37 protein-coding genes, 3 tRNA genes and 2 riboswitches (1 of these 42 cut by a window edge) are annotated in these 42,092 nt (G+C 38.0%); of the genes, 3 read left to right on the plus strand and 37 right to left on the minus strand.

Annotation, left to right across the window (positions count from 1 at the left end):
- The 3 genes from BQ7352_RS01360 to BQ7352_RS01370 form a co-directional block, all read right to left on the minus strand.
- Positions 1 to 213 carry the start of a Na+/H+ antiporter family protein gene (locus BQ7352_RS01360; RefSeq protein WP_072446315.1) on the minus strand. The gene continues 1,107 nt to the left of window position 1, outside the view, so the window shows 213 of its 1,320 coding nt (coding positions 1-213); its start codon is at positions 211 to 213; the stop codon falls past the left edge of the window.
- A 97-nt stretch (positions 214 to 310) separates the two neighbouring features.
- A complete protein-coding gene (hutH, locus tag BQ7352_RS01365) occupies positions 311 to 1,846 on the minus strand; it encodes a histidine ammonia-lyase (protein ID WP_072446317.1) in 1,536 nt (511 codons plus the stop codon).
- 124 nt (positions 1,847 to 1,970) lie between these two features.
- Complete coding sequence (locus tag BQ7352_RS01370) at positions 1,971 to 4,835, minus strand: BTAD domain-containing putative transcriptional regulator (protein WP_072446319.1); 2,865 nt, start codon at positions 4,833 to 4,835, stop codon at positions 1,971 to 1,973.
- A gap of 152 nt (positions 4,836 to 4,987) precedes the next feature.
- Here BQ7352_RS01370 and BQ7352_RS01375 point away from each other — a divergent pair, with 152 nt between their 5' ends.
- Positions 4,988 to 5,782, plus strand: coding sequence for a polysaccharide deacetylase family protein (locus tag BQ7352_RS01375; protein ID WP_072446321.1), 795 nt, complete (start codon positions 4,988 to 4,990; stop codon positions 5,780 to 5,782).
- 57 nt (positions 5,783 to 5,839) lie between these two features.
- Here BQ7352_RS01375 and BQ7352_RS01380 read toward each other — a convergent pair whose 3' ends face one another.
- The 20 genes from BQ7352_RS01380 to BQ7352_RS01480 form a co-directional block, all read right to left on the minus strand.
- Complete coding sequence (locus BQ7352_RS01380; protein ID WP_072446324.1) at positions 5,840 to 7,588, minus strand: S8 family peptidase; 1,749 nt, start codon at positions 7,586 to 7,588, stop codon at positions 5,840 to 5,842.
- Positions 7,589 to 7,810: 222 nt separating this feature from the next.
- Positions 7,811 to 8,575 carry a formate/nitrite transporter family protein gene (locus BQ7352_RS01385; protein ID WP_072446326.1) on the minus strand — a complete coding sequence of 255 codons (765 nt, stop codon included), beginning with the start codon at positions 8,573 to 8,575 and terminating at the stop codon, positions 7,811 to 7,813.
- A gap of 89 nt (positions 8,576 to 8,664) precedes the next feature.
- Positions 8,665 to 10,350, minus strand: a complete 1,686-nt coding sequence (locus tag BQ7352_RS01390) for a formate--tetrahydrofolate ligase (RefSeq protein ID WP_072446328.1) — start codon at positions 10,348 to 10,350, stop codon at positions 8,665 to 8,667.
- 87 nt (positions 10,351 to 10,437) lie between these two features.
- Positions 10,438 to 10,522, minus strand: a riboswitch (ZMP/ZTP riboswitch).
- 154 nt (positions 10,523 to 10,676) lie between these two features.
- Positions 10,677 to 11,648 (minus strand): carbohydrate kinase family protein, encoded by a 972-nt coding sequence (locus tag BQ7352_RS01400; RefSeq protein ID WP_072446333.1) that lies wholly within the window; start codon positions 11,646 to 11,648, stop codon positions 10,677 to 10,679.
- Positions 11,649 to 11,670: 22 nt separating this feature from the next.
- Complete coding sequence (locus tag BQ7352_RS01405) at positions 11,671 to 12,321, minus strand: potassium channel family protein (RefSeq protein ID WP_072446335.1); 651 nt, start codon at positions 12,319 to 12,321, stop codon at positions 11,671 to 11,673.
- A gap of 20 nt (positions 12,322 to 12,341) precedes the next feature.
- Positions 12,342 to 13,679 (minus strand): TrkH family potassium uptake protein, encoded by a 1,338-nt coding sequence (locus BQ7352_RS01410; RefSeq protein ID WP_330390330.1) that lies wholly within the window; start codon positions 13,677 to 13,679, stop codon positions 12,342 to 12,344.
- 21 nt (positions 13,680 to 13,700) lie between these two features.
- Entirely contained in the window at positions 13,701 to 14,834 is a 1,134-nt protein-coding gene (gene ytvI / locus BQ7352_RS01415) for a sporulation integral membrane protein YtvI (RefSeq protein WP_072446338.1), read from the minus strand.
- Between the two features lie 152 nt (positions 14,835 to 14,986).
- Complete coding sequence (locus BQ7352_RS01420; protein WP_072446340.1) at positions 14,987 to 15,598, minus strand: NUDIX hydrolase; 612 nt, start codon at positions 15,596 to 15,598, stop codon at positions 14,987 to 14,989.
- 1 nt (position 15,599) lies between these two features.
- Positions 15,600 to 16,238 (minus strand): ECF transporter S component, encoded by a 639-nt coding sequence (locus BQ7352_RS01425; protein WP_072446342.1) that lies wholly within the window; start codon positions 16,236 to 16,238, stop codon positions 15,600 to 15,602.
- Between the two features lie 167 nt (positions 16,239 to 16,405).
- A riboswitch (FMN riboswitch) is annotated at positions 16,406 to 16,525 on the minus strand.
- 65 nt (positions 16,526 to 16,590) lie between these two features.
- Positions 16,591 to 17,349: an amino acid ABC transporter ATP-binding protein gene (locus BQ7352_RS01430; RefSeq protein ID WP_072446344.1), complete on the minus strand. Its 759-nt coding sequence runs from the start codon at positions 17,347 to 17,349 to the stop codon at positions 16,591 to 16,593.
- 12 nt (positions 17,350 to 17,361) lie between these two features.
- Entirely contained in the window at positions 17,362 to 18,009 is a 648-nt protein-coding gene (locus tag BQ7352_RS01435; RefSeq protein ID WP_072446346.1) for an amino acid ABC transporter permease, read from the minus strand.
- Positions 18,006 to 18,824: an amino acid ABC transporter substrate-binding protein gene (locus BQ7352_RS01440; RefSeq protein ID WP_072446348.1), complete on the minus strand. Its 819-nt coding sequence runs from the start codon at positions 18,822 to 18,824 to the stop codon at positions 18,006 to 18,008. The genes BQ7352_RS01435 and BQ7352_RS01440 overlap by 4 nt, the downstream gene beginning before the upstream one ends.
- A 266-nt stretch (positions 18,825 to 19,090) precedes the next feature.
- Complete coding sequence (locus BQ7352_RS01445; protein ID WP_072446349.1) at positions 19,091 to 19,873, minus strand: DUF7402 domain-containing protein; 783 nt, start codon at positions 19,871 to 19,873, stop codon at positions 19,091 to 19,093.
- Positions 19,874 to 19,885: 12 nt separating this feature from the next.
- The gene (locus tag BQ7352_RS01450) at positions 19,886 to 20,527 is read right to left on the minus strand and encodes an RpiB/LacA/LacB family sugar-phosphate isomerase (protein ID WP_072446351.1); all 642 of its coding nucleotides are present in this window, start codon (positions 20,525 to 20,527) and stop codon (positions 19,886 to 19,888) included.
- A gap of 19 nt (positions 20,528 to 20,546) precedes the next feature.
- Positions 20,547 to 21,350, minus strand: a complete 804-nt coding sequence (locus BQ7352_RS01455; protein ID WP_072446353.1) for a gluconate 5-dehydrogenase — start codon at positions 21,348 to 21,350, stop codon at positions 20,547 to 20,549.
- 13 nt (positions 21,351 to 21,363) lie between these two features.
- Positions 21,364 to 22,227, minus strand: coding sequence for a 5-dehydro-4-deoxy-D-glucuronate isomerase (kduI, locus tag BQ7352_RS01460; protein WP_072446355.1), 864 nt, complete (start codon positions 22,225 to 22,227; stop codon positions 21,364 to 21,366).
- Positions 22,228 to 22,334: 107 nt separating this feature from the next.
- Complete coding sequence (locus BQ7352_RS01465) at positions 22,335 to 23,480, minus strand: glycoside hydrolase family 88 protein (protein ID WP_072446357.1); 1,146 nt, start codon at positions 23,478 to 23,480, stop codon at positions 22,335 to 22,337.
- Positions 23,481 to 23,549: 69 nt separating this feature from the next.
- The gene (locus tag BQ7352_RS01470) at positions 23,550 to 25,106 is read right to left on the minus strand and encodes an extracellular solute-binding protein (RefSeq protein ID WP_072446359.1); all 1,557 of its coding nucleotides are present in this window, start codon (positions 25,104 to 25,106) and stop codon (positions 23,550 to 23,552) included.
- A 25-nt stretch (positions 25,107 to 25,131) separates the two neighbouring features.
- Entirely contained in the window at positions 25,132 to 26,031 is a 900-nt protein-coding gene (locus BQ7352_RS01475; RefSeq protein ID WP_072446362.1) for a carbohydrate ABC transporter permease, read from the minus strand.
- 11 nt (positions 26,032 to 26,042) lie between these two features.
- Entirely contained in the window at positions 26,043 to 26,957 is a 915-nt protein-coding gene (locus BQ7352_RS01480; protein ID WP_072446365.1) for an ABC transporter permease, read from the minus strand.
- Between the two features lie 285 nt (positions 26,958 to 27,242).
- Here BQ7352_RS01480 and BQ7352_RS01485 point away from each other — a divergent pair, with 285 nt between their 5' ends.
- Together BQ7352_RS01485 and BQ7352_RS01490 are read left to right on the plus strand one after the other, a co-directional pair.
- Positions 27,243 to 29,501, plus strand: a complete 2,259-nt coding sequence (locus tag BQ7352_RS01485) for a helix-turn-helix transcriptional regulator (protein WP_072446367.1) — start codon at positions 27,243 to 27,245, stop codon at positions 29,499 to 29,501.
- 4 nt (positions 29,502 to 29,505) lie between these two features.
- Positions 29,506 to 30,363 carry an AraC family transcriptional regulator gene (locus BQ7352_RS01490; protein WP_072446369.1) on the plus strand — a complete coding sequence of 286 codons (858 nt, stop codon included), beginning with the start codon at positions 29,506 to 29,508 and terminating at the stop codon, positions 30,361 to 30,363.
- Between the two features lie 77 nt (positions 30,364 to 30,440).
- Here BQ7352_RS01490 and BQ7352_RS01495 read toward each other — a convergent pair whose 3' ends face one another.
- The 14 genes from BQ7352_RS01495 to BQ7352_RS01560 all read right to left on the minus strand — a co-directional run bounded on the left by BQ7352_RS01495 (position 30,441) and on the right by BQ7352_RS01560 (position 41,949).
- Positions 30,441 to 31,265 (minus strand): purine-nucleoside phosphorylase, encoded by an 825-nt coding sequence (locus BQ7352_RS01495; protein ID WP_072446371.1) that lies wholly within the window; start codon positions 31,263 to 31,265, stop codon positions 30,441 to 30,443.
- Positions 31,266 to 31,281: 16 nt separating this feature from the next.
- Complete coding sequence (locus BQ7352_RS01500) at positions 31,282 to 32,010, minus strand: Crp/Fnr family transcriptional regulator (protein ID WP_072446373.1); 729 nt, start codon at positions 32,008 to 32,010, stop codon at positions 31,282 to 31,284.
- A gap of 1 nt (position 32,011) precedes the next feature.
- Entirely contained in the window at positions 32,012 to 32,989 is a 978-nt protein-coding gene (gene add / locus BQ7352_RS01505; RefSeq protein ID WP_072446375.1) for an adenosine deaminase, read from the minus strand.
- A gap of 95 nt (positions 32,990 to 33,084) precedes the next feature.
- Positions 33,085 to 34,197, minus strand: a complete 1,113-nt coding sequence (locus tag BQ7352_RS01510; protein WP_072446377.1) for a BMP family lipoprotein — start codon at positions 34,195 to 34,197, stop codon at positions 33,085 to 33,087.
- A gap of 18 nt (positions 34,198 to 34,215) precedes the next feature.
- Positions 34,216 to 34,881 carry a deoxyribose-phosphate aldolase gene (gene deoC, locus BQ7352_RS01515; protein WP_072446379.1) on the minus strand — a complete coding sequence of 222 codons (666 nt, stop codon included), beginning with the start codon at positions 34,879 to 34,881 and terminating at the stop codon, positions 34,216 to 34,218.
- A gap of 16 nt (positions 34,882 to 34,897) precedes the next feature.
- Positions 34,898 to 36,220 (minus strand): pyrimidine-nucleoside phosphorylase, encoded by a 1,323-nt coding sequence (locus BQ7352_RS01520; protein WP_072446381.1) that lies wholly within the window; start codon positions 36,218 to 36,220, stop codon positions 34,898 to 34,900.
- 14 nt (positions 36,221 to 36,234) lie between these two features.
- A complete protein-coding gene (locus BQ7352_RS01525; protein ID WP_072446383.1) occupies positions 36,235 to 37,188 on the minus strand; it encodes an ABC transporter permease in 954 nt (317 codons plus the stop codon).
- A 4-nt stretch (positions 37,189 to 37,192) separates the two neighbouring features.
- Positions 37,193 to 38,320 (minus strand): ABC transporter permease, encoded by a 1,128-nt coding sequence (locus tag BQ7352_RS01530; protein ID WP_072446385.1) that lies wholly within the window; start codon positions 38,318 to 38,320, stop codon positions 37,193 to 37,195.
- A complete protein-coding gene (locus BQ7352_RS01535) occupies positions 38,310 to 39,842 on the minus strand; it encodes an ABC transporter ATP-binding protein (protein WP_072446387.1) in 1,533 nt (510 codons plus the stop codon). Before BQ7352_RS01535 ends, BQ7352_RS01530 begins: the two co-directional genes overlap by 11 nt.
- 20 nt (positions 39,843 to 39,862) lie before the next feature.
- Positions 39,863 to 40,276 (minus strand): cytidine deaminase, encoded by a 414-nt coding sequence (cdd, locus tag BQ7352_RS01540; RefSeq protein WP_072446389.1) that lies wholly within the window; start codon positions 40,274 to 40,276, stop codon positions 39,863 to 39,865.
- Between the two features lie 13 nt (positions 40,277 to 40,289).
- Entirely contained in the window at positions 40,290 to 41,462 is a 1,173-nt protein-coding gene (locus BQ7352_RS01545; RefSeq protein WP_072446391.1) for a phosphopentomutase, read from the minus strand.
- A gap of 211 nt (positions 41,463 to 41,673) precedes the next feature.
- A tRNA-Asn gene (locus tag BQ7352_RS01550) sits at positions 41,674 to 41,746 on the minus strand.
- A 10-nt stretch (positions 41,747 to 41,756) separates the two neighbouring features.
- Positions 41,757 to 41,827, minus strand: a tRNA-Cys gene (locus tag BQ7352_RS01555).
- A 50-nt stretch (positions 41,828 to 41,877) separates the two neighbouring features.
- Positions 41,878 to 41,949 (minus strand) — tRNA-Glu (locus BQ7352_RS01560).
- Between the last annotated feature and the right edge of the window lie 143 nt (positions 41,950 to 42,092).

Raw genomic sequence — 42,092 nt, forward strand, 5'->3', positions numbered from 1 at the left:
TAATGTTCCTAACAGAATGTAAGCAAGAGCTGTTTCACCGTTTCCGCCAAGACCGGCAAGTAAGGAGTCCTTAATAGCTCCAATACCCATACCGCCAACAAGACCTGCTACAAACAATGATACCAGCATGGATAAAAGTACGTTAATTTTCAGTAAGCAGAGTACACATAAAAGTACAACCGCGATTACTACAGGATTAAGCAAATTTTCCATAAAATAAACCTCCCTCTTTTTTTTGATAGTTACGGCTGGCAAAGGGGTCCCTCTCCAAACACAGCCGTAACGCACCCTCTTTAAATTTTATATTAGATTATCTTGTTTCGATTGCTGTGCCAATCGCTTCTTCTACTGCTTTGATTAAAGAACCATTTTCAATGATTTCTTCACAGTAGTTGATATCTCCGTACAATTCACGGTCATCGTCTAAAGTAGCAACCTGTTTACGAACTAAGTCATAAGCAGCCTGTGTACCTTTACCAAGACCTTTATTGCCTCTCATATCAATACCCTGACATGCAACCATCAATTCCATTGCAAGAACACGTCTTACGTTCTTAGCAATCTCTCCAGCTTTTCTAGCTGCAATTGTACCCATAGATACATGGTCTTCCTGACCTGCTGATGAAGGAATACTGTCAACTGAAGCAGGATGTGCCAATACTTTGTTTTCAGATACTAATGCTGCTGCTGAATACTGTACGATCATAAATCCTGAGCAAACACCGCCATGTGGTGTTAAGAATGCAGGTAAATCGCTGTATGCCGGATTTACCAGACGTTCAATACGTCTTTCAGAAACGTTTGCCAGTTCAGCTACGCCGATACCAAGGAAGTCAAAGCTAAGAGCCATTGGCTGACCGTGGAAGTTACCGCCTGAAATACCTGCACGGTCTTCCTTGAAGATAATCGGGTTATCTGTAACAGAATTGATTTCAATATTAACTTTATCTAATACGTAGTTAATTGCATCTTTACTTGCGCCGTGAATTTGAGGTGAACATCTTAAGGAATAAGCATCCTGTACACGGATTTCACCCTGACGTGTAGTATTTTTACTTCCTTCTAACAGTTTTAACAGGTTTCTGGCTGTTGCTAACTGTCCGGAATGTGGACGTACATCATGTACTCTGTGGTCTAATGCATCTACAACACCATTCTGTGCTTCAAAGCAGAGAGCATCAGCAATATCAGCTACTTTCAATAAGTTCAATGCATCATATAATGCAAGAGAACCTGCTGATGTCATAGCCTGTGTACCATTGTTTAATGCAAGACCTTCTTTTGCAGATAATTCAATAGTAGGAATACCTGCACGTTTCATAGCTTCTGCACCTGGAAGGAGTTCACCTTCATAATAAGCCATACCAAGACCTAACATAGGCAGAACCATGTGAGATAATGGAGCAAGGTCACCGGAAGCTCCCAGAGAACCTTTTTCAGGAATAAATGCTGTAACACCTTTGTTCAGCATATCCACCATTGTCTGTACTGTTTCTAATCTGATACCGGAAAATCCTTTTACAAGGTTATTAATTCTCAGAAGCATAATTCCTCTTGCAATGTCTTCTGAGAAAGGATTTCCTGCACCTACTGCATGAGTGATAATCAGATTTTTCTGAAGTGCTTTACACTGATCCTGAGAAATCACCACGTCACTGAATTTACCAAATCCAGTAGTAATTCCGTATACAACCTTTTCTTCCGCAACTAAGTCATCTACTACTTTTCTGGATTCGATGATGTTCTGCTTTGCTTCTTCTGCAAGTTCAATTTTTGCATGTCCTCTACAGATTGCAGCAATTTGTTCCAGTGTTAAGTCTTTACCAGTAATTATAATATTACTCATATCGCACCCTCTTTTCATCTTTATATTATATGTGAAATTATACATTATAGGTGTCAAAAAAGCGTCAATAAATGTCATTTTGCATAATCTCTTTTTAGACGATTTCCAAACCTGTTGTATTTATCTACATATCCTCTTCAAATTTCCGAAGTAATTCCATTGTTGTAGGGTTTTTTATTTTTTCAGATACCTGCTTGCTCTCCTTATAATAAGCTTCCGCTTCATCCTGACAGTTCTGCCGTTTTAAAAGCATTGCCATATAAATCTGAGCCCTTTCAAGTCCCCAGTAATATCCATGACGTTTCAGACAGGAAATTGCCTTTTCCAGATATTGCCGCGCTTCTTTATCTCTGTTCTGAAGGTATAAAAGCTGTCCCATCCCAGAATAAAACTGACCTAGTCCGTTTGTCACAACCTTTCCTTTTCCCATTTCAATTGCCCGTTCATAATATACGGCAGCTTTTTCCAAATCTCCCTGACAACGGCTTAAGTCTCCCAAATACCCCTGACAGGCAGCTATGCTCATATTAAAATGTTCTTTTCCTTTCCCACATTCCCGAAAGATTTTCATGGCTTCGATTAAGGTTTTTTCTGCTTTTATGTATTCGCCTTTATGGAGGAAGTAACATCCCAGCAGACGCATAAAGACACCACGCTCTTCTGTGACTTTTTCTTCCTTCTGAATATAACGAAGACCTTTTTGAACATACTCTTCCACTTCCACAAAATCTTCTACCTGAATACCATAGAAAATCATTTGTTTAAAATTATTAAGGAGCATCTTTTTTTCATCCAGCTCTTCCGCCAGCTGCATACTTTCCATAACGCACTGAATACCTGTATCGTATTCTCCCATGGCAATATTATAGCGCCCCTTCACATAATACATTTCCATCTTCATTTCCTGTGCCTGATGAGAGTTGTCCTCCAGACGAATAACCTCTTCTGCCAAAGCCAGCATTTCTTCAGCACCCTTCGTTACGCCATATTCGTCATCGCCATATTCCATCTCCCAATGAAGCACAGGAAAGTTTTCATTAATAATCGTATAGTATTCTTTCAGATATTTTATCTTATATTCATATGTCTTCACCTGATTATGGCATCTCTCATAGTGGTGAATGATCATTGGAAGACAGGCAAAATTTCTTTTTACTTCTGCCTGATTTTCATAATACTGGGCAAGCATCTGGTGATACATTCTCCTTTTCCCTACACTCTGATGCTCGTATAAATATTCACGGAATATTCTATGTACAAATTTATAATAAATATTCCATCCAACTAAAATTTCTTTAATTAAGCGGCGTTCCTGAAGCTTTTCTAAAATGCGAATAAGCGTCAGTCGATCCAGCTCCGGAAGAAGGAATTCCAGTTCTTCTATACTTATCTTCTCCGGAAACAGTGACATGCAGTACAGCACTTCCGTTTCTCTGTCAGGTAAGCCGGCAAGCCTTGCTTTTATAAGGTTTGTTGTCTTCGGGGACATCTCCAGAGTATATCCCTTTTCCTTAATTAAATTCATCAGCTCCATCAGGAAAAAGGCATTTCCATCTGTCATCTGATAAATGCTTTCTTTTTTCTTAAGTTCCTGATCAAGCTGAGGTAAATGACGATGAAGAAGTTCGTTGGTTTCCTCTCTGGTAAAGGAATGCAGATTAATTACCTGAAGGCAGTCATTTTTTACCAGTTTTTCCAAAGCTTCCATAATCTCTGTATCATTATCCTGATTAAAAGTACACATAAGTAATATCTTATCTGTACCTATAGTAAGCAGAATACGATTTAAAAGTTGAAAACTCATTTTATCCAGCCACTGAATGTCGTCAAAAAACAATACCACTTTATGATTTTCTGCAATTCTGCGGAACATTTCCAAAACAGACTGCTCTAAAATCTGATAAGTCAGTCTACCCATTTTGCCCTCACCTTCTGTGAGAACGCCTTTCAAAATCCGCTTTATCTGGCCTTTTTCGTCTTCAACAATTTCTTTTTCCAGAATTCCGTTTTCCATGCACTGCTCAATTTCCCAGAAAATATCATTCCATGGTCGAAGGAAAAAATCAGCCTCATCCCGATAGCAGGCAGCATTTAGTGGTATCATTTGATAGCCTCTCACCATCTGTCTTGCCTTATCTAAAAGAGCTGACTTACCTACACCTTCTTCTCCACTAATAGCAACACATTGAGGATGTCCCCATCTTCCCGCTCCTACAATACACTCACTAATACGATAAATTTCTTCTGTTCTTCCCATAAAAGGCAGGTTCCAGTTCCCATTGTCAGCAGCTACATTTCCCTTTACATTAAAAATCCTGTGAAACAGCTCTGTAATCTCACCGGAAGGCTCTACCCCCAACTCTTCATCCAAAACCTTTTCCAAATCATAATATAACTTAATTGCCATATTATAATTTCCACTGGAAGCGTAGATTTCCATAATTTCCTGATATAATTTTTCATTATAAGAGTCGTGTTTCAAAAGAATATTGCTGTATTTTTGTATCTGGGCCATATCCTTTACAGCATTGGCATCATGAAGACGTTTTCTGGCACACTTTAAAAAGGACTGGTCATATTGGTCCTGCATGGACTCTATCCACTCCTCAAATTCATAACTGTTCTTAATATGAAAGTGTGACAAAAAGCCTTCTGCTTCATACTCTAAAATATTCTCTTCTGTGATAAAATCCCAGTCAATTTCCGGCATACATTCCGGGTTTAAGGAAATGCTGGTATGTCCTGCTGTAACCAGAATTTCTTTTCCCAATAATTTCTTTATCTGATAAACTGCTTCTCGCAGATTTTTTCGTCCCACATTTTCATTATCCGCACCCCAGAGAACATAAATAATTTCTTCCCTTGTTGCGTTCTTTTTCACACATAAATAATAGAAAAAGCCTTCTGCCTTTTTGTATGGAAAATTTATTCTTTCTCCATCTACTTCTACATACGGTCTTCCTAAAAGATGCACATTAATTTTGCTCAAATTCTATCCCTCACATTCTATATTTCTTAAGTATACTAAGGTCTTTCCTTAATGTCAACTAAGTGGCACAGTTCCCAGTGTTTCTCTCTTTTGGTTCTTTTTGCATTTCTTTTTAATACAATAGAAATAAACAGATTTTAAGGAGTTCCAGATTGTTTAAACGCTTTTTTAATACTCTGCTTTTGTTGGCATTTGCCGGACTTCTGGTTTTTTCTGCCACCTCCATACTCCCTGACATTATTTCCGTAAGTAACACGGTAGGAGGCAAGGAGCTGCCTATCTATTGTGTAGAAACAGAAAAGCCGCAAATCTCCATCAGTTTTGATGCTGCCTGGGGAAATGAAGACACCCAAACTATTCTGGATATTCTCGCAAGTCACGATGTAAAAGCAACTTTTTTTATGACTGGTGGATGGGTAGAAAGTTACCCCGAAGATGTGAAAAAAATTTACGAAGCAGGCCACGATTTAGGCAATCACAGTGAAAATCACAAGCACATGACTCAGCTAAGCGATGAAGAAAAGACAAAAGAATTGATGACTGTGCATAACAAGGTAAAAGACCTGACCGGATTTGACATGTTTTTATTCCGCCCTCCTTACGGAGATTACGACAATCAGGTTATCAGAAATGCAAAAGAAAATAATTACTATCCTATTCAATGGAATGTTGACTCTCTTGATTGGAAAGACTATGGCGCTGAAGATATTGTAAGACGTGTGACAGAACACAAAGCTCTTGGAAACGGCAGCATCATTCTATGTCACAATGGTGCCAAATACACAAAAGATGCTCTTGATACCTTAATTACTACATTACAGGATAAAGGATATGAATTTGTACCGATTTCTCAGCTAATCTATAAAGACAATTACCACTTAAACCATGAGGGACGGCAAATTCCGGATAAGAAAGATTTCGCAACAGCGCAATTTCCTATGAAATAAATAGTGTGCGGTTTTGACCATGTAAATGGCTGAAACCGCACACTACTCCTAACCACCTCATTTTTTTATTGGAAAACTGTCCCTCAAGCACAGCGCTCCATATCCAATCCGATTATTCGGATACTCCCCACCTAAAAGTGGTCTTGCTCCTCTTCTCAAATATGCCTTTACTTTTTCGCCATACAAAAAAGGATCATTCCCTTTCACAATTCCCCATTCCATCATAAGTGCCGCAGCGCCAGTAACAAAAGGGGCTGCAAAAGATGTTCCTGTTCTGTTGTCATATCCTCCTCCCACTGCTGTTGTACGAATATCCACTCCGGGCGCAGCCAAATCCGGTTTTACTGCATTTACCACTCTTGTATAACCTCTTCCCGAAAAATCCGCATAAGACATATATCTGGAATTGTATGCTCCCACTGAAATCACTCTGCCTGCCGTGGAAGGAATTGTCAGCGTTGTTTCCGGAGTGGGAAACGAAAACCTTGTTCCCTCATTTAAAACACCGCCTCCAGGAAGCCATAAATCATAAGAACCATCCACAACTTTTGAAGGTATTAATTGAATTTTCCACACACCGCTGTCAATATACTGATTTGTAGGAAGTATATCAATATAAATCTCCTGAGAAATACTGTATGGACTTGGTTCTCCATAATACACCAACAATTCCGTGTTTTGAATAGAAAACCGCTGAGGTCCTAATATCTGTTTAAAAGGCCCCACCACTTCACCATTGGGGTGTATCAGTGTAAATGCCATATCATCCACATACTGCTTCCAAATCTGTACACTCATTCCAGTTTCATATTCGCTGATATAAAGAGAAATCTCTTCTGTCTTTCCTTCCAGCAGCTGTCCGGAAGTATGAATGGCTGCACTGCCTTCATTCCCCATTCCTACACAGATTACATTTTTTCCCGACAATGCTGCATTGTCCAAATAAGTTTCTATCAGGGACTCCCCACTATGAGAACCATAATTATTTCCAAAACTAAGATTTAAAGCCAGCGGCATCTGAAAAGCAATAGCCTGACGAATAGCATAATCAATTCCCTGCATCAGCTCTGTAGTCCTTGGGAATCCATCTGCCAGAGGTATACCAAGCTTCACAACCAGCAAATCACTTTTATAAGCCACACCCCTGTAAACACCTTGGGATGCTGCTCCATTCCCAGCTGCAATTCCCATTACCCCCGTCCCATGCCCGCTTAAATCCCGGCTTGGAACAATTTTCTCCATTTCTCTTTTGCTGTTGGTTCTTAGCGCTGCATCAATCTCTTCCTTTGTATATTCCGTTCCCAGAAAATAACCTTTTGGTGGATTTCCCTCTATGGTTTGATCCCACAAACGTAAAATTCTGGTACTGCCATCAGGATTACGAAAATCAGGATGGCTATAATCAATCCCTGAGTCAATACAAGCCACCAAGACGCCTTCCCCTGTCAGAGGTTCTCCTAAAGGCGAAAACTCACTTTGTACTGCTGTCATGCAGGAAGCGCTTCTGCCTTGATTTACTGCAAAAAATAAACGCTTTGGTTTCTCTACAAATTCTATCTGTGGATTTCGTGATAATTCCTCTATTCTACTTTCCGGAATGCGTATAATGGCAAATTGATTTAAAAGTTCTACTTTGGGAATATCTTCTCCTAAAACTATCCCCAAATCACCGGAATATTTTATAATCAGCTCCCAGTTATTTTCTTCCACATTATATCCTACATTTAACTGTGGTGACTTTTCCCGCTCTTCCTGTGTAGCGCTTAAAGCTAAGTTCAAAAGATTTTCTAATTTCTGATCCTGCATATTCCATCCTCCCTTCTTCATCTTACGCTTTGCAGGTAAGGATAGAACTAAAAAAGATTGCGCAACAGCGCAATCTCTGCGCGCGAGCGGTTCACAAAGTGATAATTTCATTTTTGCGAGCTGTGCATCCTTGCGGAGCATTTTTTATTTCATAGGACGCAATTTCCTATGAAGCAAAAAAGGAGCTGCCTTAACAGACAACTCCTCTTTCTCACTCGTATTTTATTTTTCTTTTGAAATCAAATGATATGGAAGCGCTACGCCTAAAATACCTCCAACCATATTTCCAAGCGTTACAATAATTACATTATAGAAATATGCGCCAATTCCAACTTTTCCTGTTAAAAGAGAAACACCGATGCTGCTCATATTTGCAATACTATGTTCAAATCCACATATCATAAATACAAAAATACACCAGAAAATCATAATCAGTTTACCTGACTCAGATTTCATTTTTATTCCGCACCATACAGCAAGACACACCAAAATGTTACATAATACTGCTTTGAAAAACAATGGCATTGGTGCAGTAGTGGTTTTTGTAATTGCAAGATTTTCAAAATAATTACCAATTCCACCTGTAGGAACTTTAGCAGCTATGAAAAGAGCAGATGATAAAAGAGAACCAACCAGGTTTCCAATCCAACATACACACCATAATTTACAAGCATCTCCCCATGAAGCTGTTTTTCTGAATGCTGCTGCTGACAGAACAAAGTTATTTCCTGTAAATAAGTCTGCTCCTGCCATAATAACTAAACTAAGCGCTGCTGCAAAAGCTGCACTCTGTGCTGGTTTCGCCCAAATTGCTGCAGCCTCTGAAGTAGACAGATGACCTGCAAGTGTAAATGCCAGAAAGCCACCCATTGCAACAAACACACCTGCAAGAATAGAAGCCACAAAATATCCCAGCGGATTGCTTTTCAGTAAATTTAATTTTGTTGCCGCAGCATTACACACGGCTTTATATTCGTCTTTATACATACTTATTTGCTCCCTTCAAGCCCAAAATTTTCTAATACAGAGAAAGCTGCTGCACCACATTCGTCATGCAGCAGCCACATTTTTATTCTTTAGAAAAGACCTGTGATTTTACCTGTTTCATCTACGTCAATCTTCTCAGCAGCCGGTACTTTTGGAAGTCCTGGCATTGTCATGATTTCTCCTGTCAATGCTACGATAAATCCTGCACCTGCGGAAATCTTCAGATTTCTTACAGTTACTTCAAAGTCTGTAGGTGCTCCCAGTTTTGTCTGATCATCTGTCAGACTGTACTGTGTCTTAGCAACACAGATTGGACAGTTTCCATATCCAAGTGCTTCTAACTGTGCAGCCTGTTTCTGAGCATTTGCTGTCAGAACCACTCTCTTACCACCATAAATCTTCTGTACAATCTGATTTAATTTATCTTCAATGCTTCCTTCTAATTCATAAGAGAATGTAAAGTCATTTGGTTCTTCAACCAGACGGATAACTTCTTTAGCCAGTGCAATTCCGCCTTCGCCGCCTTTTGCCCATACTTCAGACAATGCAACGTTTACGCCCAGTTCTCTACATTTGCTTTCTACTAAATCAAGTTCTGCCTTTGTATCTGTTGGGAATGCGTTAATTGCTACTACACATGGAAGTTTGTATACATTCTTGATGTTGCTTACATGTTTTAACAGGTTTGGAAGTCCTTTTTCCAGTGCTTCCAGATTTTCGTTATTTAAGTCTGCTTTTGCAACACCGCCGTTGTATTTTAATGCACGAACAGTTGCTACGATTACAACTGCACTTGGATTAAGTCCTGCCATACGGCATTTAATATCTAAGAATTTCTCTGCACCTAAGTCAGCGCCGAAACCTGCTTCTGTGATTGCATAATCACCTAATTTCATTGCCATCTTTGTTGCGATTACAGAGTTACATCCGTGAGCAATGTTTGCGAATGGACCGCCATGTACGATTGCAGGTACATGCTCTAATGTCTGTACCAGGTTTGGTTTCAGAGCATCTTTTAACAGTGCACACATAGCGCCTTCTGCATGTAAATCATGAGCAGTTACCGGTTTCTGTTCAGAAACTTTTCCGTAAGTATATCCGACGATAATACGTCCAAGTCTTTCTTTCAGGTCTGTGATGTCTTTTGCAAGACAAAGGACTGCCATAATTTCAGAAGCTACTGTAATATCATAGCCATCTTCTCTTGGCATACCATTTGTTTTTCCACCCATACCATCAACAACAAAACGAAGCTGACGGTCGTTCATATCCACACATCTTCTCCATGTAATCTTTCTTGGATCGATGTTTAATTCATTTCCCTGATAAATGTGGTTATCCAGCATAGCTGCCAGAAGGTTATTTGCTGCTCCGATTGCATGGAAATCACCTGTAAAGTGAAGGTTAATATCTTCCATTGGAACAACCTGTGCGTATCCACCGCCTGCTGCGCCGCCTTTTACTCCGAAAACAGGTCCCAGTGATGGCTCACGAAGAGCAACCATAACTTTTTTTCCTAATTTCTGCATACCATCTGCAAGACCAACGGTTGTAGTTGTTTTTCCTTCTCCTGCCGGTGTTGGATTAATTGCTGTAACAAGAATTAATTTTCCGTTTGGTGCATCGGACTCTTTCAATAAGTTATAGTCAATTTTTGCTTTGTACTTTCCGTACTGTTCCAGATATTTATCATCAATACCTGCTTTCTCTGCAATTTTAGTAATTGGCTCCATTGTGCACTCCTGTGCAATTTCGATGTCTGATTTGAATCCCATAGTAACATCCTCCTTGAAAATAATTTTTACTCACCCTTTTCCCATTCTCCGCAAGAGATGAAAAAAGGGCAACATTTGTAGATTAACAAATGTTGCCCAGACGGTCGGCTTTTTTTCACATTCTGATTTCCCTGTGGTACTCCACATTAATCCGTCAGTAATCAGATGTTTGTTATTCTGCAACAAATAAATATTATTTATATCTGTCACGTAACTATGAACATACTTTAACACAAAATCATTCTGCTGTCAATGCACCATGATAAAGTTTGTGAATTTTTTACCAATTTTTCTTGTATTTTTTTACATATATAACAAATACCTTTTTATTTTCTGGAAGCGATAAATTCCTCTACCTCTTCTTTTTCAGGCATAACACGAAGCGCGCCTTTTTTCGTTGTAATCAAAGAAGATGCTCCATTGGCAAAACAAAGCATTTCCTGAAGCTGTGCCTCAGATAATCCTTCAATTCCATTTTCCAGAACATAATTCAGTGCACATGCCCCAAAAGTATCTCCTGCTCCGGTAGTTTCTATAGTTTTTTCCTGCAAAAACGGAGCCTGAAATACTTCCTTTCCTTCGTGGAATGCAATACTTCCCTCTTTTCCCATTGTAACATTCATCAGTTTAATATTATGATATTTCTCTAATAAAATATGTGCTCCTTCTTTTACATCTTTTGTTCCTGTCATGAATTCCAGTTCTTCCTCAGAAATTTTTAACAGATCACATTTAGACAATCCATAAGAAATTTGTTCTTTTGCCTCATCTAAAGTTTTCCATAAAGGAGGTCTTAAATTTGGATCAAAGGAAATCAAAAGGCCATTTTTTCTGGCAATTTCAATTGCTTTATAAGTAGCTTTTCTAACACCTTCGTGTGTCATAGATAAAGTCCCATAGTGAATTGCCTGTGCTGATTTTATATATTCTTCTTCAATCTGTTCCTCACAAAGCATCATATCTGCTCCCGGATTTCTGTAAAAGGCAAAATCTCTGTCACCATCTTCAAAAGTATGAACAAAAGCAAGTGTAGTATGGACTTCTTCATCTTCATATAAATGACTTGTATCAATTCCCAGTTCATCTAAAGAAGCTCTGAGAGCAGTTCCAAACTGATCTTTTCCGACTACTCCCAGAAATGATGTTTTCTTTCTTAATTTATTTAACATAGCCAGCACATTACAAGGTGCTCCACCGGGATTGGCTTCAAACATCGGATTTCCCTGTCCGCTAATGCCATTTTCTGTAAAATCAATTAAAAGTTCACCTAATGCGATTACATCAAAATTTTTACTCATAGTCTTTACTCCTTTGTCCTTATTATTTTAATTTTGTCACCGCACGTACATCGCGATAATTCCCCATAATAATTAATGTTTCGTTGTGATTAAATATGTAGTCTGCATGAGGAAGAGGGTTCATTTTCCCCTGAGATTTTGTTGCCAGAATACTGATGTGATATTTTTTTCTGACATCTTTCTCTATAATACTGCTTCCAATCCATGATTCAGGCGCCGGAATTTCATAAATAGCATATTCGTCTGTTAATTCAATATAATCAAAAATATTATCATTTCCATATTTCACAGCCAGACGCTGAGCCATTTCTTTCTCCGGATAAACAATCCTGTCTGCTCCGTTTCTTAAAAGAAATTTTGCATGTACATCACGATTCGCCCTTGCTAATACAAACGGAGCTCCTAAATCTTTCAAAAGAGCTGTTGTTTCCAATGAACTTTGAAAATTATCTCCAATAGCAACTACACAGAGGTCAAAATTTCCCACACCCAAAGGCTCTACAAAATGTTCATTTGTAGCATCTCCAATCTGGGCATCTGTCACCATATCAATCGCGTCGTTAACTCTTTCTTCATTAATATCTACTGCTAAAACTTCATTCCCTTCTTCAATCAACTTTTCTGCCATATGTCTTCCAAAACGGCCAAGTCCAATAAGAAGTACTGATTTCATTTTCTTTTCCTCCACTTTCATTATCCTACAGATATTTTTTCTACGGGGAGCTTGGATGGAATACTGGAAATGCGATTGCTAAATGCCAGTAAAATAGTAATTCCTCCTACTCTTCCAATAAACATTAATAAAATTAATATAATCTGAGAAACTATTCCCAGTTGAGATGTAATGCCAAGAGAAAGTCCCACCGTACATAGAGCAGAAACTACCTCAAACAGCACTTCTTTCATCCCCAGTCCCTCGATTGTAGAAATCAACATGGCACAGCCAATACTAAGTATCCCATATAAAATCAAAATACAGCTTGCATGACGTATGGTTTCATTTTCTACTCTTCGTTTAAAAAATTCCACATCTTTTCTTTTTCTAAATTCTGTCCATATTGTCAAAATCAAAATCATCATTGTGGTCGTCTTAATTCCCCCTGCTGTTGAACCGGGAGAACCGCCAATAAACATAAAGCAGATCATCAGCATCTGGCTGCTGTCTGTAAGCTGATTTAAGTCCATGGTATTAAAACCTGCTGTCCTTGGTGTCACAGACTGAAAGAAAGCAGATAAAATCTGTTCTCCCAGATTTTTTCCTTCCATAGAAGGCTTTCCCCATTCAAAAATAAGGATGAGAATTGTTCCCAATAAAACTAAAATCAGACTGGCTGTTAAAACCACTTTCGAATGTAATCTGTAATACTTAAAATGCCATTTCCATTTTTTTATATCTGCCCATACTAAAAAGCCAATCCCGCCAATTATAATAAGAAGCGATATGGTAATCCCTACAATATAACTATCCGCAGCTGTAATTAAAGATGAGCTTGGATCATAATATCCCATTAAATCAATTCCGGCATTGCAGAAAGCGGAAATAGCATGAAAAACAGAATAATAAATCCCTTTTCCAACTCCCAATCTGGGAATAAAATAAAATGCCAGGAGTACTGCTCCGGAAACCTCAAAAATCAACGTTCCGGAAAGCACAAATTTAGACATCCTTACAATGCCGCCTACCTGAGGAGCTGCTACGGATTCTTTCATTAGAAGCCGTTGGGACAGACCAATCTTTTTCCCGGTAAAAGTCAAGACAGAAATTGCCAGTGTCATAAAACCAATTCCACCAATTTGTATCAAAACCAATATAACGCCCTGACCAAAATTGCTCCAGAAACTATATGTATCATTTGTCACCAAACCTGTAACACAAGTTGCTGAAGTAGCTGTAAACCACGCATCCATAAAGGGAGTCGCCGTTCCCTGTCTGTTTGCGATGGGCAGCATGAGCAATAAAGTTCCCACTGCAATCACCAGCAGATACCCTGCCACAATTATCTTTGTTGTTGTCCACTTTACCTTTTTCATTCTAAACATCTATAAATTCGTCTACTCTTTCCTATTATCCCGATACAGCCACTTTAAAAAATCATCTACTGCATCCTGCAAATTTTGAATTGCACTGTTAAATACTCCTGCATGGTAGAAATTAACAAGAATTGCTCCTACCGGAACAGCCAAAATCATACCAAAAACACCTGCAAATCGGTATCCCGTATACATACAGATTAAAGTCCATAACGGATCAATTCCAATAGAGTCTCCTACCACTTTAGGCTCAATAATACGCCGCACAAGCTGCGTTGTCAAATATAATATTACCAGTCCCAATGCATACTTCATGTCCCCTGATAAAATTTTAAATAATGCCCATGGAATAAGCGCCGTACCTGTTCCGAAAAATGGCAGCATATCTAACAAAGATACCAGAAATGCTACTACAATAGCAAAGTCAACTTTCAAGATTAAAAATCCCACAAAAAGAATAACAAAAACAACCCCCATAATCTTAAACTGCGCTTTAAAATATCCGCCAAAAATGCTTTTAAAGCATTGTTCCAGCATTTTCCATTTCTGCTGAATAATCTGTGGGGTATGTTCCCGTCCAAATTCCAGTATCTTGTCCCGGTCCGCAATAAAAAAATATGCAGATAATATGGTAAAAATAATTGCTATTAAAATACTTGGAAGATTTTTGGCCAGGTTGCCTGCCTGATCTACTGTAATCTGGCTGATTTTTCCCACAGCTGTCCCAATTACATCCCCCAGACTGTTTTGAAAATCAGAAATTCCTTCCTGTATACCTTCCGGTAATTCTTCAATAATCAAAGATAAATTTTCGCCTGCTTCCTGAAAATCTTCACGAAAACTTGTATAAATTGCCGGCGCCTGATCAATTAAAGATCCGACTTCCTGTACCGCTTTCATTCCTATAAAATAGATGCCGCCAATAATCGCTGCCAAAACCGCAATAATTAAAAGCATGGACGTATGCTTTCTGGCTACTTTCAACCGCCTTTCCAGCATGCGCACCAGCGGATTTGCAATCAAGGCAATCAGCCAGCCAATAACAAAGGGCATAAAAAATCGAATAAATTTAAAAGCAAAAAAACTGCCTAAAATCACTGCAAGCAGCGTAAATATAAATACAAGTAAATTCTTAATATGTTTTTTCCAGTTCATGCACAAAACCCCTTTTAGCTGATTTACATCCGTTTCAATAAATCACAAAAGCCTATATGCATACCGTTATACACATACAGGCTGTTCTTTCCCAGGATGCTTTTTTAAGTATAACACAACTTAGAAAAAAGTAGTCCGATTATATAAAATTTTTACAATTCTTTCAGAAATTCCAAAGGTTCTTTATCGTGTAAGAAATGCATCAACATATAAGAACACATAATCGCTACTTTTTCTTCTTTTAGAATGCGTTTCACTTCATTTCTGTCTGCTAAAACCACTTCAATTTCTTCTGTATCTTCCTGAAATTCTTTTGAAATTTCTCCTGTAGAAACACCAAATACTGTAGCACAGGACTCGTCCGTCATCCCTACCGTAGTAAATGCCGGCTTTTCGTATGCTTCATTTACAGAAAGCGGCACAAAATCCAGTCCTGTTTCCTCTTTCATTTCCCGAACCGCCGTTTCTTTATATGGCTCTCCATCTTCCACCAGCCCGGCCGGAAACTCATATATAAAATCATTTAACGCATACCGATACTGGCGGATTAACACTACTTTATCCTGTTTTTCCCCATATAAACTATAAATCACAACACCATCCGGGGAATTTTTTCCTGTAACAAGTTTCAAATCCTGTTCGCTTTTCGCTCTTGACGCAACATAATACTTTCCTTTTTTTCCTGTTTTTGACTCTCTGTCCAACTCATAGAGATTTACAAAAGGATTTTCTGTTCTTTTCGTAATTCCTGTAATTTTTGCCATTTTATTCTCCTTTTAACACTACCCGAAGTCTTTTATATAAAAGAAGGGTAATTAATGAAATAATAATTCCTTTTGCCAGATTAAATGGAACCATGCATAAAACGACAAAAGTAACCATATTGTCAATTGCCGGATGAATGGCTGTTCCCATAGCAATAAAACTATCCATTGGAATTCCCATAACTACACTATATAACGGAAACATTACAAAAGCATTAGAAAGGCAGCCCATAATTACCATGAGCAAAGTACCTGTTCCCATTCCTAAAAGTGCACTCTTTCTGGTTTTTCTTTTCCTGTAAAAAATTCCTGCCGGTACCACAAAAGCACATCCGATAAAGAAATTTGACAGCTCACCAATGCCTCCTGTAGTCGTCCCATAAGTAACAAGATGAAGAATATTCTTTAACAATTCAATTGCCGCCCCTGCCAATGGTCCCATAGCAAAAGTTCCCACTAAAACCGGTATTTCCGAAAAATCCATTTTAATAAAAGGCGGCGCTAAAAAAGGTATTGGAAATTCAAACATCATAAGTACTGCCGACACTGCTGACAGCATAGCTATCTGCACCATAGTTCTTAATTTCGATCTGTTTCCTGTTACCTGAATTCTTTTGTTTACAACTGCTTCCTGACTCATCTTTGTTCTCCTTTTCATGAATGTTTTTCATAAAAGGAAATTCTTCATACATTTCCGCGAGCTGCGCATCCTTGCGGAGCATTTTTATTTTATAGGATGCAATTTCCTATGAAATAAAAAAGGATACCTCTATACGGGGTATCCTCATGAAAGCTCAATAGAAATGCTCTTTTCTTCTCTCATCCAGACTATACTGTCGGTATTGGAATTACACCAATTCAACCATTCTATATGGCTCGCGGACTATAACCGCCGGTAGGGAATTACACCCTGCCCCGAAGAATTTCTTTTTATTATATTATACATTATAGTCCTTCAAGGACTTCATTTCAATAGCTTTTTATCATTTCTGTCATTCTAATGACAGTTTTCCGACAAATTCCTGTATTCTCTGGTTTTCTGAAGAAAACACATCCTCTGGCGTTCCCTGAACTACAATCCTGCCCTTTTCCATGAAAATAATTCTGTCCGCTACATTTCTTGCAAATTTCATCTCGTGCGTTACAATCACCATTGTCATATGTTCCGCTGCCAGATCTTTAATAACTTTTAAAATTTCTCCTGTAATCTCTGGATCTAAAGCAGATGTGGGCTCGTCAAAAAACAGCATTTTAGGCTTTAACGCCAAAGCTCTTGCAATAGACACCCTCTGCTGCTGACCTCCTGATAATTGATACGGATATGCATCCGCCTTATCTGCAAGTCCCATTTTCTCAAGTAATACCTTTGCCTCTGCGTATACTGCTTTCTTGTCCCTTTTTTGTACTCGTATAGGAGCATCTGTAATATTTTTCATTACTGAAAAATGAGGAAACAGATTAAAATTCTGAAATACAAGCCCAAAACAGGACTGAATTTCCTTTCGCTGCTGTTTTTTTGGAAACATTGGTTTTCTATTTTCCATCCATGCGGCTTTCTTTCCCATATATAGAATTTCGCCGCCTTCAATATTCTCCAATAATGTTGCACAGCGCAGCAGCGTTGACTTGCCCGAACCGGACGGACCGATAATTGCCAATATTTCTCCCTGCTCAACAGAAAATGAAATATCTCTGATAACCGGTAATCCACCAAATTCCTTCTTAATATGCTTCATTTCCAAAAGACTCATTTTGGCCTCCTCCTATCGATAATAATCCATCTTCTTTTCAAATATCTCCATTACTCCGGCAACAACGTAATTAAAAACGTAATAAAATGCACCGGCAATGAAGAAGGGAACTATCGTTGTCTGTGCAGCTGCAATCTGCTTTGCCACTGCAAACATTTCGACATAAGATAAGGAATATACCAGGGAAGTATCTTTTACCAGAGTAATCACCTCATTTGTTACAGACGGCAGTACGTTCTTAGTCATCTGAGGTAAAACAATCCTGAAGAATGTCTGTTGTCTGGAATATTCCAAAATTGCTGCAGCTTCATACTGTCCTTGGGGAATGGCTTCAATTCCGGAACGGTAAATTTCGGCAAAGTATGCTGCGTAATTTAGCGAACACCCCAGCAAAATTGCAGTCAGCTTATATCCTCCAATATTCATTCCCCACAAATAATATGGTGCAAAGTACCATACTAACAACTGAAGCATCAGCGGAGTCCCTCTCATAATTGATATGTAAATTTTTACACCCCAGCTGAATAGTTTTATTTTACTCACTCTTCCAAAGTACACTACCATTCCAAGAGGCAGCGAAAGCAACAACGTCATAAAGAAAATCAGGCATGTCTGCCCAAATCCCATTGTCAATTGTTCCAACATCACATCAATACTCATTTTAACGTCACCATATCTGAAATTTCATATTTCTCTGCCAGCTTTGCTACTGTTCCGTCTTCTGTCAATTTTTTTAAATCTTTATTGACAATATCACACAATTCCTGATTTCCCTTTTTAAATCCAATGGCGTATTGCTCTGTACTTAATGTTTCTTCTAACATTTTATATCCCTCACCTCTTGATTTAAGCTGATAATTTGCAACACCTATGTCAATGGCAAGTGCGTCCAGTGCTCCTGCCTTTAATTCAGTAAAAGCCGTATTATAATCTGCAAATTCATTCAGAGATGCAAAAGTGTCTGCCAATGCTTTTTGTCCGTCTTCCTCATCACTTTGCAGTAAAGTTAAAGCAGAACTTGCTGCCTGAACTCCAACGATTTTACCTGAAAGATCTTCCAATGTATTAATACCCGAATTTTCTGCAACTACAATTACCTGGCTGTTATCTACATATGGTGTTGAAAATGTATAATCATCTTCTCTTCCATTCATCGTAAATCCATTCCAAATGCAGTCGATAGAGCCTGAACTTAATTCCATATCCTTAGCATCCCAGTTAATAGGCTTTTTCACAAGTTCCCACCCCTCCAGTTTGCACACTGCCTCAGCCAGTTCCAGATCAAATCCCGTATACTCTCCATTCTCATCCATGTAACCGTATGGTGGATATTCCGCATCAAATCCCACTGTAAATGTGGTTTTATCATCCGTTTTTGCGTCATTTTTCGCCGTGTCTTTTTTTTCTCCACATGCAGATAATGCGAATGTTGCTAACATTGTTCCTATTAAAACCAGTGCAATTTTTTTCTTCATTTCTTTGTCCTCCTCATATTTTATATTCGCTTTAGTATTTTATCTCTCTACCATACTAAATTAGCGCTTATCCTAACACAGAAATGAAAGACTGTCAAATCTGATTTTAATCAAAAATCGTTCAGTAATATAAAATTTGACTATAATTTTTCCGTAAATTCTTATATTTCAAAAACAAAAAAAGACTATTTATACAAAAAGTAAAATATATCCCTATTGTTTTCTGTATAAATAGTCTCTATTTCATTTTATTTTTATTGTATTTTTTACAAATCGTTTCCGTAAACTTCAATCTGCGCCAATGCAGGGAATGGAGATGGTTCGGAAGACTGAATTAAATGAGAAACCTTTAACCAGCTGATTTTCTTTTTCTCAAAAGTAAATTCCTGTCCGGCCCCTGTTTTCTTTAATGATAATTCCATCTCTTCGCCGTCAGAAAATGTAATGGTCATTTTTTTCCACCAATTATCGTGTGGGAAATCTGCGCGGAGATAAATAATAATTCGGTCAACTTCAACTTCTCGTCCAAAGTCTACTGTCATCTCTGCATTAGGATTGCGGTTAATACCCCATGAGTCATAAGGCCATTCTCCATGACATTCATTTGCAGTTACTCCATCAATAGCATTCTTGGCTGCAAATACAGACTCACCTCTTGTTTCTACATTTGCAAAGGCATGTGGGAAGCAAGTTTCATTTTCATGTAAATCATTTACATTAAGCGCCAGATTTCGATAAGTTTTTGGCTCAAACTCTTTTGCTTTTCTTACAGTAATTAAATGTTTATTTCCTGAAAATGTTTTTGGTGAAAGATTAATTCTCTTTTCTCCAAATGGAATTTTATAATGTGCATCTCCTGTGAGATAAACCAGAGATTTTCCCATAGCGTCATCTGCCTGAAACCACACATGGATATTTTTCTCAGAAGTTTCAAGAAGAATTCTGTCACCTTCCTGATATTCTCTTGCTACCATTAAATTAATTTCTTCCTCGTCTCTGCCCACAGCAACAGTTCTGCCGCTTCCATCAATTACTTTTAAACTGAACATATACTTTCTCCTTTAGCAGCCCAGAATTTCTTTTACGCATGCAGCGATTTTTTCACATTTGCAGTTTTTAAAGAATAATTCCTGGAAATGTTCTCCGGCAAGAGCGCCTTTTACCAGTTCTCTGTCTAATTCCATTAAAATATCTGTAAATTCGCGATAAGTAACTTTCTTTACATCATCCAGAATTCTCTTATTTCTCTGTTCCGGAACAGCTCTTTCTCTTGGATATCCCTGTCCGCTTTCTTCACAGAAAAGTTTTTCAAAAATGTATTCCAGATTTAAGTCTCCACCCCATCCGTATCCTTTTGCAAATGGAAGAGAAATTGCATTTCCATCATTAATCTGTGCAAAAGTATAAGCATCTAATGCATCTTCTACATGTCCGCAGATAACACCCGGGAAAGAGTTACAAGCAAGCATTGCACCTTCACCTGTACCGCAGCCTGTAATTACATAATCTGCTGCACCTGAATTTAATAACACGGCTGCCAGAATACCAACCTGTACATAAGTAAGCTGTGCTTCGTCTTCTGCTGTATACATTCCGTAGTTATCTACAGTAAATCCCATAGGTTCTACTACTTTTTTTAAGGATTTTTCAATAATTGGGTTTTTTGCCCCCTGGCTGTTTTCATTAATTAATGCGATTTTCATGATTTTTCTCCTATTTTTCTTATTTTGGCTGTTTTCCAATATATGCTAAAATACCGCCATCAACGTATAAAATCTGTCCGTTTACAAAGTCTGATGCTTCAGAAGCAAGGAACACTGCAGGTCCCATTAAGTCTTCCGGATTTCCCCAGCGAGCTGCAGGTGTCTTACTGATAATAAACTGGTCAAATGGATGTTTAGAACCATCCGGCTGAATTTCTCTTAATGGTGCAGTCTGAGGTGTGGCAATATAACCAGGTCCGATACCATTACACTGAATATTGTATTCACCGTATTCAGATGCAATATTTTTTGTCAGCATTTTTAATCCACCTTTTGCTGCTGCATAAGCAGATACTGTTTCACGTCCTAATTCGCTCATCATAGAACAAATGTTGATGATTTTTCCATGTCCTTTTTTCATCATGCCCGGAATAACTGCTTTTGACACGATAAACGGCGCATTCAAGTCAATGTCAATTACCTGACGGAATTCTGCTGCGCTCATTTCTGTCATAGGAATACGTTTAATAATTCCTGCGTTATTTACTAAGATATCAATGGTTCCCAGCTCTTTTTCAATATCTGCTACCATATTTGCAACCTGCTCTTCATCTGTTACATCACAAATATAACCTTTCGCATCAATACCTTTTGCTTTATAATTTGCCAGAGCTGTTTCTAAATGTTCCTGTCCTCTGCAGTTAAATGCAATTTTTGCTCCTGCTTTTGCGTAAGCTTCTGCCATAGCAAAACCAATTCCATAAGCTGCGCCTGTTACTAAGGCAACTTTACCTTCCAGTGAAAAACTTTTCATTACGTCCATTTCTATTCTCCTTTTATTTCAGTTCTGTATTTGCAATGTGGTCCATATCGTCAAAATCCTGATTTTCTCCAGCCATTCCCCAGATAAAAGTATATGCCTGAGAACCGGAACCAGAATGAATAGACCAGCTTGGTGAAATAACTGCTTCTTCATTTCTCATTACTAAATGTCTTGTTTCTGTCGGTTCGCCCATGTAATGCATAACAAACGCATCTTCCGGAATATCAAAATACAGATAAACTTCCATTCTTCTGTCATGTGTGTGGCATGGCATTGTATTCCATACGCTTCCCGGCTCTAATTTTGTCATTCCCATTTCCAGCTGGCAGCTTTCTACCTGTCCCGGAAGAATATATTTACAAATTGTTCTGTGATTAGACTGCTCTAAAGTTCCCAGTTCTACCTTATTTTCATCTTTAACGATGACAACACCTTCTTCCGGTGTTCCCTCCGGCTTAATCAATACAGTTGGGTATGTGTGATGTGCCGGTGTACTGTTAAAGTAGAATTTTGCAGGTTTTGTATCATCTTTGCTTGCAAAAGTAATATCTTTTGCTCCCATTCCAATGTACATACCTTCTTTATATGCAACTTCGTAAGCTTTTCCGTCTACTGTAATTGTACCTGCTCCGCCGATATTGATAATACCCATTTCTCTTCTCTGCAGGAAATACTCTGCACGAAGCTCTGCACCTGCTGTTAATGTTAAGGTTTCCTTTGCAGGAACTGCTGCACCGGTAATAATACGGTCAATATGGCTGTAAACCATTTTCATTTCTCCCGGTACAAATAAATTCTGGATTAAAAATTCCTCTCTTAATCTGTCTGTTGTGTAATGCTTCACGTCTCTTGGTGATGCTGCTGTTCTTACTTCCATAATATTCCCCTTTCTCTGTCTGCCTGTCCTTTTGTTGTACTGATTATAACATTTCTATTTTCAGCTAAGCTTTCTTTTCCTGTTGAAAACCTTGCAAATCTTGAACTCTACCAGTAAGAATTCCATTTTTTCAAACATCTTACCACTGCTTCCAGATAAAAATAGTCTCCCCATAGATTACATTCATCCACGCCTCTGTCTGTTACACTGTTATATGCACTGCTCTTTGCATAGACTCCGTGTAAAATCAATCCATTGGCATCCCAAGAAGGCTTTACGGAATAATGATCAATCAGGCTTTCCAGCATTTCGTATGCTTTTTCCTTATAGTACTCTTGCTCCTTCTCTGTCAGTCCTCCGTTTTCACACATTTCTAAAATTCCACATACTACAATAGCTGCTGCCGAAGAGTCTTTCGGTTCTTTATCTTCCGCTTTAAAGCTTAAATCCCAATAGGGAACTTTATCCTGAGGAAGATTTGCAAGATAAAAATCCGTTACCCTTTTGAAAAGTTCTTTGCATTTCTCATCTTTCAAATAGCGCCATGCAAGAGCTGTTCCATAAACACCCCATGCCTGGCCCCTTGCCCATGCAGAATTATTTTTATATCCCTGCGCTGTAACACCTTTTACCGGTTCTCCGGTTTCCGGATTAAAAAAATATGTATGATAGGTAGAAAAATCATCACGTACCAGATTTTTCAAACTGGTCTTTGTATGACGAATGGCTATATCTCTGTATTTTTCATCCCCTGTCACTTGAGAAGCCCAATATAATAAAGGCAGATTTAGAAGACAGTCAATAATCAGACGGTAATTATCCTCTGCTCCCAGCGTTCCCCATGCCTGTATAAATTGTCCTTTTTCCTGAAAGCGGCTGATAAGCTGGTCTGCTGCCAAAATTGCCGCTTCCTTTGCTCTTTCATTTCCTGTCAGCATATAAGCTGCCACACAGGATGGTGTATATAAAAATCCCATATCATGGTGGTCTACGTCTATTTTGTTTTCAATTCTCTTATAAAAGCTTTCTACCTGCACCATGGCAGATTTCCTAAATGCTTCATCTTTTGTCAGCTCATAAGCCAGCCAATAGGTTCCTGTGCAAAATCCGGTTGTCCATTCAATGTTTTCAGATACAGGATATATCTGATTTTCTGTATTCGAACCGGGAAATTTCTCTGTATAAATTTCTAAATTTTTCTTTAATACTTCTGTTGCCTGTAATGCTGCTGTTTCTAATTTTTTTCTGTTCATCTTTGCCTCCCGCAGATTTAAAAAGGGGTTGCTGCACTAAGACCTTAGTGCCACAGCCCCATCTTGTTTTTATTTTGTTACTTTCATAAAGTTGTCGTATGCTTCCTGCTGAATTTCAATGGCTCTGTCAATGTTTCTTGCTTTCAATTCATTTACAAAATCATCATATTCTGCTTCAATATCTCCTGAACCTAAAATCCAGCTCTGTAATTTTTCAAATACGATTGGTGTAATACCGGACATAATGCTCTTATACTCATCTAACGCATCTTTACTTAATTTTAAATCCGGTAATTTCGCGCCTTCAAACCATTCTTCATGAGAATTATACAATTCATTCGCTGCTTTTCCTGCTTCATTCATAGTAGCATATTCATAATCTGCAGACTGTACATAACCTGCACGATACTGAGAGCCTAAAGAACGAAGATATTCTACAGGAGCAAGACCGGAATTAAATACTTCATCTGTAAATGCTTTGTTTCCGTTTTCATCTACTGTATAAGTTTTTCCTTCAATACCCCAGTTCATAAAGTCAGAGCCTTCTTCTGTAAACATATAGTCCATGAATTTAATCACTGCTTCCGGATCTTTACACTGAGAGGAAATACCCCATCCACATTCTGCATAACGGCGTTCTCTTTCTTTTACGTTTCCATTCTGATCTGCAAACGGAGCTACTGCAACCATGTTAAAGCCCGGAACGTCCTGTGCCAGAGAGTCGTTGTAGTTTCCTGTGCTTACCCAGTCATGTGTAAATCCACCTGTATTATTACTTAACAGGGTATCTCTCGCAGACATACCACGTGTGAAGATTTCAGGATCGATTAAGCCTTCCTTATACCACTTAGCTAAATTAGAAACTGCCAGTTTATAATTTTCTGTAATCGGTTCAAATGTCATTTTTCCGTCTCTTGGATAAAATCCTGTACTGGAGTCCCACAGAGCCAGATATTCACCCATTTCATTTTCAGAAGTAGCTGAACGGTCAAATAATGGAATTTCATCTGCTTTTCCGTTTCCGTTTGGATCGTTATTCTTAAATGCCAGTAAAACATCATGAAGCTCATCTACTGTGGTAGGTACTGCCAGCCCCAGCTTGTCCAACCAGTCCTGTCTGATCCAGTAGAACTGAGAAGATTGCAATTCTTTTCCCAACGGAATGTTGTAAATATTTCCGTCTTCTGCTGTTGCCTGATATTTGAAATTCGGATCTTCTTCTAACATTTTCTTAATGTTTGGCGCATGTTCGTCAATTAAATCATTTAACGGAAGCATACCGCCGTCTTTTCCCAGTTTTTCAAGGTCAGAAGTAGACTCACATGCAATAATATCTGCAAGTTGTCCTGATGCAACCATGTTCTGGAATGCTGTGGAATAATCAGAGTTAGAAGACGCCACAACTCCTTTTAATTTTACACCTGTCTCTTTTTCGATTTCTTTCCATACTTCCCAATCTTCATTGAAAGGTGTTCCGGACAAGAACATAAAGGCTGTAAATTCTTTGCTTCCGCCTTCTTTACCTGCTGTTTCTTCTTTTTTCTTGCTGTCACCACAGCCTGTCATAAGAGCAGATACCCCCAGAACTGCTGCCAGCAAAAACGCTGTTACCTGTTTTTTCTTCATTTCTAAAATCCTCCTTTAATATAAATTAACCTTTTACACCACCAAGTGTAAGACCTGTTTTAAAATACTTCTGTACAAACGGGAATACCACAACCATGGGCAGAATTGCCATAATAATCAAGGCATATACCTGTGTTGTCGGCGATGTCAAAGAGTCTCTTGTAACGATTGCCGCATCTGACGGATTTGCCACACGCTCTACAATTAATTTCTTCAAAAATACCTGAAGCGGAATTTTATCATCATCTTTCAAAAGCTGCATGGTCCAGAAATATCCATTCCATCGGCTAATACCATAGAAAAGTCCCACTGTTGCAAGAGCCGGTTTTGATAATGGCAAATATATATTCCAAAACACCCTGAAATGTCCTGCACCGTCAATAAATGCAGCCTCTTCAAGCGCTTCCGGAACCTGTTCAAAAAAGCTTTTCATAATAATTAAATTATATGTTTCAATAGCAAATCCAAAAATGATTGCCGCCCTTGTGTTTAAAAGTCCCAGGTTATTAAAGTTCATATAAGTCGGTATAATACCTGCGTTAAACCACATGGTAAAAATAACAAATAAAGTAAAGAATTTTCTTCCTACCAGAGATTTCTTAGACAATGCATAGGCCATGGTGGTTGTAAAAAACATATTTGCAATTAAACCAAACACTGTATAGAATATAGCATTTCCATAAGCCATCCACAATCCGTCTCTTTTAAATACAGCCTCATAACTGGCTGTTGTAAATTCCTTAATTCCTAAGAGCACATCTCCATTTTCCACAAAGAAAGGTTTGCTGAAGGAAGAAATTAATACATAATAAATTGGATACAGGGCAATGAAAGTAATCAGAATTCCCAGAAGTACCATAAACACGTTGAAGGTCTTCTCACCAAATCCCATAACCTGTCCCTGTTTCGCTTTTTTTCCTGCCATTTTTCTCCCTCCTACCATAATGCACTGTCAGAAATTTTCTTACTGAACTTATTTGCAAGGATTACCATAATAAATGCTACAACAGACTCAAACAATCCTGCCGCAACAGATAAACCATAGTTTCCGTTTTCAAATGCCAGACGATAGGAATACGTTGAAATAACATCTGCTGCAGAATAAGTTGCAGGCTGATATAAAAGCAAAATTGCTTCGTATCCTACTTTAATAATGCCACCCAGCTTCAAAATCAACATGGTTACAATTGTAGGTGTAATTCCCGGAATGGTAACATGAAAAATCTTTTTCATCTTTCCTGCGCCGTCAACAGTAGCTGCCTCATACAGCTGTGGGTCAATTCCCATAATCGCTGCAATGTAAACCAGAGCATCAAATCCGGCATTCTGCCATAAGGTCATTAATGTATAAATTCCTTTAAAATATTCCGGTTTTGTCATAAAGTAAATAGGCTCAACTCCCAGCTTCTCTAAAACCAAATTCACCACACCTGTACTTGGTGACAAAAAGTTAATGACAATACCACATACAACCACAACAGAAATAAAGTGTGTAAGCAATGTAGACATCTGTGTCATTCTGCTGATAAATTTATTTCTCATTTCCGTAATACAGATTGCAAGTGCAATAGGTACAGGGAAGCAAATTAAAAGCTGCCAGAAGGAAATCATCAATGTATTTTTTAATACTCTTAAAAAGTCTCTGCCTGTAAAGAATTCAATAAAATTATCAAAACCTACGAATGTACTTCCCTCTATTCCCTGAAATACGTTATAGTCATAAAATGCAATTCTCAGCTCGGTCATCGGGCGGTATGCAAAAAGCAAATACCAGATAAGACCGGGTATTAATAACAGGTACAATTCTTTTGCTGCAAAAATTCTTTTAAACAGCGGTTTCTTTTGTTTCACCAGTTTTCTCCTCTCCTTTTCCTTTTCTTTTTCTGAAACGTCTCATGCGATAACCACACCTTATCGGATTTTAAAAGGAAAGTAAATCATCAAATTCCACCTGCATTTTTTTCATCTTCTTTTTTGTACATCATTTTCTCTGCATCCCTTGATTTTAAGCCGTTTCTCCACGTTTTTCATCACCATTTTTCAATCTATCATCATTTTTCAACCCTTGAAATCTACAGAAAATACCAGTATAATTTTTTTATCGACACAGATGTTTACACCCAAAGGAGATTAGAAATGTACAAACATGCACATGGCAGATACCAGCAAAAGCTGAATATTATTTTTATCATTCTGTCAGTTTTTATAACCCTTATCCTTTCTTCTATTTTAGGATTTTTCCTTTCCAAACAATCAGAGGAAAGCTACAAAAATTCCATATCACTTTCCAGAACAATTCTGGAAGAGAAAGCGGAAACTTCACTGAAAAATATTTCCAATACTATGACGGATATTGTAAATGATGCTCTTATCAAAGAATGGTCTACTTCTTATCAAAAAGATAACTTCTATTTCCTGTCTTCTCAGGTACAAAAAGCTTTGACAAAGTATTGCAGCACCAGTGAAACACGCTTTGAGACTTATTTGCTCATCGACAATGAAAATACTCTGAATGATGAAATCACTCCCTCTGACGTTCTCTCCCCTGAAGGTTCTTTTTCTATCTCGAACTTTTTAAAAAGCAAAGACCTTACCCAGGAAGATTTAAAGACAATCAGAGAATATTTTGACAGTCACATGTTTCCTTATGTCCTTCCTCATTACAACGAAAATGGAGAACTGGATTTTCTCTACTATTGGATTAAAGGTTATAATCATCCTCAAACTTGTATTTACATGGCAGAAATTCCTGTAAATTCTATTGTGAATAATACAAAAGGCCAAAATTTCTGGATTGCCAACGATGATGGACTTTTTCTCCCATGTACCACAGATAAGGAAACAGGCAATCTTCTGAAAACACTGCAGAAGTTTGTAAACACTGATAAAAACTTAATAAAAACTTCTGATTATTATATTGCAGCGGCTCACTTGCCTTCCATGAATTGGAATATCTACTACTTATACGACCAAAACAGTCTTGGCATCCTGAATATCTTTTCTTTTCTGCTTTTAGTAGTTTTGGTTTATGTTTTGCTGTCTTCTTTATTCTTTTACATAGCAAAACTTTTATATCAGCCAATCTACGACACTTTAAAACCGGCATTAAAAGAAGGATACAATCATTTTGATGAGTTCAAAATTTTAGATGAAAATTTAAACCGCTTGCAGACCTTAAATCAGAATTTACTGGAAACACAAAAAAACACAGACAGTCTTATGGTACAACAGTATTATCAAAATCTGCTTACCGATCCCAACGGATATCTTGCAGAAATAAAAAATCCTTATTTTACCGGCAGAGAAAAGTACTGTGTAGGACTGCTTTGCCTGCATCCGGAACAAGAAGATAATCTGGACAGTACCTTATTGGGACAGTTAGAACTTTATAAAAATATTCTGTTTCAAGAATGTATCAAGCAAAAAAACTGTTTCATGGTAAAATTATCCATGTACCGCTGTGGACTGATTATGCAGACAGATAATTTAGAGCAGGCAAAAAAATTGTTAAACCGAATTTTTTCACATTCAGAAAGCTTAAACAAGACAGAAAAAAGCTGGGAAGAACAGATTATTTTAAGTCCCGTAAAAAAAGGCTTGGAAAATATCAATGCCTCTTATCGGGAGACCTTAAAAATAGCAGAATATCTCTCCATGCTGCCTCATGACAAAATTATTACTTATGACTCCATTGCATCCGTAGACTGCACAACGTATTCTTATCCTCTTGCAACAGAAAATAAATTAATTTCAGAAGTTGTATCCGGACAGGAAAAGGCACTGGATTTATTTGATGAACTCATCCGTGAAAACCTTACACAAAAGAGACTTCCTATGGAAGTTCTTCAGAATTTTGTCTATACTTTAATCGGAACTGTCAATCGGATTTTTCAGGAATTGAAATCCTCTCCGGAAGATTTTATCGGACGTTCTATTAATTACGAATACTGGTATGCTCACTGGGGAGACTCTGTGACAATTACTGCAATAAAATCTGTTCTCGCCGATATTATTGCGGCAAAGAAACAGCGCAGCCAAACACAGGATGAACTTTTATTAACCCAAATGCTGGATTATATTCATGAAAATTTCAGAGACAATATTATGCTGAATGACTTAGCTGATCAGTTTAATATATCTCCAAAATACTGTGGTATTTTGTTTAAGCAGCTCAGTGACAATAATTTCAAAGATTATTTAAACCGCTATCGTATTGAGCAGGCAAAAAAATTAATTCAGGAAAGACCTTCTCTGAAGACAAAGGATTTAAGTGTTATGACAGGCTTTAACAGCTCTAATACTTTTATTCGTGTATTCGGAAAATATACAGGCACAACACCTCAAAGATATGCCGAACAGCTTATAGAAAAACAGAATTCAAAAGATAGGAAGTGACAGAATGGAAATACTCAGCTCCTGTAAGGACTCCATTGCAAGCTGTATTAATCAAAAATCTTTTGCTATTGCCCATCTATACAGTGACGAAAAGCCAATGGATATGCACATTCACGATTGCTATGAAATTTATTATTCCATATCCGGCGGAAAACAGTTTTTAATTGATAATTGCTTTTACAATATCTTCCCTGGAGATATTTTCTTTATCAATCAATATGAAAGCCATCATTTAACTCAAATTGACAGTCAGGTGCATGAACGCATTATTATTTCTATTCATCCTGACTATTTAAAATCTCTGTGTACAGAAAACACAAATTTGGACGCATGCTTTCAAAACAGAAGTATGCGCTCCAACCACAAGGTGTCTCTGACCACAGAAGAGCAGAAAAACTTTCAATACTTTGTTCATAAGCTTTCTCATATTAAAGGATATGGCTCTGACATTTTAGAAAAAGCTGCCTTTTTAGAACTGATGGTTTTTCTCAATAAACGTTTTCATAAAAACCGGATTGCAGACACAGACAAGGAAATCAGTTCAAACGCACAGGTAGACAGTATTTTATCCTATATCAATCAACACATCGAAGAGCCTTTAAGTCTGGAGCAGCTGTCCTCTCACTTTTTCTTAAGCTCCTCCTACCTGTGCAGACTCTTTAAATCTGCTACGGGTACTACCATTAACAAATATATTACTGCCAAACGCATTTCTCATGCAAAGGAACTTCTGGCAGAGGGCTATACGGTGAGTGAAACCAGTGTAAGATGCGGATTTAACGACTACAGTAACTTCTTCAAAGCATTTACAAAAGCTACAAAAGTATCACCAAAAAAATATGCACAGTTTTTATCACAATAATGAATAAAGCTCAGTATGCCTGGCAAACACCTCTGTTTTGTCTTATACATACTGAGCTTATATTAAATACACACAAACTAATTCAATTTTGTTATAATTTCTGTAATCAGTTTCTTAAACTGTACAGCAACTCTATCTGCTGTTTCCTGTACTTCTTTATGATTTAATTCTTCTTTTGACATTCCTGCTGCCAAATTTGTAATGCATGAAATTCCACCGATTTCCATTCCAATATGACGGGCTGCCATTGCTTCACAGGCGGTACTCATTCCCACTGCATCAGCTCCCCACGCTCTTGCCATGCGGATTTCTGCAGGAGTTTCATAATTTGGTCCTGTAAACTGTGCATAAACCCCTTCCTTGATGTCAATCTCTAAATCTTTTGCCGCCGTTTTCATAATTTCCTGTATTCTCTTACTGTATACTTCACTCATATCGGGAAATCTCACACCCAGCTCATCTAAATTTTCCCCAATCAAAGGACTCGGCACGCCGGTTGTAATATGGTCTGTAATCATCATAAAATCACCTGGCTTAAATTCAAAATTTACGCCGCCTGCTGCATTGGTTAAAATTAATTTTTTCGCACCCAAAAGGGCCATAAGTCTGGTAGGAAGCACAACATCTGACATTGCATATCCTTCGTAATAATGCACACGTCCCTGCATAATTACAACAGGTGTTTTGCCCACATGTCCAAAGACAAAGCGACCTTTATGTCCTGCTACCGTAGATGTAGGAAACCCTTCAATTTCCGTATAATCAAGAGTCTGTACCACCTCAATTTCATCTGCATAATCACCCAGACCAGAACCTAAAATCAAAGCCACTTCCGGCTTAAAATCCACCTTCTTTTTAATACTCTCCAAACAGGTCATTAATTTTTCATACACTGCGCTCATAATAATCTCCCTTCTTTCATTCTATGTCTATAATTGCCGCAATTAACTCCTTTAGCTTTGTGTATTGCTTATATGAAACAAGAAGCTGATTTCCTTCTTTACTAATAAGGCCTTCTTCTGCAAACTTCTTTACAGAGCGGTTGATTGTCTTTACACAGAGTCCTGTAGTATCAGAAAGTCCCTGTCTTCCGCCCTGCACACGCAACACACCATTTTTAGCATACAACTCATATCTTTCCGTAAGCAACATTGCCAAACGGTCAGAACCTTGTAAAAATAAATAAGCTCTGCTCTTTCTGCCATCTTCTAATAAAGATTTTCCGGTAAGCTTTGCTTCCAGCTTAAGGACACGTAAATCTGTAAGAAGCCATCGCTCATACTTTGCTTTCGAAATCTTGACAATGGTACATGGGGTTACTGTCTCCAGTGTCGTCATATAATTGTCCAAATCCATAATAATCTCCATGCCTCCCAGTGCATGTACACAGTCAAATCGCATAAAGTCATAAGTAATCCCGTAAATTCTATAATCCGTTGCCTTAATTGTTCCTCTTCCTACAAAATATATCGTATCAATGGGAGTGTTTTCTCGTACAAATATTTGCCCTTTTTCCATTTCCTCAATCTGAAAAGAATCCATAAGCCATGCCGGCGCTGTTTCAAAATATTCTTCAAACTGCTGTTGTGTTTCTCTTTTACATTCTTTCAAAAACGGTAATACACTATACAAATATTTGTTCCGCATTTTATACCTCTTTCAGTCTTCTCAATAATTCTGCCTTTATTTCATCTTTCGCAAATGCTGCATGAATTGCATTTTCTGTAATATTTACAAGTTCTTCGTCTGTAACTCCATAATTTTTCTGTACAAATTCCATTTCTTTTTCTATGCTGGAATTACTTACGGTTCTGTTATCTGTGTTTATAGTAACACATAATCCCGCATCAAGAAACTCTCTCATAGGATATTCTGATTTATCTCTCACTGCCTTTGTCTGCAAATTACTGATTGGACACATTTCAATGCCAATGTTCTTTTCTCTGCACATTGCAATTGCGTCTGCATGTCCTCTTAAAGCAATACCATGCCCAATTCTGGAAGCGCCGCATTCCACAGCCTCTATAACATTTTCTACTCTTCCACACTCTCCTGCATGAATAGTAAACGGAAGCTTTAGCTTCTTCGCCTCTTGAAATAATCCCCGGAAATTTTCCATAGGAAATGCAGCCTCATTTCCTGCCAAATCCACCGCACAAATTCCTTCCCCTAAAAAATTTCTGGCAGCCTTCATCATCTGCAGATTGTCCTCATCTGTATGATGACGCATAGCACAGGCAATCACATTGTAATAAATTCCGCATTCCTTTTTTGCTTCTTCAAGACCTTCTAAAACAGACTGTATCACGCTTTTACAATCTAAGTTTTCATTCACAGACAGCAATGGCGCAAAACGCACTTCTACATATTGAATATTATCCTGTTTTAAACTCTTTAAAAAAGCTTTTGAAGTACGTTTTAATCCTGTTTCTGTCTGCATACAGGACAAAGGTAAATCAAATTTTTCCAGATATTCTGCAAGGTTTCTGCAGTCATCACGAACCTGAAGTTCTTCCTTCTTGACTTCTCTGCCTAAAAGCTCGCTGATAATTCCTATTGGCAGCGAACCATCCAGATGACAATGGAGTTCTACTTTGGGAAGCTGTATAATCTTTTGATTGTCCATTATTTACTCCCTTCTGACCATTATTTTTCAGTTAAAATAGTATAAGCACCTTACAACCTAATGTGAAGATGCTTATACCGATTAAAATTTCTTAATTATTTAATAGACTCAACCTTTACAATCTCAACTGGAAGTTTACTTGCATCATCTGCTGCAGTATCATTTGCAATCTTAATAGAACCATCTTTTAAGCCATTGTAAATTTCATCATATTTTTCCTGTGTAAATTTCTCAAACTTAGATATTTCCATTGGTAACTGAACGCCATTTTCTGATGCGCCTAATGTAATGGATTTTCCACCTTCAAAAGTTCCGTCATAAACAGATGCTACTGCATTGTAAACAGAGTCACTTAATGTTTTCATTGCAGAAGTAATAACTGTCTCAGATTCTACAGACTGGTCAACGTCTACACCAATAACTTTTTTACCTGCACCTTCAGCTGCTTTCATAACAGAGTTACCAACTCCACCGCCGCATGCAAAAATACATTCTGTTCCTTCGCTGTACCAAGCTGCTGCTTTTGCCTGATTTTCAGGAGAAGCAGCAAAGTTTCCTACATAAGTATATTTGATATTAATATCACCCTGTGCAAGACCTAAATCTTTTGCTGCTGCATCTGCTCCCTGAACAAATCCATATCCATAACGAACAACTGCAGGTACAGAAATACCACCCATAAATCCTAACTGTCTGTATCCCTCTTCTACTGCTGCATATCCTGCTAAATATCCAGCCTGTTCTTCTGCGTAGAAGATAGAAAGTACATTGTCTTTAATGTCTGGTGCTTTTCCTTCACCTTCTACAGGAGCTGCATCTACAATAACAAATTTTGTATCCGGATATTTTGTCTGTGCTTCAAAAATTGGTCTTTCAAATAAGAAACCTGGTGTTACAATAACTTTTGCTCCACCTTTTACTGCAAGGTCAATGGCTGTTAAACAAGCTTTATCTGATTTTTCTGAAGGTTTATAGTATTTGCATGTAATATCATTTTCATCTGCGTATTTTTTTAACCCTTCCCATGAACCCTGGTTAAAAGATTTATCATCAATTGTTCCTACATCTGTGATTAACGCCAGTTCATATTTACTTCCTTTGCTTTCCTTTTCTCCACTTTCTTCAGATGCACCTGGTTTTTCTGCACATCCTGCCATTCCTAATACCATTACTCCAGCCAGTACTAAGCTAATCAGTTTTTTCTTCATAATTTTTCCTCCTATTCTTTAATAGCCTTTTACACTTTGCCCTTTAATCAGGGAAATCGCTGAACTTGTACCAATTCTGTCACATCCTGCTTCCAGAAAGGCCTCCATATCTTCCACACTCTTAACTCCGCCTGCGGCTTTCATCTTTACGTGTGGTCCAATAAACTTCTTAAACAGAAGAATATCTTCCATTGTAGCTCCACCTGTTCCAAATCCTGTGGATGTCTTAATATAATCAGCACCTGCCTCTGTAACAGCTTTGCACATGGCAATTTTTTCTTCCTCTGTTAAATAGCAGGCTTCAATAATAACTTTTAAAATTTTATCGCCGGCTGCCTGTTTCAGACTTCTGATTTCCTCTGTAACCTTTTCAAAATCACCATTTTTCACATCTGCAATATTGATTACCATATCTACTTCAGATGCCCCATCTTCAATAGCCTGTACTGTTTCTGCAACCTTTGCTTTCGTAGTGCTGTATCCTAAAGGAAATCCCACTACTGTACAAATATTGATTTTGTCTCCATAAGTGTCATGAATTCTCTTAATATAACTTGGCGGTACACATACAGAAGCTGTATGGTACTCCATAGCTTCTTCACACAGCTTCTGTATATCTTCCCATGTGGCAAAAGCTTTTAAAAGTGTGTGGTCTACATGACTTAAAATTTCACTTGTGTTCATATAATTCCTCCTTGTCTTAATATTTTTCTATTCCTTTCGGAGTAACTCTGGCATAAACCAAAGGTTCCTTCTTTGGTGCTTTCTCTTCTATGAAAATGGATTTCCTGTATTTCTCTGCTGCTGCCTCAAATAATTCTTCCTTAGATGTATATAATGCCGCAAGAACATCACCTTTATTTACTTTTTCTCCGGTTTTCTTATGTAAAATAATGCCCGCAGTATAGTCAATTTCACTTTCCTTTGTCTCTCTGCCTGCACCTAACATAGCAGATGCAATTCCACAGCCCTCCGCATCAATGTGAGTAATATATCCGTCTTTTTCCGCCTTCACCTCATAGACATAAGGTGCTTTTTCAAACTTATCCGGATTTAAGATAACTTCAGAGTCACCGCCCTGCGCTTCTACCATAGCTACCAGACGTTCCAGAGCCGCACCGCTTTTCATTGCATTTTCAGCCAATGCTCTACATTCTGTTTCCGTACCTTTTCCTGCAAGATAAAGCATATTGGAAGCCAGCTGTAAACAAACTTCTGTTAAATCCGCCGGGCCTTTTCCTTTTAGAGTTTCCACGGCCTCGATTACCTCAAGGCTGTTTCCAATATTATGACCTAAAGGAATATCCATGTTGGTAATTAAAGCAGCCATTTTCTTTCCTGCATTTTCTCCGATAGACACCATTTCCTTTGCCAGTGCAATAGAGTCTTCTACCGTCTTCATAAATGCACCGCTTCCTGTTTTTACATCTAAAAGAATGCCGTCATTGCCTGCTGCCAGCTTCTTACTCATAATGGATACTGCAATCAGTGGAATGCTGTCTACTGTTGCGGTTACATCTCTCAGAGCATATAGTTTTTTATCCGCAGGCGCCAGATTTCCTGACTGTCCAATAACAGAAAGTCCTGTTTTATTTACCACATCAAAAAATTCTTCTCGGTCTAAAGATGTACGCATTCCCGGAATTGCTTCCATCTTATCTACAGTTCCCCCGGTATGACCTAATCCTCGCCCTGACATTTTGGCCACCTTTACTCCACAGGAAGCCACAATCGGAGCAATGACCAGCGTTGTCTTATCTCCCACACCTCCGGTAGAATGCTTATCCACTTTCATTCCTTCAATGCCGGATAAATCCACCATATCACCGGAATGTGCCACCGCCTGTGTCATTGCCAGAGTTTCTTCCTCATTCATGCCTTTAAAATAAACTGCCATTAAAAATGCAGACATCTGATAATCCGGAATTTTTCCATCTACATATTCTGTAATCATGTACTGGATTTCTTCTTTTGTCAGAGCTTCCCCATTTCTTTTCTTCATGATTAAATCATACATTCTCATAGTGATTGCCCCCTTTATCTGCTTCCTTTATCGTAAGGAATACCTTCTGCCTTCGGAGCCTGTGAATTCTTAGAGAAGAATGCCAAAACTACCAAAGTCGCAATGTAAGGAATCATTTTATAAACTTCATTTGGAATTGGCAAATCTTTTAAAACAGGAATAGCAGAGTACGCACTTGCCAAAGTCTTCATAATTCCAAAGAAAAATGCTGCCATAAAAATCTTATTACTTCTCCATTGTCCGAAGATTAATACCGCCAATGCTAAAAATCCATATCCGGCAACACTGGCATTAAAGTTTGTGGAAGTCGGTACGACAAATACAAGACCGCCAATTCCTGCAAGCACACCGGAAATAATAACACCGGAATATCTGATTTTATAAACATTTACACCTACAGAATCCGCTGCTCCCGGATGTTCCCCACAAGCACGAAGTCTTAATCCAAATCTTGTTTTCTTAATTACAAAAGCTGCCACAAGGAAAATTAAAATTCCAATATAAGTTGTAATATAACAGTTCTGGAAAAATAACGGTCCAATTACAGGAATATCGCCCAATACAGGCACTTTATCAATCTGAAAAGTATCTGTAAACTGAATTTGCTGAATTCCCTGAATTGTTCTTGCTGCAAAAATTGCAAATGCAGGAGCAAACATATTCAATGCAGTACCGCTGATTGTCTGATCCGCCTTCATATTGATGGATGCAAATGCGTGCAGCAAAGAGAAAAGTCCTCCTGTAATACCTGCGATTACAATAGCAATCAGTAAAAGTCCCTGCCCGCTTAAGTTTGCCTGTGTCATATTAATAAATAAAACACCGGCAAAAGCTCCAATTACCATAATACCTTCTAATGCAATGTTAATTACACCGCTTCGCTCAGAATACATACCGCCAATAGCTACAATCAGAAGCGGGATAGCAAAAAACATCGTCTGCTGCATAATAAAATATACAATATCCATACTCCTACTCCTCCTTCTTCAGATTGCTATTTGCTTCATCTGTGTGTTTTTTATTTTTTCTGGCCTGAATTTTATGAATCATACCTCTAAATAATAATGATAATGCACCACAATAAATAATAGCTGCAATAATCATATCAATAACTTCAGGAGCAAAATCAAACAACTGCATGTTGTAACCGCCTACTGTCAGATGTCCGATAAACAATCCGGCAAAAAGAATACCAATTGGATTAGACATACCAAGTAATGCTACGGAAATTCCTGAAAATCCTTCCGGTGCAATAATATCCAGTACCTGAAGATACTTTCCAGAATTTGCAAGATACAGCAACGCACCGCCGACTCCTGATAAAGCCCCTGCAATTACCATAGACAACACAATATTTCTTTTGGCATTGATACCTGCATATTTACTTGCATTAGGATTTTTTCCACATGCCTTTAATTCATAGCCAAAAGTAGTACGATTTAAAATTACATAAATTAAAATAACAAAAGCAATAACAATAAGAATTCCTACGTTAATATCTGAATTTGGAAAAATCTTGTCTAAACCGGCTTTCGGCAGATTTGCAGTAGACGCAACCGCCATAGACTGGTTCTTTACCTGGTCGTAAATAGTTCTCTGAATTAACATATTTACCATATACATTCCGATATAATTCATCATAATAGAAGCAATTACTTCGTTTACATTTCGAAATGCTTTTAAAAGTCCGGGAACCATTCCCCATAATGCACCTGCTAAAGCAGCGCCTACAATGGCTACTAAACAATGTAATCCTGCTGGAAGGAACGTACATTTTACACCAATTAAAACTGCCACATAAGCACCTACAGTAAACTGTCCCGGCGCTCCGATATTAAATAGACCGGTCTGGAAAGCAAATCCCACAGACAAACCTGTCATAATAATCGGAGTAGCATAATAAAACATCTGCCCTATTCCCTGAATTCCATCAGTAAATCCGCCCTGCAAAATCATCATAAAACCGCCATACGCCTGACTCGGATTACTTGCGAGCAAAATAATGAGTCCAAAGAGCAGACCACAGATAATTGCAAGAATTGACGAACAGAAACTTGTCATGCCCTCTCCCTGAAAAATATTTCTTTTCTTATTCTTCATTATTCACACTCCTTTTCGCTCCTGCCATGTACAATCCCAGTTCCTCTGTCGTAATCTTCTTCGGATCTACATCTGCAACGATTTCACCTTCGTACATTACAAGAATTCTATCACTTACATTCATGACTTCATCTAATTCCAAAGATACAAGAAGTACTGCCTTTCCTGCATCACGCTGTGCAATCAACTGCTTATGAATATACTCGATCGCGCCTACGTCCAATCCTCGAACCGGCTGTACTGCAATAACAATCTCCGGATTTCTATCCAGCTCTCTGGCAATAATTGCTTTCTGCTGATTACCTCCTGACATTCCTCTTACAATACTGTTTACACCTTGTCCGGAGCGAATATCGAACTTCTTAATCAACTCCTCTGCGTAGCTGCGAATTGCATCGAACTTCAAAAATCCGTGATTTTGGAAACGCTTTGTAAAATAACTCTGAAGCACCAGATTTTGCTGAAGATCATAGTCCAGAACCAGGCCATCCTTATGTCTGTCTTCCGGAATATGTGCCATACCATCCAGACATTTCTTTCGAATGCTTTCATGGGTAATGTCTTTTCCCTTCAGGAAAACTTGTCCCTCATCAATAGGCATCATTCCGGTAATACCATATACTAATTCAGACTGACCATTCCCATCAATACCTGCAATTGTAACAATTTCACCTTTTCGCACAGTAAAAGATACGTTCTTTACTGCCTCTTTGCCATGGTGTTTTGACTTAATTGTCATGTTCTTTACTTCTAAAATAGCATCCCCAGGAGTATTTTCTTCTTTATCAATAATAAAATTAACTTTTCTGCCTACCATCATTTCGGACATTGCTTCTTTAGAAGTTTCTGCAACATCAATAGTTCCGATATACTTTCCTTTTCTAAGTACGCTGCATCGATTTGCAACTTCTTTAATTTCATTTAATTTATGCGTAATAAAGATAATGGATTTCCCTTCCTCTACCAATTGCTTCATAACTTTCATAAGCTCTTTGATTTCCTGAGGAGTCAGAACTGCAGTAGGTTCGTCAAAAATCAAAATATCATTATCACAATACAACATTTTCAAAATTTCCACACGCTGCTGCATACCTACCGTAATATCTGAAATATATGCATCCGGATCAATTTTAAATTTGTATCGTTCACTTAATTCCATAATTTTTTTGCGGGCATCATCCATTTTCAAAACTCCGCCCTTTGTTGTTTCACGACCTAAAACGATACTTTCCAATACCGTAAAATTATGAACCAGTTTGAAATGCTGGTGCACCATTCCAATTCCTAAGGCATTTGCATCATTAGGATTGTTAATCTTCACTTCTTTTCCATTAATCTTAATCTGACCTGCTTCCGGCTGATATAAGCCAAAAAGAACACTCATAAGTGTAGATTTACCGGCTCCGTTTTCACCCAGCAGTGCGTGGATTTCACCCTTTTTTACGCGCAGTGTAATGTCATCATTGGCTTTAAATTCACCAAACTGCTTCGTAATATGGTTCATTTCAATTACATATTCCACGTTTCTTCCTCCTTTTTGTTTTATTTCAAATTAGCTGAGCTAAAACCATAAGGCAAGAGTTCCTCTAAAGTCATTACTCTACAGGTACTTTCCCCATCAGCAAGTATAATCTGAAACTCTTTCGGATTACAAAACTCCATCATAACCTGTCTGCATACGCCACAAGGCACACACATCTCATTTACATTTTCCCCATCTTTTGCACCTACAATTGCTATTTTTTCAAATTCTCTTTCTCCCTCTGAAACTGCTTTAAAAAAAGCTGTTCGCTCTGCACAGTTTGTAGGTGTATAGGAAGAATTTTCAATATTACAGCCCAGATAAATTTTTCCGCTTTTTGTCAAAAGAGCAGCGCCCACTTTAAAGTTAGAATATGGAGTATAGGCTTTCAATCTGGCTTTTTTTGCTTCTTCCAGCAATTTGAGATTATCCATATTTTCATCTCTCCTATTTTAAGATTTCATCCTTAAAGCTGGTTCCATCTAATTTATTATCAATTCCAAAAATATCTAACACTGTTGCCGCTATATCTGAAAAAGTTTTACGAGTTCCCAGATTGACACCTTCTTTAATTCTCTCTCCATAAACTAAAAATGGCACGCATTCTCTTGAATGATCAGTTCCCTTAAATCCCGGATCACAGCCATGATCTGCAGTTATCATTAAAATATCCTGCGGCTGCATTCTCTCCATAAAAGTTCCCAGTTGTTTATCAAAAACTGTAGCTGCCTTTGCATAGCCTTCAATATCATTTCTATGTCCATACAACATATCAAAGTCTACTAAGTTTACAAAACATAAACCATTAAAATCCTCATTCTGAAGCTGAATTGTCTTTTCCATCCCATCTACATTACCTTGAATTCTCTGCGTATGGGCAATTCCTCTTCCTGCAAAAATATCATAGATTTTACCTACTCCATAAGTATCAAATCCTTCTTTTTGCAGTACATCCAACATAGTATCTTTCGGTGGCAGCAGAGAAAAATCATGTCTGTTAGTAGTTCTCTGAAAATCAGGTGCGTCTCCCACAAATGGTCTGGCAATTACACGTCCCACTCCATGCTCTCCTACTAAAATTTCTCTGGCAATTTCACAATATTTATAAAGTTCTTCTACAGAAACAATATCCTCATGGGCTGCAATCTGAAAAACGCTGTCTGCAGATGTATACACAATAAGCTTTCCTGTGCGAACATGTTCTTCTCCATAATCTCTGATTACATCTGTACCGGAATATGGTTTGTTACAAAGCACTTCTCTGCCTGTTCTCTTCGTAAATTCATCCAAAACTTCCTTTGGAAAACCATTGGGATAAGTAGGAAGTGCTTTTGAAGAAATAATACCGGCAATTTCCCAATGTCCAATCGTTGTATCTTTTCCTCTGGATGCTTCCTGCATTCTTCCGTATCCACCAATTACTCTCTCTGGTTTTTCCAAATAGTCCACTCCATCTATACAGGAAAGTCCCAATTTTCTCATGTTTGGTGTATCATATTCTTTTGACTGTGTAATTGTATAAAGCGTATTTGCACCTTTATCTCCAAAATCTGAAGCATCAGGCGCATGTCCAATTCCAAAGCTGTCCAATACAATCAAATATACTCTCTGCTTGTTCATTGTTCTCGTCCCTTTCTTTATTATCTTTTACACTGCAATTATATATTTTTCATTATATAGTATCTCATATTCCCAAAAAAGGACTCATGTCCTTTTTTATAATCTTTTATAAATTACAAAAACATATCGCTCAGTTGATTTATTAATTAAAAAAGGAAGCTATACACTAATATCTTAATGTACAGCTTCCTTAAATTATAAATTAAAAAAACTCCCCCTGTTGGACTCGAACCAACGACACTGCGGTTAACAGCCGCATGCTCTACCGACTGAGCTAAGGAGGAATAATAAAAGAGGCGCCAACCAGATTTGAACTGGTGATAGAGGTGTTGCAGACCTTTGCCTTACCACTTGGCTATGGCGCCATATAATATATTATACTCACATATTTCATAAATATGCAAGCATTTTTTAGTGACTCCTACGGGAATCGAACCCGTGTTACCGCCGTGAAAGGGCGATGTCTTAACCGCTTGACCAAGGAGCCAGATATTTTCCACACCATACCTTCAAAACTACATATATAAAACGAAACTTTCCAACTGCCGTTCTGCTTAGTCCGCTTAGCAACCGTCACTCATAAGCTTCGCTTATTTCGTGTCCTTTGCTTCGCAAATGGCTTCGGTCTGA

Source organism: Blautia sp. Marseille-P3201T, assembly GCF_900120295.1.
Lineage (GTDB): Bacteria > Bacillota > Clostridia > Lachnospirales > Lachnospiraceae > Blautia.

What these genes read in the sequence shown, in the direction of transcription:
- hutH (WP_072446317.1), bottom strand. Translation starts at nt 1,846, where the DNA reads ATGAGTAATATTATAATTACTGGTAAAGACTTAACACTGGAACAAATT.
- BQ7352_RS01380 (WP_072446324.1), bottom strand. Translation starts at nt 7,588, where the DNA reads ATGCAGGATCAGAAATTAGAAAATCTTTTGAACTTAGCTTTAAGCGCT.
- BQ7352_RS01385 (WP_072446326.1), bottom strand. Translation starts at nt 8,575, where the DNA reads ATGTATAAAGACGAATATAAAGCCGTGTGTAATGCTGCGGCAACAAAA.
- BQ7352_RS01390 (WP_072446328.1), bottom strand. Translation starts at nt 10,350, where the DNA reads ATGGGATTCAAATCAGACATCGAAATTGCACAGGAGTGCACAATGGAG.
- BQ7352_RS01400 (WP_072446333.1), bottom strand. Translation starts at nt 11,648, where the DNA reads ATGAGTAAAAATTTTGATGTAATCGCATTAGGTGAACTTTTAATTGAT.
- BQ7352_RS01405 (WP_072446335.1), bottom strand. Translation starts at nt 12,321, where the DNA reads ATGAAATCAGTACTTCTTATTGGACTTGGCCGTTTTGGAAGACATATG.
- BQ7352_RS01410 (WP_330390330.1), bottom strand. Translation starts at nt 13,679, where the DNA reads ATGAAAAAGGTAAAGTGGACAACAACAAAGATAATTGTGGCAGGGTAT.
- ytvI (WP_072446338.1), bottom strand. Translation starts at nt 14,834, where the DNA reads ATGAACTGGAAAAAACATATTAAGAATTTACTTGTATTTATATTTACG.
- BQ7352_RS01420 (WP_072446340.1), bottom strand. Translation starts at nt 15,598, where the DNA reads ATGGCAAAAATTACAGGAATTACGAAAAGAACAGAAAATCCTTTTGTA.
- BQ7352_RS01425 (WP_072446342.1), bottom strand. Translation starts at nt 16,238, where the DNA reads ATGAGTCAGGAAGCAGTTGTAAACAAAAGAATTCAGGTAACAGGAAAC.
- BQ7352_RS01430 (WP_072446344.1), bottom strand. Translation starts at nt 17,349, where the DNA reads ATGAGTCTTTTGGAAATGAAGCATATTAAGAAGGAATTTGGTGGATTA.
- BQ7352_RS01435 (WP_072446346.1), bottom strand. Translation starts at nt 18,009, where the DNA reads ATGAGTATTGATGTGATGTTGGAACAATTGACAATGGGATTTGGGCAG.
- BQ7352_RS01440 (WP_072446348.1), bottom strand. Translation starts at nt 18,824, where the DNA reads ATGAAGAAAAAAATTGCACTGGTTTTAATAGGAACAATGTTAGCAACA.
- BQ7352_RS01445 (WP_072446349.1), bottom strand. Translation starts at nt 19,873, where the DNA reads ATGTTCAGTTTAAAAGTAATTGATGGAAGCGGCAGAACTGTTGCTGTG.
- BQ7352_RS01450 (WP_072446351.1), bottom strand. Translation starts at nt 20,527, where the DNA reads ATGAAAATCGCATTAATTAATGAAAACAGCCAGGGGGCAAAAAACCCA.
- BQ7352_RS01455 (WP_072446353.1), bottom strand. Translation starts at nt 21,350, where the DNA reads ATGGACGTAATGAAAAGTTTTTCACTGGAAGGTAAAGTTGCCTTAGTA.
- kduI (WP_072446355.1), bottom strand. Translation starts at nt 22,227, where the DNA reads ATGGAAGTAAGAACAGCAGCATCACCAAGAGACGTGAAGCATTACACA.
- BQ7352_RS01465 (WP_072446357.1), bottom strand. Translation starts at nt 23,480, where the DNA reads ATGAACAGAAAAAAATTAGAAACAGCAGCATTACAGGCAACAGAAGTA.
- BQ7352_RS01470 (WP_072446359.1), bottom strand. Translation starts at nt 25,106, where the DNA reads ATGAAGAAAAAACAGGTAACAGCGTTTTTGCTGGCAGCAGTTCTGGGG.
- BQ7352_RS01475 (WP_072446362.1), bottom strand. Translation starts at nt 26,031, where the DNA reads ATGGCAGGAAAAAAAGCGAAACAGGGACAGGTTATGGGATTTGGTGAG.
- BQ7352_RS01485 (WP_072446367.1), top strand. Translation starts at nt 27,243, where the DNA reads ATGTACAAACATGCACATGGCAGATACCAGCAAAAGCTGAATATTATT.
- BQ7352_RS01490 (WP_072446369.1), top strand. Translation starts at nt 29,506, where the DNA reads ATGGAAATACTCAGCTCCTGTAAGGACTCCATTGCAAGCTGTATTAAT.
- BQ7352_RS01495 (WP_072446371.1), bottom strand. Translation starts at nt 31,265, where the DNA reads ATGAGCGCAGTGTATGAAAAATTAATGACCTGTTTGGAGAGTATTAAA.
- BQ7352_RS01500 (WP_072446373.1), bottom strand. Translation starts at nt 32,010, where the DNA reads ATGCGGAACAAATATTTGTATAGTGTATTACCGTTTTTGAAAGAATGT.
- add (WP_072446375.1), bottom strand. Translation starts at nt 32,989, where the DNA reads ATGGACAATCAAAAGATTATACAGCTTCCCAAAGTAGAACTCCATTGT.
- BQ7352_RS01510 (WP_072446377.1), bottom strand. Translation starts at nt 34,197, where the DNA reads ATGAAGAAAAAACTGATTAGCTTAGTACTGGCTGGAGTAATGGTATTA.
- deoC (WP_072446379.1), bottom strand. Translation starts at nt 34,881, where the DNA reads ATGAACACAAGTGAAATTTTAAGTCATGTAGACCACACACTTTTAAAA.
- BQ7352_RS01520 (WP_072446381.1), bottom strand. Translation starts at nt 36,220, where the DNA reads ATGAGAATGTATGATTTAATCATGAAGAAAAGAAATGGGGAAGCTCTG.
- BQ7352_RS01525 (WP_072446383.1), bottom strand. Translation starts at nt 37,188, where the DNA reads ATGGATATTGTATATTTTATTATGCAGCAGACGATGTTTTTTGCTATC.
- BQ7352_RS01530 (WP_072446385.1), bottom strand. Translation starts at nt 38,320, where the DNA reads ATGAAGAATAAGAAAAGAAATATTTTTCAGGGAGAGGGCATGACAAGT.
- cdd (WP_072446389.1), bottom strand. Translation starts at nt 40,276, where the DNA reads ATGGATAATCTCAAATTGCTGGAAGAAGCAAAAAAAGCCAGATTGAAA.
- BQ7352_RS01545 (WP_072446391.1), bottom strand. Translation starts at nt 41,462, where the DNA reads ATGAACAAGCAGAGAGTATATTTGATTGTATTGGACAGCTTTGGAATT.